This is a genomic window from Actinophytocola oryzae, assembly GCF_004364325.1.
Lineage (GTDB): Bacteria > Actinomycetota > Actinomycetes > Mycobacteriales > Pseudonocardiaceae > Actinophytocola > Actinophytocola oryzae.
On record NZ_SOCP01000015.1, the window covers coordinates 170,221 to 227,891 of the forward strand.

Here is a 57,671-nt window from a genome sequence, read left to right on the forward strand (position 1 = left end):
AATATCTTTCACGGCCCGGTGACCGTTCAGAGCGCACTGACTGAGGTGGAAACCGGTGTCCCGACGCGGACTGGGGATCTGGACGTTCTCCTGCCGATGTTGCGTGCGGAAATCACCGAGGTCAGCGCGGATCTCGTCAGTGCGAACCGGTTCGATGACGCCATTTTCGCGGCCTTTCGCCGGGTCGAACATGAGCTCCAGCAACGGACACAAAACGCGGCGATCGGCAACGAGTTGATCAAGGCCGCCTTCGTCGAGCGACGCGAGCCGATCCGTGTTACGGCCCGAGAGCAAGACAAGGATCGACTCGTCGAGCTGTTCAGCGGCGCCATCGGCTTGTTCAAGGGCGACCGGTCGCACAAAGATCGACCCCTTCTGCCGTGCCGGTCACGCTACGAGTGCATGCGGCTGTTGGCCCACGCAAGCACGTTGCTGGACCTGCTGGATCGCGACATCGATCGGGCCCCGATCGTCCGGGGCTACGAGCACCGACAGGGCCATACCCTGACCCTCTGGGTCGACCGTGCGAGCAGCCAGGTGGAGGTCTGGCTGGACGAGACGACTCGGCTGGACAAACTCAGCTATCGGCCAGGGACTCTGGTTGTCGACGTCGCCCGCGTGGCGCCTGGAGAGCACCGTATCCATTTGGTCGACGGCCACCGTCAGGGTGCTGCTCATACCGTCTGGCTCACCAGCGAGCCGGGGCTGTCCTCGTGGTACCGAGTCATCGAGGTGAACCTGCCCCTCTATGGCGACGCGGAGGGCGAGCAGCAACTCGACGTCAGTGGGGTGCGGCTGTACTGCCTGGAGGCGGGTACTGCGAGTGAACGCATCCTGCCAACGCGAGAGGCGTACACGGTCGGTCACTACGTGAGCTGGCACTGGTCAAGTACCGCGGCGATCGGCGGGGCGTGGGTAGGCGACCGCGATGGCGGGTCCCTGCGCAAGCTCTGGGAGGTCTCGACCCTGTTCGAAGGCCAGCCGGTCGCGCCTGCACACCCCATACGGTTGATGCACATCAGTATGGAACCCAGTCGTCTACGGTTGCGCATCGGAGCCAAAACGCCACTGCGGGTGCTCGCGCATCTCACCGATGGCACCGCGAGGTGGACCGAACCACTGGACGACCCGAAGATCGAGACCAGCGACGAGAAGACCGTCTTTTACAAAGGCGGCGCGGTAATCGCGAAGGCACCAGGCGCCACCACGCTACGATGCCTGCATGCCGGCTGCTCCGCCGAAGCCAGCGTCGAAATCGCCAGCCACCCGCGCGGCACCGTAACCGAACTGCTCACCGGCTTGCCCCCCGTTGCTGGAATCGCCTCCACCGCGAAGGGGTTAGTGGTCAGCACCCGCGGGACCCAACTGTGGAGAGTCGGGCGGGAAGGGGTTTATCGACTGATCGCCGCCGTGCCACGGATGCCTACGGTCCTATTGGGAACGGATACCCTCGCCGCCAGGGCCGATGGCGAGCTCGCCGTACGGATCACGGGGATCCGCGAAATCCAGGTGCTCCATCATCACGACGAATACGCCACCAGCCACATCATCAACCCGGATTGCCTCGGCACACCCATGGCGTTCGTCTGGGACAACGAAGACCTCATGGTCGCCATGGACAGTGGCACGATCCACCGCGTGGCCATGGACAGCACAGCGACCCAACTTGCCTCGTTCGAGGGTGTACCAATCGCTGTCGCGTGTTCGGCGGACGATCTCCTGGTGCTGTGTGGCCCCCGGCCCAACGCGGAGCCACCGCAGCGCGTCAACTTGTTGTGGCGGATTCCGCACGGCCAAGCGGAGGGCGTCAACCTACTGGCAAACCAATGCTTGACCGAACTCGGCGGAGTCGCCTACGTAGGGGACGACATCTACGTGAGCGACTCCCGTTCAGGCCGCGTCCTGCGACTGCCCCACGACCAAACGGCCGAGCCTGTGACGGTCGCTGACGGTCTGGTTAACCCCAACCAACTGACGAGCGACCTCGACGGAACACTCTATATCGCCGACTTTGGCGCAGGAGCAATACACCAGATCCTGCCCTAGACATTTGACGAGCGGCGACCGAACCTGTGAAGGCACAACATTCGGTCGTTCTGTAATTGTGTTCTCATAGACCCCGAAAATGGCCAGTACATGCCTGTCATCGGGGGCTCAGTTGCTACAACCGGAGTTGCTCGATGTGGGTCTCGACGAAGCCCGCGATCCTTGCCCAGGTGCTGCCGGATGACGTGGCGTTGCCGAGCTGCTTGGTTCTGACGTGACATGCACGTCTTCGCCAGCGGCGACCAGCAGCTGAGCCAGGTGATGGACGATTGTGGACTTCCCGGCGCCGCTTGGTCCATCCACGCTGACGAACACACCGCGCTGGTGATCAGAAAAGGGTCGGAGGTTCATCCTCGTCTCCTCCTGGTGGATCGCCGCGTAGTTCCTCGATCGACCGCGGTCTGTTGTCGGTTCGGGTGGCCAGTTGCACGAACAGGCGGGCGGTCACCAACACGTCGTAGGTGGCTCGGTGGGGCGAGAGGCCGTCCGGTAGACCTGCGGCCAGCCCGAACGCCTCGACTAGTGCGCCGAGCTTGTAGCTCGACTGGTTGGGGCGCAGGCGCTTGGCCAGCTTCAACGTGTCGAGCACATCCGGACACGTCCACTCGCCCAGGTGACGCTGCAGAACTCCGACGTCCACGTGCGCGTTGTGAGCAACCAGCACGTCGACGTCCAGCACCCGGCGGACCCCGTCCTCGACCTCCGCGAACGACGGCGCGTCAGCCACGTCCTGGTTGCTCAGGCCGTGGATGCGGCGGACGATAGGCGTTATCGGCCGCGCCGGCTTCACCAACCAGCTCGACGGCTCGCCCACAACGCCGCCGACGATCGGCACCGCGGCAACTTCCACCAGGTCGGGCGGCTGCTGGCCGTTGCCTTCCACGTCCACCACGGCGTAGCGCAGGCTTGTCCAGTCGGTCATGGTGTGGTGTCCTTCCAGCCGATGTCGGCCCGTCCATGCCGGTGCGCATGGTGCGGGTGACGAGCATCGTGGACCTGGAAGCGGAGCGCATGTTGGAGGTAGTAGCGAGGCTGTTCCGTGTCCAACCCGGAGACCACCGCGGCGCGCTCGGTGATGTCGACGACCTTCAGGCCCCGTGCCTCGGGCAGCGCGCGGGCGACCTCGTGGATCCGCTCGGCGGTCGGTGCCTGGTGGGCCCGTCGGCACAGGTTGAGCTGGTTGATCGGGCAGACGTCACACAGCTCCCGGATGCCGTAGTGGCCGTTGTAGTCCGGCAGACCATGCGCGTACGCCACGGCACAGGAGGTCTTGCGGAACAGCGAGGTCGATTCGATGAAGGCGGCCAGTACCCGCTGCTCCAGCGTCTCGGGCACGATCTTCCGACGTGCCGTGTCGCCGTAGGGTTCGGGCAGCCCGTTCGCCTTGTAGTAGGCCGCGATCTGGTCGCGGTAGAAGATGCCGGTGAACACCGTGGCGTCCGCGTGTCGGCTCAGCTCGTAGGCGGTCTTGAGGTGCTCGTCGGTGTCGTTCAAGCCGGGCACGAGGGGGCGCCAGTAGAGGATGGTCCGATACCGCCGTGGCCGGGCGCCGCCGGCGAGTTTCAGCGACTCGGCCGCGACAGAGGACGGGTAGGGCTCGATCCGCTTGTCGTCGATGCCCGAGTAGGTGAACAGCAGTGTCAGCCTGATGTTTCGGATCCGGTTGAGCCGCTGCAGCTCCTCGGCCTCCACCTGGTGGCGCGTAATGACGAGCACGTGGTTGGTGAACCCTCGGCTGTCGAGGTCCTCCAACACCGCGAAGGTGTGCCTTTTCACCGCAGGCAAGAACGGGTCAGTCGCCCGGTTGAACACCTGCACCGGGGTCACGTGCGGCTGGAAGTACCGGTGACTGACCAGCTCCTCGACAGCCTCGCCATCGCTCATCAGCGCCCGCGGCTGACGCTGGTCCCACAGACCGTAGGTGTGCCGTATGCAGTACGCACAGTCCAGCGGACAGCCCTGGATGTGGTTCAGGCTCAGCCCGGACTTGCGGTACTCGACGACCTCTCGGGCACGGTCTGGCAGCTGATCGACCTGCTCCTGAGTGAGCAGCGGGACAGCGGTACGCACCTAGCCTCCCGAAGCAGAGAGGGGACCTTGTGGTTGATCTGCTTCAGGACAGTAGGGAGACGGCCACGAGCACGCCAGAAATTTTCTCGGTTTTTCTAGAAGAAACTCGATCTCGCCATCTCGTAGAAATCAGACGACAGGATCCTCCGTCCCCGCTGCAAGATCCTCCATGACGCGGCTGATGATCGCCCTCGCCGCAGCGCCGTAGCTGGCGACGGCCGCGTGCTGCTCGAAGACACGGCTGTACAACTCGATCTCCTGCGGTTGGCGCAGGTTCAGCTCGGCCGAGTAGGTTTCAATACGCACGAGGTCGTTGTCCAGCAACCAGAAGCCATGGCGAGGGTCGGTGACATACTGCGTCTGGAAGCCGATGACGCCGAGCTTGACATTGCGCATCAGCGAGATCGCCATCAAGCGGTCCAGCTGGCCTAGCATGATGTCCGCCCCGACAAGCCGATAGCGGAGGACAGCCTCGGTAATGATCAAATGGAAGCGCTTGTCGGGCCGATACAACATCTCCTGGCGTTGCATTCGCTGTTTGACGGCTTCGTTGATGTCGTTGGGTATCTTGTGAACCATCACGACCTGAGCAAAGCGCGCGCGAGCGTACTCAGGAGTCTGCACCAATCCCGGAATCACCGTGTTCTCAAAACCGCGAAATAGCTGAGTCTTCTCATCCCGTTGAGAAAGCGACAGCTGATGCGACTTCATACCCGCCTTCAGCAGGCGCTGCCACTCAGCATGTTGTTGTTCGAGGTTGCTGAGTGTGGCGAGCAAGCCGGCAGCTTGATCCTCGGCGTTCGTCGCGGCAACCCAAGCCCGAATATCCTGCTCGGTGGGTGTCTGCTTGCCGTTCTCCAACTTGGATACCTTGGAGCCGACCCACGACAAGGACTCCGCGAGCTGTACGCCAGTGAGCCCGGCTCCCTGGCGCAGCTCACGGAGTCGCTTGCCGAGCGCCCTACGCGCTTCATCGAGACTGGACGTTCCGCTGTTCATACTTGGCGACAAACTCATCCGGGGTCATGGCGTGATGACGCACCGCATCACGCCAGTAGTTGTGTTCCACGATGACCGACGGTTCATCGACCACCTCTGCTTCGACGAAGCGGTCATCCTCATCGAAGTTCATCATGACCAGCTTGTGCGAATCGAACAACCAGAAGTCATGCCGAGGGCATTCGACCGCATCGACTTGGTCACGAGCGAGGTAGCGGATGTCGTCGCCTGCCTCACGGGTATAGCCCGCTACCCACATGGCGAAGCGGGTGTAATCGGTCAACGGAAAGCTGACAACCCGAACCCGAGAAAACAACCGACCTGCGGACGTTGCCTCCCGGACCATACTCAACCAGCCTTCGTGATACGACACGTCAGGCTTGCCGCTCAGGAATTTGCGGAACGACTCAGTTTCGCGCGGCGAGTTGTACCGATCACGCGTCTCCAGCCGGAACGCCGTGTGTTCGAAGGACCGGAAGAGTTCAACGAACTCGGGTCCGGGCTTGATGAGGGTCAGCGGCCGTCCTCCGTCTGCTGATAGCGGCGCACGTACATCTTGAGCACGTCTTCCGGGATCTCGATCAGTGTCTCGTGATCGGGTACCGGGCCGACGTCGGCCAGGACCTGGGGATCGGTCACCTTCCACCCCTGGGCAATGTAGGTCACGCGATCAGTGCGGTCGGTCGCGAACAGGGTAGGCGAGTCCCCCTCCGTCGACTCCGGGTCCTTGCCGAGAAAATCAGCACGCATGAGCCCTCCTTGCTGAAGTTTGCAGAAAACTGCTTGTTCATCGTGACGGAGGTGGCCGCAGAGGTCAACTGCACTGTCCGCTGGGCGTCTGACCTGCGAAGGGCTACCGTCCATCTTGGAGGAGGTGTGTTCGTGAGGCTCGAGGAAGAGATGCAGTACGCGCCGCTGCCTGGCCCGTGGCTCGACGTCGAGGCGGGCCGGCGGGTCGTGCTAAAGGCCGCCGACGTGATCCAACTTGACCTCGACGGCGCGAACCGGCTGCTGGCCGCCGAGGGCGGCGAGTTGCTGGAGCTGGAGCCCGACGACACGCTGGCGCTCGACAGCAACGGCGAGCACAGGTACCGCCTCGTCGAGCAGGACCGTTACCGACCGACGCTGGGCGTGTACCAGCGGGTCTAGGAACGACGGGAGGGCCCACGTCCAGCAGAACGCGGCGGCCCTCCCGTGTCTCAATGTTCCGGCATAACAGGGTCGACAAGATGCCGGCCAACCAGCCGGTACATCGCCAGAATGGGTAGATCCGAGGAGCCCGACAGAACGGCGCTTTCCAGCTCGGTCACCGCGATGTCGGGGCCCGCGATGCTTCTCTCCTCGGACCATTTTGCTCTGGGTGTGCTTGGCAGGAGTTGAGCCGGGATTCACAGTCCGATGTCGAGGTCCTGTCCCGCAGCCGGCGTGGTCTCCGGTGCTGGTTCCTCGCTCGGACTCGGTTCGTGGTCGGTCGCCGGGTTCGTTGGTCGGGCTATGCGGATCTTCAGCGCGTCGAGCCGGCTGCGCACCTGACTTGTTCGCGCGGCGAGCTGGTCGTCGACGAGCGGTTCGGGCACGGGGTGTTGGGCAAGGTAGTGGGCAACCCAGGCGCGGGCGCGGCCTTGTTCGCCGCGGTCGCACGGCGGGAGAAGGGCGGGGTTGCTGTCGGGGACCTGCCAGCGTTCGCGGTAGGCAGCGACGTGGCCAGCACGCCGGATCCACACCTCACGAGCAACGGGGTCGTGGGGCAGGTCACCGAGACCAGCGACCCACACCGGCGGGTTGTGGGCGGCGTGTTCACCGAGGTCGCGGACGCGGTCCGCGATGCGGTGCGCGCGGGCACGGAGCCAGCCGGCGAGTTCGCTCCGATCGGGGTCGAGGTCGGGCCGGTCAAGATCGGGGATGGGTGGGCTGGAGACCCACCCGGGCAGCAGGTCGGGCCGACCGACACCGTCCGGCGGGTAGGGCAGGTCGTCGGCGAGGCGGTAATGCAGGACCTTGGCGGCCGAGCGGGCGGGGTTGCGCGGGTCGGAGGCGAACTCGCGTTTCGCGGCGCGTTCGCGGAGCAGGTCAACGGGGTCGCGGCCGGCGTCGTTGATCTTGTGGAGAAGGGCGCGGAGCGCGGGCCAGGCGTCGTCCGTGATGACGTCGTCGGCGTCAACCTCACCCCGGGGGTGAGGGAATGCGTCGCCGATCCATTGCTCTGCCTGTTCGGCGGCGTGTGGGCCGCGATGGACGTCGAGGCCGTAGTCGTACTCGGGGACGAGTCTGGAGAGCAGTTCGAGGTCGGCGAGGGCTTGGCGGAGGGTTTCTGTCGCGGAGAGTTCGGCGCCTTCGCGGGCGAGGATGGCGGCCAGGGCTCGTATGGCTGGGGTGGCTTCGCGGTAGCGGTAGAACAGGTCGCCGGGCAGGATCGTGGGCTCGTCGGGGTGGAGCACGGTCTCGGTGTCGAGGTAGGCGTAGTTGCCGTGGACGCCGCGGGAGAGGGCGACGAGGGCGGCTTCGCGGGTGGCGGCGATGGTGAGGAAGGCGCGGGCGGTGTCGACGGTCATGCCCTGGCTGCGGTGGACGGTGGCCGCATAGCCGAGCTCGACCCACTCGGCCACGTACCAGGCGGGCAGGGTGCGGCGGCCACGGTGTTGGACGTGGCGGACGGTGAGACGTCCGTCGGTGTGGCGTTTCTCGACTTCCCACAGGTCACCGTTCTTGACGTAGTCCCGGCCGCCGAGCACGGTGAGCTGGCGGCGGTTCTTGCGAGTGACGACCCGGTCACCGACCCCGGCGTGCGTGCCGTCGTGCAGGTCGACGCCGCCGAGTTCGGCTACGCCGGTCGCGCGGCGTTCGGCCTGGGCGCGGGCGGACAGCTCGCGGGCGACGTCAGTCGAGTCGGACATCATGATCGACGTGCGCCCGGCAGCGACATCGGCTTTCCAGTCCGCGTAAAGCCGGTCCAGAGCGACCGCGCGAACACCGCCCACCAGGCGCCCGTTGTCGGCGTAGAACCGCAACGCCTGCTTGTCGCCGACCCGGAATTGCAGGACGGCGGCGGCTTCGGCGGGGTCGGCGAAGCGGCGGACGTCGGTCAACTCGACCCCACCGGTGTCGTGGTAGATCAACCGCAAGGCACCGCCAGCCTCGACGGCGGAGAGTTGGCGGTGGTCGCCGAGCAGCCGGACGACCGCTCCGTGCTCGGCGGCGATGGCACGGACGCCGTCCAGGGAGCGGGTGTCAGCCATGCCGGCTTCGTCGACCAGGAGCATGTCGCCGCGCTGGATGTCAAGGTCAACCCCGAGAGCGTGCGCCAGCAGCAGACTGTGGATGGTGTTGGCGCGCACGCCGAGCTCGTCACCGAGGACGCTCGCGGCGACGGCGGACGGCGCGAAACCCAGCACACGTCCGCCGGTGGACTGCCACGCCTCGCGGACCGCGCGCATCGCAGTGCTCTTGCCGGTGCCGGGTGGCCCGATACCGACGGCGAGGAACAGACCACTGGAGACGAAGTGCTCAACGAGCGCATGTTGGCCGGGGTTGAGGCGAACCTTCTTGCGGTTGGAAGTCTCGAACCGGCGGATCGCGAGGTCACGCGCGAACCGAGACACCACCGGCCCGGCTGCGGTCTGCGCGGCGTCGACCAGGCGTTGTTCGGCGGCGAGGATCTGCTCGCTGGTGTAGCGCTGGGAACCGTGCCGGATGAACACCGACTCCCCATCCGGCCGCTGCAGCAAGCTCGGAACAGGCTCGACCTCAACGTCGAGCAGCACGGAATCGCGGTCGAGCGCGAGGCGGGCGACTGTCTCGACCGCTGCCATCCGCTCCTCGGCGCCGGCGAAGTCGACCGGCCGCAGCTGGCGGTGGGCCTCGGCCCGGATGTGGAAGATGTTCCAGGTCGCCCGGTTGGCCGACACCACATCCACCACCGCGGCGGCGACGCGCTCGGGGTCGTACTCAAGAGACGCGGTCTGCCGGTGCAGGCACCCTGCGATGACGTCGGGGATGGAGGCCCCGGGGAGCAGCTCGTGGGCATGGTGGGTCCAGTCGGCGATCTGGTCAGCCAGCGTGCGCAGTGCGGACTTGGTCGGACGGGTGGCGAGCGTGGCCTGCTGCGCAAGCTGGATCTGCACCGTGCGCGGCGGGGTGTGGCCGTGGCGGCGGACGTAGTCACGGACCAACTCGTCGTAACCTGCCTCCACCTGCGTACGGCGGCGGCTGAACCCACGGATCCACTCCAGGGGCATGCCCGCGATTTCACGAACGGCCCGTTTGCCGGGCCCTTTTGGAACATCGACGAATTCCGCACCGAAGCGGTCGACGATTCCTTGCTCAACCGTCGAATTGTAGACCTCGCTCATGCTGACGGCAGCCGCGTGCAATTGTTTGCTGTCCAGGGTCCGCCATCGCCCGTCCTCCCCCATCACCCGGTTCGCCACAGTCACGTGAGTGTGCAAATCCGGGTCACCCGCTCGCGAGTCACGATGGACAAACGCGACGGCGACAAAGCCTTTGGACGGCACCTGAGCGATGCCACCGGCGCCCATTCTGGTGAACGCGGCGACCTGCTCGCCGTAGACGAGCGCGCGGCGCCAGGCGGCCTCGTGGATCTCCTCCACCGCGGCGCGGATCTCGTGACCACCCAGCGCCCACAGCAGCGACACGGACTTGACCGGCGAGAAGACCAGGTCGAACCCAGCCACGGCGTGCCGAGCGCGGCCCAACTCGTCGGCGATGTACTTCTTGATCGCCTCGGCGGTGATGGCCAGGCACGACCCGTGGCCGGAAAGGTGCGCCTGGGCGATGTCCTCTTTGAGCCGGCGACGCTCCACAACAGAGGGCCGACGGTGATGCTCGCGTTCGAACGCCGCGTACGCAGCGGCCGCATCCCTGACAAGCGGGATCTCGTTGTCGTACTGCGCGAACCGGCGCCCCAATCGCGCCTGCCCGCGAGCCTTCTCGAACGACATCCCCGCGGCGACCCGCTCGGCGATGAACGCGTTCGCGTCCGGCCGCAGACCCTCGCCGAACAAGGCGAGCATCTGTTCTTCCGAGACGATCCCGGACACGTCGAGATCGGCGATCCCGGACCCAACCCACTGGCCGGGCGGGTTGCCTTCAACGGTGTAGTACGCGACGAGCGGATCGTGCGCGGAGCGCTGCACGTCCCCACTGGCGACCTGACGCGTCAGGTACTGATAGCCATCCCCAGCGTGCAGCACGTGACACGTCATGGTCACCGTGCGGGCCCGTGGCCCCTTCCCCCCAGGACACCAAGTCTACGCGACGTCCGGAGTGGATTTGCTTCCGCACACTGCAAGTGCCAGAGGTGTGTGATCTTTTGATCTTGAGAGGGATAGGGGTAATGAATGATCTTGAAGTGAACCGGGGTTTGATCATTTAGGAGTACGTGGGGATAGAGGCTGGCGTGAAGTGCTGGGAGGGCGGGTGGCGGTGCGTGACCCCAAGGGGTCGGGGCCACGCACCGCCGGGGTCAGGCTGCGGCGGTCGCCATGGCAGCACGCATCCGGAGTTCTCCGCGACCCCGCTCGGAGTTCATGCGCGGGCCTGCGATCGTCCCTTTCGCGAGTTCCCGACAGTCGGCACACAGTCCGTCGCGCACTCGGGTTGTGCTGGTGCACGCACACACGGCCGTGGCGGTGTCGTCCTTGGGTGGTTCGGCGTTGACCAGGTCCGCGTTGGCCGCGCACCATGCCTTGATGAGTGCCTTGGCCTCGGGGCCGACGGCGTGCCACTCGCTGTTGAGCAGGGTTCGCGCGGTGGCGGGACGGTGGCGGGTTGCGATGTAGGTGCAGCGGGCGGCCACGGCGTCGGCGACGGTGAAGTTGGCGGGCAGGCTGGGGATGCCTTCGCGGCCCTTGTCGCGGCACTCGGAGCACAGTCCGTCGTCGGACAGGTCGCCTTCCCGGACTCGTGGGGCGTGGTCGGCGCGGGTGCGCTCGGTCCAGCACGTCACGCAGTCCAGTCCGCGCAGGGCGTAGAGGGCGGCGTTGTCGTAGTCGATCGCGTAGGCGTCGGGTCGTGGGCCGTATGCGGGCTGGTCGTCGACGCCTGCGCGGTGCTCGGCGTAGGCATCGGCGTTCTGGGCAGCTCGGCCACGGATGCGGCGGGCGCGGAGATCGCTACGGCTTGCCGGTGCGCTGCGGCGGGTCCGAACGGGGCTGCTGGGTCGCGTGCTGTCCGGGCGGACGGGAGCGGCCTCCGGGAGGTCCACCACGCGGGACTCCCATTCGTCGCGCGCGGGCGCGCACGCTGCGATGATCTTCAGGGCGACGGGGTGTGCCTGGTGCTCACCCCAGAGAGCGAGCAGCTTGGGACGGGCAACGGCGTTCGGATGCGACAGGATGTCGGCACACTCGGTGAGCAGGGCCAGGACGTGCGGCTCGACGTTGTCGAGCAACCGGGCCATGAGGCGCTTGGCGTCCCGGAGCTTGCCATTCCTGATCATCACGGCAACGTCGGTGATTGCGTCAGAAACACAAGGCGACTGAGTCATTTCGAGTAATATCCTTTAATCAACTTCGGTGACCCGCCGAGCTTGGTCGTTCTCGGCGTTTCCTTCAATCTCGATTCTATCGTCTCATATAGCGATTTGACAAGGTTTTCGAGCATCAATTGCTGTCTTTTTGGCGGAATAGATGGACACGGCACAAATTGGAAGAAATGGATATTTGCGCTTTGTTTGTTTACCCTCTTTTTCCTGCCGCCCCTTCGCGCTTTTCGGCACTGGTGGCGGGGTGGTCGGGTCAAGGGTCGAGCTTGCTCGATCGGCGAAGCCGACGCCGTCAGGCGCCCTTGAGGCGACCACCCCGCCATGAGACGCTCAAAAGCGAAGGGTGTTTGGTGACGCGCGGCTGCGACCCACTCAGGACGTCACGACACGAGCCCTGGCGCGTCCGCTGAAACTGACTGTCTGGATAGACTGATCGAGCCTGTCGTCCAGGGTGTCAATCAGCCCGGGTGACGCGGCAGGCATCGTGCCAGCGCAGCTTGGTCGGCCGGCCCTTCGGGATCGGTAAGCCTTCGGGCTTCTGCGCTGGCACACCCGTCATCCTCCCCTGGGGCTTACCGATCGTCGCGTAACCCGGCGTAAGACGATCCCACGACCTGCCGTCGAGCGGTTCTGAACACCCCGGCACGAGGACGTCGAAAGTCTTCGCGCGCGGTGTCCGCAGCGCCGGTCACGGTACGTTCGTACAGGGGAAATGCGTCAGCCGTGTCGCGTCATGCGGCCGCCATACTGCCTGTTGGCTGCGCCGTTCCGGTGAGGGTCGAGGTGACGGTGGTTGACCCGCTTGCCGCGCCCGTGCACTGAGCTGGCGACGGGCAGCTGACCGAGTCACCGGGCGCGATGTCGTGGCCGGGGTAGAAGGTGTGGCAGCCACAGGCCAGGAGGGCGAACGTGGCTGGACCTCCGTTCGGGATGGTGTGCTCATCGTGCAACATGAGGCCCTCTCGTGGGATCGGGATTGGTGAGGAGGTCGCCAGCTCGGGTGAGGGCGGTGGTCAGGTCCCAGCTCGAGTTGCTGCTGAGCGGAGGCCTGCGGTGACGTAGCCTTCACAACCGATGACGACCCAGCCGCCGCCGACCCGGTTGCTGACGACGCCGTGGCTGGCGAGGTCGTCCGCGGTCATGGCCGTGACGGCGGTGTCGCACTCCGGGCAGTAGTCGATGAGCAGTGCGCAGGTCCAGCAGCGACGTGGTCGGTAGCCGTCGATGCGGAGGTGGGCGTCGAGCTGGCCGAGGGCGTGGTCGACGTCGACGGGTGTGGGTAGGCCGACACGCGGGCCGTCACCCTCATCGCAGCAGCGACGGACGCAGCCGGGACACCAGCCGTGGTAGGTCAGACGTGCGGGCGCACCGCAATGCTGGCAGCGTCGGCGGAGAGGCCGGAGCCGGGGCGACACGTCAGCTCCTCCCCCGTGACGGTTGGGTGACGGCGGCCTTGTCCGGCGAATCGCTCAAGGCGAGATAGAACCAGGTCACGTCCTGGTTCCACTCGGTCGCGCAGAGCACGCAGTCCAGCAGGGTGCGGCGGAGCATGCCGGGAAGTCGGCGGGCGTGAGTGCGGGTGCCGTGGCAGACCTCGCAGTCCCTGCGCCAGAACCGGCAGGCTGGGGACACGTCGTAGTAGCGGCCGCTCAGACAGGCGGGGCAGCCACACAGGTCAGCCTTCGGGTCGCCCGCAGGTGGTGGGGTGCTCGGGAGTGGCTGGTGGTAGGGCGGTCTGGGGATGAGTGAGTCGTGCCGGGCATAGCCGAAATCGAACAGACCGGCGGGCTCGGCAGTCGATGGGAGGAGAGGGCGCAAGGTAGGACTCCTGGAACGGCCTGGGGCCGGGCACCTGACGAGGTGCCCGGCCCCAGGAGGAGCAGGCGGCGTCCGTGGGGCTGGACGGCACCTGCTCGGTCGAGTGGTCAGAGACTGGTCCGGCCGCGATCAGAACGGGGGCTTGTCACCGCCGCCGGCGGCCGCGCCGACCAGCTCACGCTCCGCCTCGGCGTTGCTCCAGGGGTCCTCGGTCGTGGACGGCGCCTCGGCGCGGGTCGGAGCGGAGCCACGGCCGGCCTTCGCGACCGTGGCGACGTGCCACCGCAGGTTCGGACCGATCGCGTCGACCTCCAGCTCGATCACGGAACGCTTCTGACCCTCGCGGGTCTCGAAGTTCCGCTGCTTGAGGCGTCCCTGGACGATGACGCCCATCCCCCGGCGAAGGCTCTCGGCGACGTTTTCGGCCATGTCTCGCCAGATGGTGCACCGCATGAACAGGGGGTCGCCGTCCTTCCAGCCGGCGCCCTGGACGAACTGGCGGGGTGTCTCGGCGACGGTGAGGTTGGCGACGGCGTGCCCGTTGCCGGTGAAGCGCAGTTCGGGGTCGGCGGTGAGGTTTCCGACGATGGTGACGACCGGCTCGTTAGCCATTGTTCTGTCTCCTTCTCAGTTCCACCCGCACCGGGTGCGGGATCGTGGTGCTGTCGATCTGCCGCATGCGTGATCAGGTCATGCCGGGGCCCGAAGGGGTGGCGGGGGTTCTGGGTCGGCCGGTCGGGGAAGATCGCCGGAGGCGACCGAGCGAAGCTCGGCTTGTCTTCTCCGGGCGGGTGGCCCAGGTTCATCGCCACGAACCCCGGCACGACCTGATTGCATCTGGGCAGATCGACAGGACCACGATCACGTGCCTGAACCTCTCCCCCGCCGCATGTTTGGACACGCTCCGCAGCCGTCCAATGGGTACGGGCGTCAGTGAATGAATTTCGGTGCACCATGTCGGCTGCGTGGGAATCAAGCCGATGAGCGGCGATGCACCGTGTCCTCGAGTCCGACGTCGTCGGGAAGGCGAAGGCGATTCACCGAACTGGCATGGCGGCACACGCGCGCAGGAAAGCGGACGCGGCAGCCAGCACGTTGCTGTCGAAGGCTGTGGCGAGGTCTTCCAAGGTGAGGTCCGTGTCCTCCAAGTCCTCGGGATAGATGAACCAGGCCACGTGCAGGTCGGTCTCAGTCCCATACCGTGTACCGGTCTCGACGCTTTCGATGACCCCGTGCGCGAGGCCGTGGATGCTGCCGATACCGATCTGCCACTCGTCGGCGTTCAGAGTCCAGCGGAAGCCAGACGCCTCGTGCTCCTCCTCGATGGCGTGACCGACAGCAGCCGGAACTCGCCTCCAGTCGTCCGCATCCGCGACGACGGCGACAGCACCACTGATGAGTCCTTCGGCGTAGAGCTGGGCGGTCTGCAACGGCGCGGCCCACCAGGTGTTCAGTTGGCGGGCAATGACAAGCTCAACGGGTGTGAGCGATGAGGACACAGTTCCTCGCAGACGTAGATGGATGCCTGGGGTACAACACAGTGGGCGGATGCCAGCGAATGCCGGTCGGCCGTGACGCGTCACATCGCTAGGGGTAGCGGTGTGGCGCCTCCGCCGCGCACTACTTCACGGCTCCTGGCCGCGCGCCATTCGCGGTCGAACCCTGCGTGCTCTTTCGCGTCGATGACACCCGGCATCAAGGCGTACTCGTGGGTGGTGATCGGCCACTCCCGGGGTCGGTTCGGTAGAACCCGGACATCCACTCGAGGGACCTGGTCCGCCTCGGTCCACACCAGCGTGTCGTGCACGTGAGCTAGCTGAGTGAGCGCCGCAAGGCCGTCTTCACGGGTATCGGTAACGACGTGGGGGCGGATGGACCGCCAGGTGTCACCTTTCCTGGTCGGGTCTTTGACGGTCCGTCCGTCGCGGCCCCGCTGGCTTTTCCCCGTGGTCGGGTCTTTGATCGACGCGGGCCGATACACCCGTCGGGTCTCTACCACCGTCCATGTTGTCGCCTCAGCGAGTTGTGCGTCCGCCAGTTCGATGACGGCGTCGATTCCGCGGGAACGTACGAACTCGGCTGCCGACAACGATCCGAACAGCCGCATGCGACGGTTGATCGACAACGCCCGCCGCTCGACGTGGAGCGCGTACACACCGGCCTCGGGCTCGGCGTGCCATCGAGCCGCAAGAGCACTCCGGCCGGCTCGTGGAGCCTGGAAACAGCAGATTACGCAGCAGGATCGTGGGTAGACGAATCCCTTCAAAACCCTCTTCAGGTAACCCGCGCACCACGTCCGGTCACGACGCTTCTCGATCAAGGGGTACCACGGGTGGCGCGCGTTGGTGGTGTACGAGCTGTCCCGCTTGGCACGCCACTTCTCCTCGGCCGCGAAGGCGATCACATGCCGGAAGTCCGACGCCACACGTCCGGCGGTGATCTCATCCGCGATCGCGGAGTCCAGCACCTCGCCTTTTGCTCGGTAGCTACAGAGACGACGGCCCGAGACGATCTGCGGGACGGTCAGCGCTTGTTCCATCTCCTCGCCGAGATGCCACGCGCCACGCGGGACCAGCTCGCTAGGGCTGACGCTATCGGCAAGGACGTCATAGCCGTTGTGGGTGGCCTGTCCGCCGCGCGCGACCTGCAGGAAGCGAATGCCGTTCACACGAAGCATCGGCACCAGGTAGGTGTTGGCCGCCTCGATGGTGGATCGGTACTCGTCGCCGGTGACCGCCATTATCTCCAGTTCCACGCAGGTCTGGCCTCCCGGCCAGGGCATCTACGTCGTGTACATGTCCTCGACATCGTCAAGCCAGTCAAGGCTTGCCGTCCAAACGGGCTTCGGCTGTAGTCAGATGTTGGACGTGTAGCCCGACTCGGTTCTGATCGCCTTGCTGAATCGGTTCGGATCCGCGTCGCGTGATCTGGCTTCACCGACAAGCGTCAGGCTGCGCCGCATCGACTTCTGAGGAGGGAGTGTCCTTGGTCACTGCCGTGGTAGTCGAGCGAGCGCTTGTTGGACGGCGCTGGCCAGATTGGGGACATCGAAGCCAAGTTGTCGTAGCCGTCGGGCAGCGGCGGTGACCGAAGTTCTTGTCCTGCGTGCGGCCATGATCAACTTGTGCAGCGGTACGGGTTCGCGGACGTCGAGCCAGTCGTCTCGGGAGTGATCGTGTACGAGTTGCCTGTCCTCGGGAGTGAGCTGCGTTGGGAGATCGGGGGGCTCTGTGACGTCGAAATTCCACCTGCGCAACTGTTGGGCAATATCGGTCGGACGACGGTCGGCTTCCAGAGACGGGCGGATTAGGTGGGCGGTAGGCACGGTTTTCGTGACGTCCAACCATGGTCGCTGCTCGTCGTGATCGCGGCTGAGAAGCTTAAGGTCCGCTGCGGTGAGTTGCTCGGCGATCCTGATCACGTCGTCGGCCACCTCGAAGCCGTAGCAGGTCAGGCGTTCCGCGACGTCGCGTACACGGTAGCCCGGCATGCGCATGGCGATCAGGAATAGGGATGTGGCCTGCACCGGCTTGGTGACCTCGAAGATGTCGTCCATGCCGGTTCGGTCTTCGCGCTCGATCTCCTGGTCAATGTCGCTCAGGTGTTCCGGGATTCGATCAAGACCGCGGACAGTGAAGCCGAGGGCTGTTAGTCGTTCAGCCACTTTACGTGGACCGCCGAAGGCTGGCGGGGCGGCGATTAGGTGGTCCGGCGGAACGGGCTTGTCGTAGTCGAGCCAGGGGCCGTTCCCGTCGAACTGGGCGCTGATGAGTCGTAGGTCGTTCGCGTCGAGCTGCGGGGGGAGGTCTGCGGGAACGGCGACGTGAAAGCCGAGCCGGTCAAGTTGGTCGACAGCCTCGGCAATGTTGTAGTCGAGTTCTAGGGATGCTTTGACTAGATGGGCGAAGGCCACGGGGTGGCGGTGCTGGATCCAGGGGGCTTCGCCGTCCAGATTGTGGCTGAGCAGCTTGATCTGGTCGCTGTTCAAATGGGCGAGGTAGGACAGGCGGTCGGCGGAGGGGACGGTGAAGCCGTAGCGGCTTAGCCGGTCGGCCGATTCGGCGACGCTGAGTCGTAGGCGGCGCCGGGCCTCCAGGAAATGCGTGACCGGTACTGGTTCATCCGTGGTCAACCAAGGCCGCTGGCCCTCCAGGCCGTGGCTCAGCAGAGCGAGCTCGGTGCTGTCGAGGTGGGGATCGGTGGAGAACTGGTCGGGGAGCACATCGCGCATGCCGAGCACGACAGCACGTTCAGCGGTTTTGCGGGGGCTCGTACCGGTTGCGGCGGCCGTCCATAGGAGGTGACCGGGTGGTGGCGGAGGATCAAACGCCCGCTCGTCGCCACGTGACCAGTTCCCGTCGTCGGCAAGAAGGACGGCGTCAGACGGCAGCGCCGGAAGAACGTCAATACCGGGTGCGATTTCCGGCGCTATGTCGGTCAGTTGGTCGAGGGCCTCAGCGGGGTGGTGAGCGAGCCACCGCCACAACGCGATGTGGTCGGGACAACGGTCGGTATTCAGGTTTGGGAGAGGTGCGTCGTAGGTGAGCCGGTGCGTTCGGCGTCCGCGGTGCTTCCAGTCATGGAAGTCATCGCGGTCGGGTGTGAAGAGATCGATGTCTGGTGGGAAACAGCCTGTCACGGCAGTGTTGGATGGTTTGTCGTTGCCGAGTGATAGCAAGGTTCCGCTGGTGGCGGCGGTTTTGGTGACGAGGTCGGCTACCCATGGGCTGGACTGCGCGACGTCATGGATCCACTCGGTTCGAAGAAACGCGGGTGCGTCTTCGACCAGTTTGTGTATCGCGCCCGTCAGTAACCTCTTGATGCGGTGCGATACGTCGTCGAGCACGAGTGATCGATCGATTGACAATTCTGGCTGTGGATTTCCGGTGAGGTTCACGACCGCGCCGCGTAGGTCGTCCTCTTGGCCGGGGCGGCTGAGCCCGCCGTGATGGTTCGCGGCGCGGACGTAGATGCCGTCGATCAGCAACGCGCCACCGTGTTCACACCAGATCACCTGGCCGTCGTCTTGCTTGGAGCATGTGATGCTGTGGCCGAACGCATCGATGCCGTCTTGGTCGAAGGCGGGACGTGCACGGGCGTGCAGGACGTCCGGTTCCCATACGTCGTGTTGGTCGTCTTGTTGGTCGTCGTGTGTCGCGGTGGTCCGGTACTGGGCGATGCCGAGGACCTTGCGTAACAGGTCCACGCAGGACGGAGCACGGTCGCCGTCTTGGAGGTACAGCCGGACTCGGGTGCCTGGTTCGCTCTGTGTCGAGGGGTTCTCCTGGATCCGGAACAGATGGCCGGGCCCCACGATGGTGACTGTTTGGACGACCCCTTGGAGCCGGTCGTTGTACGCCATGCGGCAGGTCTCGACTTCGATCTCGTCGGCCAGCATGAAGTAGCTGATCACGCCAATTCCGAAGCGACTGTTGGGCACGAACTCCACGCCATACTTGTGGAACTGTATCTCGTCATGGAGGAACTCGGGGCTGTCGATGTAGCGGACACCCACGTGGGAGAACGCGCCTCGCAGGTCAGCCGCGTCCATGCCAACACCGGTGTCCCGGCATTCGAGGTAGTGTCGGCCTGTCGCGTCATCGATGCCCTGTATGAAGTCGATTTGGCCTTTCCAGCCGAGGTTGGTGCCGCGGCACCGCTGGCGGGCCTCCCGCAGGCGGCAGGCGTCCAGCGCATTCTGGTACAGCTCCCTGATCGCCAGCGCCGGGTCACGGTAGAGGTTTCTGTCCATCAGAAGCTCGCGCACCCGTTGCTCGTCGAGCCGAAACCTGTCGACCGGTGTCATGAAGCGAGGGTGATTGAGGCTGTCCCGGGCGGCGACGACCTTGTCCGCCGATGCGCCGACAGCAGGGAGCTTCCGCAACGGTTCCAATGACACGTCATTGGTGGCCACGGCACTGATTGATCGCACCACCGCGTCCACATGGGCGGCGTGTTCCTGCAGCGCGACCAGCACAGCCTCATGGTGGCATTCGGCTTTTAACGTCATACCTGGCCACGACGACATCCGTACCGTGTTTCTCAGATCGTCGAGATCGACTGGGTGGGGGATGCCCAGGTGCTCCGCTACAACGGCAGGCAGTGCGGTAAGCGGGATCGCCAGCACGTAGGCCAGCTTGACCAGCAGAGCGACCAACCGCTCGCGCACGCGTCGCGATGGAGCGGACACGTCGCAATCGCCTGGTCCCGCGTCCAGTCCGAGCTGGTCCAGGCTGCGTAGCTGCTCAGGGCTCACTCGCACGACACGCAGGAGCGGATCCAGCAGTTCGACCAGCAGTCGACGAGTCGAGTCGGTTCCGATGGCCGGATCGTCGAGAAGCGCTCGGAAGACCGGCTCCGTCGACCTACGAGAGCCGAGCCAGTAGTGGTAGAGCCACCAGCCGATCTCTCCGGACGCCTGAGCCCCATTGAACGTCGCTTGCCCATTGGCTCGACGTACCAACCGCCGACACGGTTCCCGGCGAAGAAATGCCATGTAGTCGACGCGATTTGGGTCCTCGCCCGGACGTGGCTCCGTAACGAGATCGGCAGGTCGGGCACCAATCATCCGCGCCGCTCGAAGCGTGGCATCGGCCTGACAGGCAAACGGTGCGAGAACCAGTAACGCCGCCTCCGCTGCTGACAGGTCCAGGTCTTTGAGGCTCGTGACCAGGTCAGCCATTCGTTCTGACATCCTGCTGGCGAAGTCGAGATCATGCCACCGATCGTCGGCCAGAATGGGCTCAGCCTCCCCCTGGAGCTCGACCAGGCGACGTGCCACCGCCACCGCGTGATCGCCCATCGAAGGGACACCGTCGGTGCGCACGGCACGCCAGACCTCGTGCTCGATCAGCCGTGTCCATACATCCTCACCGGAACTCGCGGCGGTGCGGCCCAGAGCTGCGTCGTAGCGGTTGATCCAATAGTCGACGTTGTTCTGCTCGTCCTTCAGCCGCGACATCTTGGGATGAGCGCGCGCGTAATCCAGGCACAGCACAACGAGCGTGGTGAGCGTGGCAGGCCGGGCCCTCGTCTTGCCCGTGAGCAGGCTAGTGATCGTGCCGCGCCCTATCGGAGACACGTTCGAATTCGCGCATCGCGCCAGCAAGTCGTCGTATTTCGGGGAGCCAGCCAGCTTCCTCAGTTCTGCCAGTACCGCGGCCGCACGCTGCTGAGCTGTCGTCCCCACTCGTTCAGTTTCGCCCACTTTCCCACCCTCGCACCCAACTGAACGGCACCGGCCCGACCGTGGACACGAACGCCACGACGGACAGGAGCCCAGGTCATGATTCACAATCTCGTGGACGCACTGCCAGCCATCACCATCGGTCTGCGCGCGGCCACCGCAGTCCTCACGTTCACCGTCGCTCTGCATCGTGCTCTTCGTTACTGGAGGCGGTTGCGGGATCGGTGATCGAGAGGGTACCGGTCAGATCAGAACGGCGGTCCGTGATGACTGCGCATCGACATGACCATGGTGTTCTTGCCAGCACATCACACTCAGGGCAGCAACGGCGGCTTCACTGTAGCTGGCAGTAGCTACGCCGGTCCTCACAGGGGCCGCTGTACCTTCGCTTCGGTAGGTGGGAGTGCAACTCGGAGGCGGCGTAGTTCAGCGTAGGTGTGTTCGAGTTGTTGACGTTGTTGGTTGTTCTGCTCGGTGAGGGCCTCGATTCGCCGTTGGAGCCGTTCGTTTCGCGCCTGAGCTGCAGCGAGACGGACGCGCAGGGAGCGTTCACTGGCTGGGGTTGCTCGTGGTGTCGGTGCTTGTCCGGCGAGTTGACGTAGGCCCGCGATGAGGTCGGGTTGGGTGTAGAGCCACGACCGGGAGACGCCGGCGTCCATGGCCAGCGTGACGACGCTTGCTGGCTGGCCGGAGCTGCGCAGTGCCAGTAGAGCGCCTTCTGCTCGACGGCGAGCCTCTGCACTCCGCCGTGCAGCAGCGGCGACGAGGTGGTGGGAGTTGTCAGCTGGCGTCATCGAGTTGAGCCACCTTTCCGCCGAACACGACCTCGCCATCGTCGCACCGTTCACACGTCTCGATGATCTTGTCGAGGTTGTCCAGGATCCTGGTGTTCTTCTCGGCGATGCGGTCGTGCCCGGCTGCTCGCGCGGATTCGATGATCGTGAGTGTCCGGCCGCGCTGCTCGCGGTGTTGAGGCAGGAAGTCCGGGGTGGTGAGGAACATGGGGCAGGTCAAGCAAGGGTTGGCGTGTTCGCAGTCGCGGACCAGCGGGAGCCCGCAGTAGCCGTTGGGCAGGGTCTGTTTGGCGCGGCCGAGGCTGACGCGGGTCCAGGCCGCGTTGCTGAGAGGGTCGCCCTCAGCAAGCTGGATGATCTCACCTTGCGCGTTGACGGTGACTGCGCGCTCCCAGTGCTCCCGGACGGTCTTGGCATGCAGTCGGGCATAGACGGCGGTCATGGCCGGGGACATGTGGTCGAGCAGCTCTTGGACGACGTGTTGTGGGACGTTGGCGTTGATCAGCCGTGTGCCGAGGGTGTGCCGGAACTGGTGTGGCGTCACGTGGACCCGGTGGCCATGCTCGTCGACCAGTTCGATGTCGGCCAGCCAGGCGGTGAGGTGGTGAACCCAGGTCTTCCGGGGAAGCGGCTTGTCACCGCGGGGGTTGTCGGTTTCGGCAAGAAACAGCAGCGAGCACCCACCGGGGAACCGGGTGCGGACGCGGTCCTGCTGTTCCCTGATCAGGCTGACGAGCTTGTCGGTGATCGGGAAGAACGCCGCGCGTTGCCCGACCTTGTGGTTGATCCAGGCGAGATACGGCGCGCTCGAGTTGTCCCGGACCACGCAGTCAAACGGCAGCCAGGCCGCGTCCTTGGACCGCAGCCCGCAGGCCATCACGATGCGCAACAGCAACTCGCCATGCCGGTTGGGAAACTTCGCGAGGTTTATCTCGTCCTCGCACTGGCGCATGACCACCTCGCTGAGGAACCGCGGCTTGGATGGCAGGGCTTTCGGCCCATCCCCCGGGATCACGACCGCCGTACGGGGCAGCCGCTGCTCCCAGCCGAGGGTGTGGACGGTGTCGAGGAAGACACTGATGCCGCTGATCTTGTGCTTGCGGGTGGCGACGTGGACGCCCTCAGCCTGCATCCACGCGAGCCATGCCTCCACGGTGTGGCGGGTGAGCTGCTCAGGCTTCCGGCATCCGTTGGGTTGGCGGGCGGCGAACTGGGCGAACTCGCCGAGGTAGCGCACGTTGCCGGCGATCGTGCCGGAACCCGAGTTCTTGCTGATCATGCGTCGGGCCCAGCGTTTGGCCAGGTCGCGGATCCACTGCTGGGGGATCTCGGTGAACCGCAGGTAGCGGGCGGTGTTCTCCGGGACGCGGGCGAACCGGCGCAGGTCCCAGACGTCGCGGTCGTACTCGCGTTCCCATACACCGCCGGCGAGCAGCACCTCCAGGTGGTAGCGGGTGTCGATCACGAAGGTCAGCGCGGTATTGGTCGGCCGTGCGCCTGACGGGCCGCGGGCCTGGGTGCGCCAGGCGTCGTTGTCCAGGTCCAGCAGGCTGGTCACTCCGGTTTCGCGGATCCAGGTCAGCGCGAAGGCCAGTGATTTCAGGCAGGTCTTGCGATCGCCGGCCTCCGCGCGGCGTTGCAGACCAAGCCCGAGCTCCAACCGGATCTGCGGACACAGGTCCCGCATGTCCAGCATCGGCATGCCCCGACTACTGGAGTATCGGCTGAACACCTCGAGGTCTGCGGGCTGGCCCGCCTTCTTCCAGCGCGCGTAGTGGCCCGCGCAGAAGCCCGCCGTCACGTCGGCCCAGCGTTCGCAGCCAGTGAACCGGCAGTCGCGCTCACCGTGACAGGGAGGGACATAAGCGGTGTCAGCGGCCCACTCGGCTGGGTCCGGGCAGCCGTCACCTCGCCAGTGGTGGCGGTGACGAGGGCACAGTCCGATGCGGCCACCGGCTCGGTTGCAACCGGCGACCAGGCAGGCCGGAAAGCTGACATTGCCGTAGTTCACCCTCGTCTGGGTGGCCGCCCACTCGTCCAGAGGAGGTTCGCCGGCATCGCGCCAGGCTTTGCGGTGGCCGTTGCACAGCCCTGGTTTGGCGTGGTTGAGGGGTCGGTTGCAGGGCGGCACCCGGCAGCGTCCGAAGGTGAACACCGGGTCATCGGCCTCAGGGATGAACACCTCGGCCCGGAACGCGGGCTCCACGGCCTCCATCAGCCGCGCCAACAGGCCAGGATGCGTCGCCGGAGCGGTTGTGCCGGTCATGCGGTTGGGTCTCCGTCCAGGACACCGTGCTCGGCCAGGACCCGGCGGTAGTCGGCGAGGTCGAGGTGGGCGTAGGTGGACTTGGTGGTCTGGGGTGAGGCGTGTCCGAGCAGCTCCGCGACGACCTCGATCGGGACGCCGGAGCGCAGCAGCCGGGTGGCGTAGGAGTGCCGCAGCGCGTGCCAGGTCGAATCGGCAATGCCAGTGGCTCGGCGCAGCCGATCCCCGAGATCCTCGACCGCGCTGTAGGTCATCGCCGCGCCGCGCTGGCCGCGCCAGAGGTTGACGAACACGTAGTCGCTGTCCAGGTCGCCGTACTCGGCGTCGAGGTAGTCGGCGTAGCGGTTGAACAGGTAGTCCCGCACCGGCACTGCGCGGTCCTTCATCCCTTTCACCCGCGCTTGGTTCGGGTTGTCCTCACGCGCGACCACGTGCACCGCGCATACCGCGGGATCCAGGTCGGCATGCCGCAACCCCAACGCCTCACTGATCCGCAAACCCGACTCATAGAGCAGGGTGACCAGGAACCGGTCCCGCAACCGCCGGCACGCATCCTGCAACAGCGACACCTCATCGTCAGTCAGCGCGCGGGGCCGCTTGCTACTCGTGGTGATCCGCAGCGGGCTCCGCTCCACCGGACCGCTCATCGCGTGCGCCAACATCGGTACATAGTCACCCGTCGCCCGCCGGGTCCCCGGCGTCATCCCACCCAGTACCGGCCGAGCGGAGCCCCGCACCGCATGGAACCGGTAGAACTCAGCCACCGCCGCCCGCTTGCGCACCAACGTGGAACCCGCCAACGCCGACGGACTGCCAGGCAACACAAACACACCCGGCCGCCGCAGCCCGGACGGCCGACGCAACCAGTCCACGAACGCCGCCAGATCCTCCAACTCGACATCGGCGAAGTCCAGGCCACGCTGGCCCAACCACTCGAACAAGTCCCTCAGGTCATGGGCATACGCCTTGACCGTCGCAGGCGACTTACCCTTCGCCACCAGGTGCACCAAGAACGCCTCGATCGGAGGCACCGGCAACGAATCCCCGCCGATCACCGTGTACGACACCGACGTCTCCCCGGCCAACCTCTGCACTCGCACGTGACACCGTCCTCGTCATAGACACCTCATCCTGATATGTCCACGACGGACTGTCCACTCAGGATCATGACACAAGGACTACACCACAGACACAGTGGTTCGAGCTGAAGATAATCGCGGTGATCACCAGCAACTCGTCCAGGTCGAAGTCACGTGAGTGGGGGTTGTGGCACCACAGGTGCAGGAGAGCCATCGAGTCGACCCCGGCTCCTCTCTCGCCGGTTGCTGACTGTTGCACGACGAGTCGGATCGGTCGGGTGTCCTGCATGGGCTGACGTGGTCCCGCGCTGGACAGCGGACGTTCGTCGAAGAACCGCATCCCTGTCGTGCCAGGTCGATAGACTGCAGGCCAGTTGACAGTCCGGAGGGATTCATGCGTCAGAGAGAACGTCGCGGGATCATTTACGTCCTGATCAATGAGCACATGCCCGGGATTGTGAAGATTGGCCAGACAACCCGCGACGTTACCAGGAGAGTTCATGAGCTGTCGCGCCCCACGGGGGTTCCTGCCGAGTTTGAAGTTGTCTATTCCGAGGTCGTATCGGATGTCGATTCCGCAGAATCTGAGATCCACGCTGCAATGGCGGAATTTCGAGTAAATCGATCCAGAGAGTTCTTCAGGGTTAAGATCTTCGATGCAATTCGGGGAGTCCAGTCTGTATGTCAACGATACGGCTCTGTCCCTGGTTGCGTGATCAACTACCCATGCCTGAGCGGTTGCGAGCGGTTAGGTGAGCAGGATTCTCTTGCGTAGCAGGGCGAAGCTGGCTTTGCCGTAAGTCTGACGCTTGAGCAGCTTGATCTTCGTGTTGACTCCTTCGGTAGGGCCATTGCTGTAGGGCAGGGTCAAGCCGGCGACCGTGGCGTCCCAGTCCTTCTCCAAGCCGTTGAGATAGGAGTCGAAGCCAGGCAGCGCGTCGAGACGCGTGGCGGTGATCCAGTCTGCGAGGTCCTGGCCGCGGTGTTGGGTGAGGAGATCCGCGAACTCGCGGACCCGGGTGGCGAGGGTGGTCATCTCGGGGCAGCTGGTGGTCAGGTCGTCGAGGTGGCGGCGGGTGTGGTCGGGCAGGTTGGCGGGTTTGCTCATGATCCAGGAGACCAGCCGGCGCGGTGAGGGTGTGGCGCGTTGCGGGTCGGCTCGGCCTTGGTTGATGTAGCGGACCAACAGGTTCGCGCTGCCGGTGTAGCCCTGTTGGCGGATCTCGGCCAGGATCCGGGTGACCGGGACGTTCTCGCCCAGGCGTTGTCGGACCAGGTCCCGGTGGGCGTCGACCAGGCAAGCCCCGTAGCGGGGCGGACGTAGCAATTGTTCGGCCTTGTGGGCGCGGGCGTAGCGCTTGATCGTGTTCAGTGCCCACCCCAACCGCCGGGCGCATTCCAGCAGCCCGACACCCTGAGCGAGTAGGGCATGCACGGCGGCGTGCCGGTCGCGGGTGCGTGCGTCCAACGCCGAATCAGGCGCGCGCGGGATGGTGTTCCAGCTGGCGGAATGGGCGATGACAGTCTTCTCGACCGCTGCGGTCAAGCCGTGCCATAGATGCCATCGGTCACTGGATTGGACCGCTTTCGGGACGGCTTGGCGGATCGCTTCGGCATAAGCGGCCGAGCCGTCCCGGCAGACCACCTCGATCCCGGGATGCTCGCGCAGCCAGGCGGACAGCGTGGCGGCTTTGCGGTCGGGCAGCACGTCGAGGCGGCGGTGGGTGACCGCGTCGATCACCACGGTGGCGTACTTGCGGCCTCGTCTGATCGCGAAGTCGTCGACACCGAGCACCGCCACCGTCCCGATTTCGGGGTCAGGCAACGCATGCACCAGCCTCAGCAGAGTGTTCCGGCCCGCCACAAACCCCAGCAGGGACGCCAGACGCGAGGCGGCCCGGCCAGCCAACGCCAACCCGATGTGTTCCAACGCGGTGCGGCACGAGGATGTTCGGCGGGCGTGCTTGGCGGTCAAGTCGTCGACCTGCTCAGCGAACGTCCGCACAGCACAGTCGTTGGTGTCGCAGAAGAACCGACGCACCTGTAGGCGCAACACCACCGACTGCCCGGCCACCGAACTATCGGCCAGCCCACGGTGATAACGACTGTGAACCCGGCGAGACCGACCATTGCAGGATGGACAGATCGCGTGTTCTGCCCTGACCCGTGCCCACACCTGCACACCCGACCCGGTCCGCTCGACCTGCTCCACCACCACACCCGCCAGGTGCGGTAGTAGCACGTCCAACCACTGATGATCACCCACGGACCATGATCACAAACGGTCGATCGGCGCCGCCGCCCAGCCCCGGCAAAGTTGATCACGCAACCAGTGACAGAGCCATTATTCTTACACCCCCGCTTGTCACGCCTGCTCCTGCCTGCTGACCAGCAGGCGATTCAGCGATAGGTGCGGCCGCGAGCTGCGCGTGCTGGCGGAAATGGGGTCTCGAGGTCGGTGACAAGACCGCGGAGGTGGGCGTTGCGGTGGGCATGGTCAGCGAGGTGGCCGCGAAGTTGGTGAAGCAGTTGGAGGATGCGGGGGGACGCGACGGTGTCCAGGCGGTTGAGCGCGGCGCGTGTGGTGGCGGCGGCTTGGTCGAGGTTGCCAGTGCGGGTGTGGGCAAGGGCGAGTAGTACACCGTGTCGCAGTGCTGAGCGTTGGGAAACGCTGGTTGCGTCGGTGTCGGCGCGGTTCCGGAGGAGGGGTTCGGCTTCGGTGAGGAGCGTGTGTTGCTGGTGGGGCAGGTGGGTGGCGAGTGTGACGAGGCCGCGTCCGGTGATCGCGTCCAGCTCGGTGGGTGACACGTAAGCGGCCCAGCGCGGTGCGGGCTCGCCAGCCGTGAGGTGGTCGAGGTGGGTGAGGGTGGCGTCGCGGGCGTGGCGAAAGCTGGTGAGGTCGCCGGCGGCGGCGTGGGCGAGGCTGGCGCGGGCGGCGATGAGTGCTCGAACCGGGGCGGGGGCGTGGGCGGCGGCTTCTTGGCTGGCGGGGGCGAGTTGTAGCGCGTCAGTGATCTGCCCGAGAGTGATGGCTTGGTTGCTCATGAGGGCGAGGATGCTGGCGGTGAGTGGCCGATCGTGGGCGGCGTGGGCGGCGTGGAGGCCGGTGAGGTACCAGCGTTGCGCTCGGCCGTCCCGGAGGGCGTCGTAGTCCATGAATCCGGTGGTTTGCGCGAGTTGAGCGAGCGCGGCGGCGAGCCGTTGTCCGGTGGCGGGTGTGTAGCTGCCCACGCGAAGGAGGCGTGCGACGGAGTGAAACTGGTCGGCGACGAACTCCGCGCCGGCAGCGCCGTGCTGCTCGTCGAGCTGTTGGGCGTTGGCCACGACGCCGTCGATGACGTTGAGCAGGGGTTCGTCGACTGTGACGCGGTCGTCGGTGTGCGCGGCGGCGGCCAGGACGGGCGCTGAGGTGGTGAACGAGGCCCATCCCGGTGCGGTGAGCGCGGCTCCAGAGACGGTGAGGAAGGTGCGTCTGCTGAGCATGTGTACGTGCCACTCCTCCGCGAGTCGGTGGAGACCCTTGGCGTCCCAGGGTAGATCGAGACCATGGTCGGCGGGCAACGGTGCGGATGCCCGAGGCGGTGCCAGGTCGAGATCGAGCAGGGTGATCTCGGTGTCGAAGTGTCCGCTGAGCAGGGCGGCGAGGATGTCGCCGGCAGGCGGTCGGGGACGTTCGCCGCTGATCCAGCGGGTGACGCGGGAGGCGTCGACTGCGATGCCGGTGTGGCCGAGTTCCTGGGCGCGTGTCCGAATTCGTCGAGCGGTGTCTGCCCGACTCCATCCGGCTGCGTCGAGCAGGCCCGCGAGTTTGGTGTTTCGTCCGAGTCGTGTCGTGCCCACGCTGCTCACCTTGGCGTAGTCGATGCGATGTTGGCACGCGGGTAGGTCGATTCGCACCGCATTCGCACCAGCCGAAGCCCTATCGCCAGCGGCGGCGTTCGAGTTTGCTCGAACGCGTGCGCAAAGTTCGTGACTTGGTGACGAGGGCGGGCAGAAATGTCAGTGGCGGCTCCGGCTCACATATCAGTCTGACGGACGGTGCGCCATTGAGTGCTCAGTAGCGGCTCGACGCCCAACTGTGCGGTATCGACAGTTGCACAAATCTATCCTTCTCCATGGGGAACAAACAATGCCGGAATCATCAATGGCCGCCATGCTGGGCGTGCGTCCTGCTGCGGGATATATCGGCGCGTACGTCGATAATGTTGACTTGAGTAGTGAGCTCGATGACGCCACGATCGCCGAACTGCGCCGATTGTTGCTGACGCACAAGGTGTTGTTTTTTCGTGAGCAACGTCTGGATCACGCGGCGCAGGTCGAGTTCGGGCAGCGGTTCGGTCCGCTCGCGGTGCGCGCTCGACAGCAGGACACCGATGACCTCGCCCAGTTTCCGCAGATCTTGACGATCTCTCCACAACTGGACAGGAAGCTGGTGGGCGCTGACTACGAGGCGGTGTTTCGCAGTCGGTGGGCGTCGAGCATCAGTGGTTGGCACGTGGACACCTCGCAGGTGGTGAATCCTCCGGCGATCGCGTTCCTGCGCGCGGAGGCGGTACCGCCCTTTGGTGGCGACACTCAGTGGACGAATCTGGTCGCGGCCTACAACGGTTTGTCTGCCCCGCTCCAGAAATTGTGCGATGGACTCCACGCGGAGCACAGTTTCTGGCCCGCCCAACAGCTCGACCCTTCCGTCCCGAAGGAAAAGCGGGCTATCGACATGATCGGAAACCGGCGGGTGGCGGTGCACCCGGTGGTGCGCGTGCATCCGGAGAACGGGGAGAAGGCGTTGTTCGTCAACCCGTCGCGCACCGCCCGCATCATGGGCATGAATCCCGTCGAGAGCCGGCACCTGCTGGGACTGCTGTTCGAGGAACTCACCCGACCGCAGTACACGGTCCGCTTCTCATGGGAGGCGGGTTCGGTGGCGGTGTGGGACAACCGGTCCACCGCGCACCTGGCCGCTACTGATATCGATCACCTCGACGGCGCTGTCCGGATCATGCACCGGATCTCAACGGTGGGTGACATCCCGGTCGGCCCGGATGGCTTCACCTCCTACGCCGTGGCGGGTGACCCGCTCGACGAACCCGCGGCCACCGCGCACACCTCCGACCCGGTAGTTCCGCAGTGATACCGGCGATGTCCGCGCCCGAAACGTCGGCGGCGGTGGCCTCCGTCATCCCCCGGTCGCTGATCCGAGCCGACGCCGCCACCATGCACTTCGACCGCTACCCGCAGTACGAAGCCGGAATGCGCTGGGTCGACGAGTGGGTCACCCAGCCGCACCCCGACCTGGGCAGGCCCGGCGCGGTCTGCCCCCAGCTGGCTCCCGCGATCCGCGCCCAGACGGTGTGGCTGGTCGCCCTCACCGTGGCCGGATACACGCCTGCTCACGCCGTCGGCGCGGGCACGGTGCTGATGGAGGTCTTCGACGACCTGGCCGCCGGGCCGGACCGGTCGAGCACCGCGCTGCTCGGCTTCTTCCCCGAACTGCCCGACGAGCACGCCGCCACGTTGATCGACGGCGGTCACCGCGAGCTGCGGACCGCGTTCGTCGAGCGAGGGCTGATGCTCGGCGAGTTCCACGCGCGCAGCACTGTCGGCGGGGTGCACAACCGAGCGCTGCGCGTGATGCGCTGCCCGGCGCCGATGTTCGCGGTGCGCGTCATGACCCCGCACGACGTGGTGTTCGCCGACCAACCCGCACTCACTCCCGCCGAGCGGGTGGCGTTTCTGCGCGCCTGCGAACGACACATCGGAGCCCGGCTCAACCCCACGACACGGGCAGACCTGGGAGCCCGGCTGCAGACCGCCCACGAAGCCCTTCCCGGGCGGAGGTGACCCGGCATGCGTCTGCCGCTCTCGGACATACTCGCCTGCCCGTCCCTCGCCGCGGCGCTGGAGGCGGCCTACCAACGGCACGGCGACTCCGACGCGCTGATCACCGCATCGGAATCATGGACCTACCAACAACTCGCTAAGAAAGCACGCGCTGTCGCCTCCGGCCTGCGCGCGGCCGTGATGGCCCCCGGGCAAGAGTCGATCGTCGCGGTGGTCCTGGACCGCTCGCTCGAGTTCGTGGCCACCGTCGCGGGCGTCGCCGCCACCGGTATGCCCTACCTGCCGCTGGACCCCGCTGCGCCGGACGCGTACCTGGAACAGGTGTTCGCCGAGGCCCAGCCGGCGCTCGTCGTGACCTCCGCCGAGCGTGCTGGCCGGCTCAGAGCGCGCACGACCGCGAGGGTCGTGACCTACTCGGATCTGGCCAGCCGCGACACGACGACCACCGCGACGGCCACAGCCACAGCCACGGCCGCCAGCATCGTCGCGAGCGCCGGCAGCCCCGCGTACGTCATCTACACGTCCGGGTCGACCGGCGTGCCGAAGGGCGTGGTGGTGCCGCAGGCGGCGCTGCTGAACTCCACCGCGGCGCGCGTGGACCAGTACGGCGCGGCCGGTCGGGTGCTCCTGCTGCATTCACCCGCGTTCGACCTGACCACCGGCGTCCTGCTCTGGACCCTGCTCACCGGCGGGAGTCTGATCATCGATCCGGCGGGTCTCAGCGACGTCGCCGCGACGGTCGATCTAGATGATTGATTCCGTGAAGATCGTGTGAGGTGACCCTGATGGGTGGGCATGGGAGGAGGGTGTCCAAGATCAATGTGTGAGCAAAGAGCTAGACACCCTCCTTACCGCACTGTACGTGCTGGTCGATGACCATGTCGTCCCGCCCCGCGTGGGGCGGGGTCGCCGTCCTGTCTTTACCGACAGTGAGTTACTGACGGTGGCTGTCGCCCAGGTGTTGTTGCGGTTCCCTGGTGAGCGTCGGTGGATCCGGCATGTCCACAGCGATCCGCACTGGCGGGCCATGTTCCCGCATCTGCCCAAACAGTCGGGCTACAACAAGCGGCTGCGGAAAGCGGAACCGTTGTTAGGCAGGGCGATCTGGACGTTGGCCGCGTGCTGCCCGTCCTGGTTCGACGATCTGTGGATGACCGACGCCACCCCCGTTCCCTGCGGCATGTCCCGGGAAACGGTGAAGCGTTCCGACCTGGCCGGACACGCCAACTATGGTTACTGCGCGTCACATTCACGGTACTACTGGGGGTTCAAGCTCTACCTCGTGTGCACTGGTGACGGGATGCCCGTCATGTGGTGCCTGGCCGACCCCAAGATCGGCGAACGTGAGGTGGTGGCCGCCCTGTTGGACAACAACCACCACCTCATCCGAGAAGGCCAGATCTTGCTGGCTGACGAGGGTTTCTCCGGCGCGGAGTTCAAGAAACTCACCGCGTCAAAGCACCTGCGTCTGCTGCGCCCGGACCCCAAGGACGAGACCTACCGCAACGGCAACCTCGGCGGTGTCCGCCAGTGGATCGAATCCGTCAACCAAACCTTGAAAGGCCAACTCGACCTGGAACGCCACGGCGGACGCACCCCCACAGGCGTGTTCACCCGCGTCACCCAACGCCTCTTGGCCATGGCCACCGCCATCTGGCACAACTGGACAACCGGCGTCACCAGCAAACGATCACTCATCGCCTACGACCACTAACACCAACTTCACGGAATCAACCATCTAGAGCGGCCGGGCTGGTCGACCGCCCCCAGCGCCGAGGACTGGCACTGGATCGGCGACCACGCCGAGGCCGCCGACCTGGTGACGTCCCTGGGTGAGCGACCCTTCCCAACCGTCGGACGCCAAGACCTCGGGACCTTCACCGGCCCACTGTCTCGGCACACCCCGCTGGTGCGCGTGGTGGACGTGCCCGACATCGCACTCCCCGCCCGGTGGACGCTCGTGACAAGCCGCGGCCCCTACCACCCCGACGACGAGAGGTCGCTCATGACCGGCCACGGCGTGGACGCGCTCGTGACCAAGGACTCCGGCGGCAGCTACACATGGCCGAAGATCCAGGTCGCTGGCGAGCTGGGCCTGCCCGTGGTGGTGGTTCGCCGCCGAGCATCACCCGTTGACGTCCCGACGGTCAGTGACCCCGCCGACGCCGCGGCCTGGGTGCACGACTGGATGTACGAACGGCTGGCGCGGGAGTACGTGCTGGACGAGAAGAACCAGGACTTCATGCGCCAGGCCAACCCGTGGGCGTTGCGTGGCATCGTGGAACGGCTGCACGAGGCGGCGGAGCGCGGGTTGTGGGCGTCGCCGGATCCCGACGTGCTGGCCGCGATGCAGTCGGTGTACCTGTCGCTGGAGGGCGACCTCGAGGACGGTGGGACACCGTGACCCGCGAGGCCTGATCGGTTCTTGTCGCGGACGCGGGAGGTGGTGTGATGCGTCGACTGGTCGTCGCGGCGCCTTCGTCGGGGAGTGGCAAGACAACGGTGGCGACCGGGTTGATGGCCGCGCTTCGGCGACGCGGGCATCGGGTATCGCCATTCAAGATCGGTCCCGACTACATCGACCCCGGCTATCACACTCTGGCCAGCGGCCGGCCGGGACGAAACCTGGATCCAGTGCTCGTCGGCGAGGATCGGATCAACCCACTGTTCAGTCAAGGGACCGCCGGCACCGACATCGCGATCGTCGAGGGTGTGATGGGGATGTTTGACGGCCGAGGCTCCGACTCGGACTTCGGCTCCACCGCGCACCTCGCGAAGCTGCTGTCCGCGCCGGTGGTGCTCGTGGTGGACGCGTCGGGCCAAGCGCGCAGCCTGGGCGCGACGGTGCGGGGATTTCGTGACTTCGACGTCGATGTGCGCCTGGGCGGAGTGATCGCCAACCGGGTCGGATCACCCGCGCACGCGAAACTGCTCGCCGAGGTCTGCGCGGACGTCGAGGTGCCGATGCTGGGCGCACTCCCCTGGACCGACACCCTGGCGCTGCCGTCGCGGCACCTAGGGTTGGTCACCGCTGCCGAACACGGAGTAGCCGCCACAGATGCCGTCGATGCGATGGGCACGCTGGTCGACGCGTACGTCGACCTCGACGCCGTCGTACGGATGGCCGCAACCGGGTCAGCACTGACCTCGTCGCCGTGGGAGCCCGCGGCGCATGTCACGCCGGTCGTGGACGAGCCGGTCATCGCCGTTGCAGGTGGTCCGGCCTTCACGTTCGGCTACGCCGAGCACCACGAACTGCTTGCCGCCGCCGGCGCCACTTTCGTCGTGTTCGACCCGCTCCGCGACGAAAGCCTTCCCGCGGGCACGGCCGGGATCGTCCTGCCGGGCGGCTTCCCGGAGCAACAGACCAACGCCCTGTCCGACAACGAGCCCCTGCGCACCGCGATCAGGCGGTTCGCCGCCGACGGTGGGCCCGTGCACGCGGAGTGCGGCGGACTGCTCTACCTCACCCGATCACTCGACGGGCATCCGATGTGCGGGGTGTTGGCCACCGAAGCCGAACGCACCGACCAACTACGCATCGGCTACCGAGACGCCCTCGCTCTTACCGACTCGATATTAGGCCCCGCCGGCACTCGTGTGACCGGCCACGAGTTCCACACCACCGTTACACAGCCGTCCGATCCAGCGAGCTCGGCGTGGCAGTGGCAGGAGGCCGGAAACGCCCTCGCGGTAGACGGTTTCGTGCAGCAGCGCGTGCACGCGTCCTACCTGCACGTCCATCCAGCCGGATACCCGGCGCTCATCGACGCCTTTCTCCAGAACAGTACTATTCCATCCACTTAGGACTTCAGGTTCTCGCCCGGTGTCCAGGTGACGTCGCCGGTGTCGCGGTTGGCGAGCCTGGCGAGCACGAACAGGAGATCCGAACATCGGTTCAGGTACCGTGCCGTCAACTTGTTGACATTGTCCGGAGCGGCCTCGATCAGCGCCCACGTGCGCCGCTCGGCACTGCGCACCGTCGTGCGAGCGAAATGCAGCAGAGCGGCTGCCGGTGAACCACCCGGCAGGATGAACGACCGCAGTGCCGGCAGGCCCTCGTTGCGCCGATCGATCGCCTCCTCCAGACGCCGCACGTAACCCTCGTCCACCCGCGAGGCGCCGTCGCCCTCGACCATCGGCCGGCACAGGTCCGACCCGACGTCGAACAGGTCGTTCTGCATCCACCGTACGACGGCGGCGATCTCGTCGTCCGGGTTGCCCAGAGCCAGGACCAGTCCCAGTGCCGCGTTCGCCTCGTCCACAGCCGAGTAGGCATCCAGCCGGGGATCGGTCTTCGAGGTCCGCGACATGTCACCGAGCGCGGTGGTGCCATCGTCACCGGCCCGGGTGTAGATCTTGCTGAGTACGAACGACATCCGGCGATCGTACCGCCGCATCCACCACTGACCGTGTGAGCGGTGTCGTACGCCACTGTGCCGACAAAAGCACCGTTTGAGATGCTGTTTTCATGGTGTGGCAACCCGGTCCCGAGGACACGGAGACAATGGCGCGGCGCCTGTCCCTGGGCGGGTCAGTTCGCCCCGTACCCGGCACAATGGCGACCAGTGACCGGATCGGCCGTGCGTTGGCGGATATCCGCCCGATCAGCAAGCATGGTGTCGTCCGTACCGAGTCCCATCCGGGCGACCAGCCGCTTCGGGAGGCCTGCGCCAATCCCGCGGCGGTGCATGCGCGGATCGCCGCCGCAGCAACGGAACTGGGCACGACCGAGCACCGTGTCGCCGCGTCGTCAGTCCAGTACGAACTCGCGGAGCGACTGTGGACGGTGGCCATCGCCCTGTGGAGCCAGCACGAACTCGTCCTGGACGTAACCCGGCTTCATGTCGGTACGGACGCCGCGGTGTGGCGTCTCGCCGCACCGCGGCCACAAGCCTGGCACACAGACGACCAACCCGACCGGGTCGCCGCGTCACTTGCCGAGCCAGTCCTCGACCTCCTTGCCGTGTTGCACCGGGCCATTCGGGTGACGACACCGATCGCGGACGGGCTGTTGTGGGGCAATGCCGCCACCGCCGCGACCCTGGCGCTCGGTCGCGTCAGTGGCACCACAGCACACGCACGAGCCGACGCGGTCGTCGCCACGCTGCTGGCACTGGCGCCACTGCGTAACCGACTCGACACCGTGAACGGCACCGTGGTGCGCAGAAGTTGCTGTCTGTACTACCGCTCCCGCGCGGCCCGCATATGCGGCGACTGCTCGCTGTCCGAGCAGGCCGCCGCGAAGGCTATCGTGAAGCTGAGGAGACCGCAGTAGCATCGCCGAATGCTGAAGAGTGCCGCGAGTGACGCTCTTGTCCTGTGTGACGACGCCGAACTGGGCTCGATCACCGGAGACACCGTGGTGACGAGGCAGACGGTCGCCGAGTGGCCGATGTCCTGGACCCAGAAGGTGATGTTCTCGAGCGGCAGGACGTTCGCCTACAAGGCGATGCTTCCACCGCTGGTCGAATCAGAGTTCTACGCGGCCGGGCCGTCTCCTCTGTTGCCGGGCTACCACCACGTCGGAGAATTCAACTACTGCGCCAACATTCTGGTCGAGTGGATCGATTCCCCGTCACTCGCCGACCTGGAACTCGACGAAGCCGAACTGCTGACACACGCGACCAACGTCGTGGCGCGGATCGGCGAGATGACGCAGGACTCCCCCACCTACCTTGATGTTGGTACGCCCGAGAAATGGTCCAGCGAAGCTGCTGCCACGCTGGACAAGCTTCGGCGGCTGGCGTCCGACGGCCGGTTTGCCAGCACCATGTCCATGGCGGTGGATGTTCTCCAGCCCTGGGTCTTGTCGACCGAGGTCCTCGATGTGGTTGCCGCGCACTCGCGCCTGGTGCACCGTGACCTCAAGCCCGCCCACATATTTCCGACAGGCAACGGATATCGCGTGATCGACTGGCAGGTGCCGGCGATCGCGCCCGCCGACGTCGACCTCGTCTGGCTCCTCGAAGAGGCCGGCATCGACTCGTTCCCCCACGTCGATCCGGTGACCTACGGGATCGCGTTCTTCCTGCACCTGCGCTGGGCCACGGTCGCGCAGCACGATTTCTTCCCAGGGTTCGTCACCCCGCTGTTCGAAGGGTGGGCGAACGACGCCCTCACGGCACTCGCCAGAGCCAGAGAAGCAGTGGGGAGTCCATGATCGTGTGTCATGGGAATCGGAACGCGCCGCCGACCATGGTGTGCAGCACCTCGATGTCCTTGATCCCCTCTGGGGCGACGGTGGCCGGGTTGTCGGACAGGACAACGAGGTCGGCCAGTCTCCCCGTCGCGATGGTGCCCTTCTCGGGTTCCTGACCGGACGCGTACGCCGAGCCGTAGGTGAACGCGCGCAGCGCCTCCCGCCCACTAATCGCCTCGGCCGGGTTGAACGGCGCACCGGACGCCGTGCGTTGGTTGACCATGTCGTGCATACCCAGCAGAGGCGCACCGGTCACCACCGGCCGGTCCGAGCTGCCGGGCAGGACCAGGCCGGCATCCAGAAGTGATCGCTGCCGGTAGGCCCAGCCCACCCGCTCCGCGCCGAGCGCCCGTGCCATCCCGTCGCCGATCTCGTTCACGAACCGACCCTGGGGCACGGCGACGACGCCCAGTTCGCGGGTACGGGACACCTGGTCGGGACGTGCTACGCCGAAGTGCTCGATGCGGTGCCGGGGCTCGTGGCGGGGGTGCACCCGCTGGGCGTGCTCGTAGGCATCGAGCACCACATCGATGGCCACGTCGCCGATCGCATGTGTGGCCACTCGCCACCCGGCCCGGTGCGCTGCGACGATGGTGTCCCTCAGAGCCTCCGGCGCTCCCTGCAGGTAGCCGCGGTTGCCTGGAGTGTCGACGAAGTCCTGGCTCAAGGCGGCCGTGTGACCGATCAGCGAGCCGTCAGCGAACACCTTCACCGGGCCGATGACGAGCCAGTCGTCGCCGAACCCGGTGCGGATCCCGAGATCGAGACCAAGGCCCAGTTCGGTGATCGGGTGCAGAGCGTCGGCAGCTACCATCAGCTCGACCCGCACGTGCAACTTTCCCTGATTCCGTGCACGCTGGTAGGCCGCCAGCTCGACCGGGCTCTTGCCGATCCACCCACCGCCGATGCCGGCCTCTACACAGCTCGTGATGCCCTCGCTGAGGTAGCGGCGCCCGGCGCGGTCGATCGCGTCGACCAGGGTGTCCACGGGATAGGGCAGTATCAGCGGGTTCACCAGCTCCTGTGCCCGTTCCTGAAGCAGTCCAGTCGGCCGGCCGGCGGCGTCGGTGATCACCCTCCCGCCGTCGACCTCGACCGACTGGTCGGCGATGCCCAGCTCGGTGAGCACGGGTGTGTTGACCACGCACATGTGCCCGGATGTGTGCTTCACCAGCACCTTGCGCCCACGGGCGACGCGGTCGAGCCCGTCGCGGGTGGGATGGCCGCCGCACTTGTTCTGGTCGTACCCGGAGCCGATGACCCACTCGCCGTCGGGCGCGTTCCCGATGGCCTCGTACAGCGCGTCGAGGCCGTCAACCCGGCAGTCCACTTCGGACAGGGTGAGCCCGTACCACGCCATGTGGTTGTGGGCGTCGTGGAAGCCCGGCGTCATGGTCGCGCCACCCAGGTCGACCACGTCGTGGGCGGGGACCTCCGCCAGCGCGACGATCCGGTCGCCGATGATCGCGACGGCCGACGCGGGCTCGGCCAGCGTCTCGAACGTCGCGTTGACGAGCAGCAGGTCAGCCTTGAGCACGGTGCAGCTCCACGAACGCCTTCCGGTACCAGTCGCTCCAGGGTGCGGGTTCACCGGTCTCGCGGTCGATCTTCACGATCACCCGGTAGCCCGTCGCGTAGTGACCGCAACGGAACCCGTACCGAGCGCTGGTCGTGCCGATGTGCTCGGCGGTGATCTCCACAGGCAGCAGGCCCGGCGCGGCGAAGGCCGCGAGGAACTCGACGTGCAGCTCCCGGACGACGTAGTGCAGATCCGGATCGCGGTCAGCATAGGCGGTCCAGCGCTTGCCCAACTGCTCGAACAACGCCGACTGCGCCCGCTCGACATGCACGGCGAACCGCGAGTTGTGCAGCGTTCCGTTGAGGTCCAACTCGTCGAAGTAAACCGGACTGTCCCAGAGGAAACCCACTCCGACCTCCCCTCGCCTGATGATCGACTCCATGCGCAGGTACACCAGATGCTGCGTGAGGCGGTGGACGCGGAGGTGCAGTTCCGGAACGTGCAGGCGCTGTCCAACTTTCTTCGAACGGCCGCGTCTCCCGTAACCGGCACGGTCAATCTCGACGAAACTTCTGATCGGCCGGTGGCGCCGGGGTTTTCACGCCCCGGCGCCATTCCTTTACGGACAGGCCAGTTCCGGCGCCTGCGGCACCGATCCCGAGGAGGACAGCCGCGCGAGCGGCGGTGCGCCGAGCGCGAGCACGGCCTGTGCGGTGGCACGCACCGCCGTGTTCGGGTCGAATCCCGTGGTGTCGTAGGCGATCGCGCCCCGGTCCTCGACCGCGGCGGCGCACCCGAGCTGCAGGCTCAGGACGAAGTTCTTCGCCTTCTGCGCCGCGCCCAGTCGCCCGCCGGCACGGAACGCCTGACCGGCCAGGCCGGTGGTGTTCGTGTTCGGCGCGACCGACGTGTTGCCGTCGATGGCTGAGATCCCACCGTTCGCCTGTTGCTTGCTCGCCAACCACGACAAGCCCTGCTCGGCCTTGACGATTCGGCCCGTAGCGAGCAGCGCTTGCATGGCCATCGCGGTGGCGTCGGTGTCACTGGCACACGGTGTGACCCCGAAGGCGATCGGGAAGCCACCGTCCGGGCACTGCGTGCCGGCGAGGAAACTCACCGCGGATGCCGGCGCCCCGCCTGAGGTCCGCCGTAGTGTGATGATCGCCAGCGACTGGGTGAACGCGTTGCTGAAGTCACCGAACGCCGACCGGTCCGAGAACCGCCCCGACGGCGTCAGCAGGCCACGCAACCGAGTTGGTAGATCCACCCCACCGAAGTTCGCCGGGTTCAGTCCACGGACCTGCGCGGCCAGGGACGACTTGGCGGTGGCGCCAGCGTAGGCCTCGGTCGTGCCGTCACCGATGTAGCCGGACAGGTTCGCCGGCTCGGCGAGCCACGCGATCGCGGCCGCGCCGTTCGTGTCGGCCGACTTGGTGCCGGCGAACGCGAAGATGCCGTCGATGGTCAAACCCGCGTCAGGAAAGAAGACACCGCCGAAGTCGACCTCGAAGTGGTCACCATCGGTCATCTGCCGTGCCAGCCACCCGGCCGCGGCATCGGCCTTCTCGGCCGCCCGGGGCGCGGCGACCGCACCAGCCGGGACGACGAGTGCGACAGCCGACAGGAAGGCGACGGCCGTCGCGACGAGACGTAATCTCATGTGAAGCCTTTCCGGGACGCAGCACCGGAAAGGCGGGCAGCACCCGGCCCGGCCTCTGCTCCGGCCCGCGAACCGCGACGGGAAGTGGAGAATCTCGCGCCCGGCACCGGGTATCAGGGCTCACCGCGTGATGCGGTATACCTTTGCGGGTCAGCGCCGGCTTCACACCGGACTTCCCCCGCTGCCAAGCGTATTCAGTTGGGGAAACCGCACAATTCTGTGCGTATGCGGCTGGTCACGTCAATCGCCCGAACAGCCGAGTGCGTCATCGCAGTCCACTGCGCGTCAATGTCGTGACTACCAGTGGGTCATTTTCCGTTATTCCATAACGGTATTCGTAGACCGAGCGGACGGCGTGCGCGAGGCCGCCGGGGCGTAGCGGGCCGGGCACTTCGGCGCGCAGATCCGCGGCGAGGAGCAGCATCGGGTGACGCTGCGCGCCGTGGGGTGGCGTGTAGTTGCGGACGGGAAGCACGATGGCGCCGAGTCGGGCATAGAACGTGACGCGCCACTGCCGTACGGTTCGTTCCACCTCGTCGATGCCTGACTCTTCGGGGTCCTCGATGTCCAGGTAGAGCAGGGCGAAGCCGGCCAGTTCCGCGCACAGTGCGTGCCACAGCCGGGTGCCGACACCCTGACCCCGACGGGATCTGTCGACAGCGAAGTACCGCAGGAACACCGTCCCGGTTGTTCCCAGCTCGCGGATGAACGCGATGCCGACCGGCACGCCACCGTCGAGGAGTGTCAGGAGACGTTCGTCCGGCCGATGATCGGTGAGCTGTTCGAACGGCGTCCGCAACTGTCGTGGGAACGCCTCCTCGTACACCGTCCGTGTGCGGGCGGCCTGGTCCCGGTCGAGGGCGGACGCCGGGACCAGGCCGGTCATGCCGACCACCTTCCGTTGACCCGGTCGTAGGTGGCCGCGGTCTGTTCGTTGAGCTGGTGTTTGGCCACCCGCTCGGACGGCGTGCGGGGCAGGTCGTCGCGGAACTCCCAGTAGCGGGGCACCTTGAACGGCGCGAGACGTTCAAGGCAGTAGGCGGCGAGCGCGTCCGGGTCCCTGATGCCGACGACGTGTGCCTTGACCTCCTCACCACGCAGGTCGTCCGGCACGGAGGTGACGGCGACGAGTCGCACGTCCGGGTGGGTGAGCAGCACGTCCTCGACCTCGCGGGCGGCGACGTTCTCTCCGCTGCGCCGGATCATGTCCTTGAGCCGGCCCACCAGGTAGACCCGGCCGGCCTGGTCGAGACGGGCGAGATCACCGGTGCGGAACCAGCCGTCGTCGAACGGGTTGTCGACGGCGTGGTAGCCGGACATCATGCCCGGCCCGCGTAACCGCAACTCTCCGTCGACCACACGAACCTCACGGTCGGGCAGGGGGCCGCCGACACAGCCGGTGCCGACCAGCTCGTCGTGGTCGGCGTCGGTGACACGCAGGTCCGCGCCGGTCTCGGTCATTCCGAATGCCTCGTGCCACGGCACGCCCCACCGGTGCTCCAGCTCGGCGTGCAGTGCGGGTGGGATACCGGAGCACTGCACGAGCCTCACTACATGGTCACGGTCGCGGGCGTCGCGTGGTTGTTTGAGCAGCAGGCCTGGCATGGCGCCAAGGCAGTAGAAGTAGGTGACATTGTGCTCGCGAACCGCGTTCCAGAACGTCGTTGGGTGGAAGCCGTCGAGCACGACGACCTCAGCGCCAGACAGCAGTCCGGCCACGATGTTCCACTGTGGATCGACGTAGTGGCACGGTTGCGCTGTCAGCAGGATGTCCTTATGGGTAAGCCGGGGGAACTCGGTGATGAGGCTGCCGGCGAGACGCGTCCAGTAGGTGTGAGGCAGCACGCATCCTTTGGGCAGGCCGGTGGTACCGGAGGTGTACTGGACGTTCACAGGCGTGTCCGGTTCGACCGGCCGCAGAGTCAGCCCCAGTATCGGGCGGAGCGATTCCACGTCGAGGACGGCACGGTCGCCACTTCGGTTAGGGCGGAACGGAGGTCCGGCTCCGTGATTGCCAGCACGGCATCCGAGTGGACGAGCACGTGGCTGGCGTCCGCCGTGCGGTACTTGACGTTCATCGGCACCGTAGTCGCGCCGAGCCGTGCCAGCCCCAGCCAGAGCAGGAAGAACTCCGGGCGGTTGCGCAGCATCAACGCGACCCGATCCCCCGTCTGGACGCCGCGGCGCCGCAGGGCGTGCGCGTAGCCGGCGGTGCGCTGCTCGATCTCGGTGAAGGTGAGCCGCTCAACGCCGGGAAAGGTCCAGGCGATGCGGTAGGGCCATCGCTGGGCGGCGTGGGTGACCACACTGCCGAGGTCATCCACGCCCGTCCCACCGGTCATGGCAGCGTGGCCCGGACCCGGCGCGCCGCCGCGACGAGGTTGCGCAGCGCGGGCTCGACCTCGGCATAGCCACGCGTCTTGAGGCCGCAGTCGGGGTTGACCCACAATCGGGCAGCCGGCACCGCGTCGACAGCTGCCGTGAGCAGCGAGGTGACCTCGTCCTCGCCGGGCACTCGCGGCGAGTGGATGTCGTACACGCCTGGACCGACACCGCGACCGAAGCCGGACGTCCTCAGGTCGGTCAGAATTTCCATCTTGGACCGGGCGGCCTCGATGGTGGTGACGTCGGCGTCCAGGTCGTCGATCGCGTTGATCACCTCGCCGAACTCCGAGTAGCACAGGTGTGTGTGAATCTGGGTGGACGGCACCGCACCAGCGGTGGCCAGCCGAAACGCGCCCACCGACCATTCGAGATAGGACGCCTGGTCGACCGTCCGCAGCGGCAGCAGTTCCCGGAGTGCGGGTTCGTCGACCTGGACGATGCTGATCCCGGCAGCCTCGAGGTCGGCGATCTCGTCCCGCAACGCCAGCGCGACCTGTGCGGCGGTGTCGGCGAGGGGCTGGTCGTCGCGGACGAACGACCACGCCAGGATCGTGACCGGGCCGGTCAGCATGCCTTTGACCGGTTTGACCGACAGGCTCTGCGCATAGGAGGCCCAGTCGACGGTCATCGGCTTCGGGCGGGACACGTCGCCGTGGATGATCGGCGGCCGCACGCACCGCGAGCCGTAGGACTGCACCCACGCGAACTCGGTCGACGCGAACCCGTCGAGGAAATCCGCGAAGTACTGCACCATGTCGTTGCGCTCCGGCTCGCCGTGCACCAGCACGTCCAGCCCGATCTCCTCCTGCAACGCGATCACCCGGGCGATCTCGTCCCGCATCCGCTTGAGATAGCCACCCTCATCGAGAGTCTCATTGCGCAACTCAGCACGAGCCGTACGGATCTCGGTCGTCTGGGGGAACGAGCCGATGGTTGTGGTCGCGAGCGGGGGCAGGTTCAGCCTGCGCTGTTGCGCCGCCGCGCGGTCGGCGTACAACGGCCGGACCCGGTCGGCTTCGGTCAGCGCCGCCACTCTGGCCCGGACCTCGTCGTTGTGCAGGGGCGCGGGCAACTCCTCTGCCGCGCCATCGGCCCAGGCGCCGTCCACACCCTTGTTCAGCGCGGCGCCGAGTCGGACGACCTCGGCGACCTTCTGCCGCGCGAACGCCAGGCGCGCACGCACCTCCGGCTCGAGGCGTGTCTCCACGTCCAGGTCGTAGGGCACGTGCAGCAGGGTCGAGGATGTCGACACCGCCACTTCGCCGGCCGAGCCGATCAGTGCCGCGGCCTTGGCCAGTGCCGCACGCAGGTCCGTGCGCCACACGTTCCGGCCGTCTACCACACCGGCGACGACTGTCTTCTCACGGAGCGCCGGTACGGTGTCGTACGAGGCGGACACCAGGTCGAGCGCGATCGCCTCGACCGGGGTGGTGGCCAGTATCTCCAGTGCGGAGCCGAGGTCGCCGTAGTAGCCCGTGACCAGGAGCTTCGGCCGCTCCGGTACCGCGCCCAGCAGGTCATAGGCACGGCCCAGTGCCGCCAGTTCGGCATCCGTACGGTCAGCGGCGAATGCCGGCTCGTCGAGCTGCACCCACTCCGCGCCCTCCGCGTGCAGGCGGCCCAGCAGCTCCGCGTACGCGGCCAGCAGGTCGTCGAGCAGGTCCAGCGGGTCGAACCCGTTCTGATCCGGCTTGGACAGCAGCAGGAACGTCACCGGCCCCAGCAGCACCGGCCGCGTCTCAATGCCCAGCTCCCGGGCCTCGTGGTACTCGACGACCGGCTTGTCACCCGCGAGCCGCAAGCTCGTGTCGGGGCCGAGTTCCGGCACGAGGTAGTGGTAGTTGGTGTCGAACCACTTCGTCATCTCCAGCGCCGGAGCGCTGTCCCGGCCACGCGCCGCGGCGAGGTAGGTGTTCAACGGGGACAGGTCGAGGTCGTGGAACCGCCGCGGGATGGCGCCGAACAGCTCCGCGGTGTCCAACACGTGGTCGTAGAAGGAGAACGTGTTCGACGGAATGGAGTCCAGGCCGGCGTCACGCAGCTCGGTCCAGGTCCTGGCACGCAGGTCGCGCGCCACCTCCTGCAGGTCAGGAGCATCAATCTTGGCTGCCCAGTAGCGTTCGACGGCGCGCTTCAACTCACGGCGCGGGCCGATCCTGGGGTAGCCGAGCACAGTGGTACCGATGGTCACAAGCTCTCTCCTCGCGAGCATGCCGAAGGCACGAAGACACGCGGGAGAAGCCGACGCGAACCAGTCGCGGCCGTGGCCCTCCCACGGGGCTCCGGACCACGCGCACCTGCGGTACGCGCACCAACGGCAGGTCTTCGGACTCGTGGGCACAACGCTCGCGCCTACCGGCCGCCGCTTCCCAGACCCGTCGAGGCCCAGTGCTTCGTTGACGGCTTTCGTTCCCACTCACCGCTGCGGGGCAGTCCCGGACTCACACCGGGTTCCCTCTTGCCTCATCCGCTCCCTCGAAAGAGCACGGACGAACCGTCGGCACCCTGAGCCTACCGCCCGACGCTAGAGCCCCCGTGTAGCGTCCCGATCCGATCATGACCTGATCAGGGGAGGACAGCGTGACCGTCGACTACGACCTGCGGGATGGCATTGCCCGCCTGCACCTCAACCGCCCCGAGCGGCTCAACGCCGTGACCACTGAGCTGACCGAGAACCTGCTCGGCTGCCTGCGGCGCGCGCACGACGACAAGGCAGCGGCCTTGGTACTCGCCGGCAGGGGGCGCGCGTTCTGCGCCGGGCACGACCTGAAGGAATCAGTGCCCGTCGAATCAATGCTCGACACGCGCCGCCGGGTCGAACGACTCCAGGACGTCACCCGCGCGCTCCGCGACTTCCCCGGCATTGCCATCGCCGCAGTGCACGGCTATGCCTTGGGCGCCGGGTGCGAGTTCGCCCTGGCATGTGACCTGGTCGTCGCTGCCGAGGACAGCCACTTCGGATTTCCCGAAGTCGGGGTGGGATTGTCGGTAACCGGCGGGATCTCCGCTCTGCTGCCAAAGCTGGTGGGCCCTTACCGCGCGAAGGAACTGCTGGTGCTTGGTGAGAAGATCAGCGCCACCCGAGCTGCCGAGTTGGGTCTGGTGAACCGAGTCGCGGCGGCAGGCCGGCACGAGGACGTCGCGCTCGAGGTCGCCGATCAGATCGCGGCGCGGCCACACGTCGCCACGAGCCTCGCCAAGAGGGTGCTGGACCTCGGCCTGCCGGCCACGCTGGACGAGGCGATGGCCACCGAGGTCGACCACGCCGTGCTCACGAGCCGTTCCGGCGAGAACGACCGCCCACGCGAGGAGTTCCTGCGGAGCTGATGGGGTCAGGTTCGGTGGCCTGGCTGACCGAGGAACTCGTGCCGGCCGGCCAGCAGTGCCTGCAGGGTGTGCCGCGCACACGGGTCGTCGGCGCATTCTTCCGCGCATTCCGGCAGTCTGGTCACGGCCGCCTCGACTGCGTCGAACAGTGTGGCCGCGTCCGTCAGCTGTTGGCGCAGGTTGTGCAGTTGCGCGGTGCGTGCGCCGATCTGCCGGCGGTGGGCGTCGAGTTGCTCGTAGTCGCGTTCCCGCAGGATGACGACCGGAACGCCGCCGAGCACTGTCCTGCGTGGTTCGGGGCGTCTGCCCATGGTTAGTCCCGGTGGGTGCGTGCCACGTCGGTGAACGTGGGAACGGTGCCGTAGGAGGCCTTGCGTGCCGCACGCCGGAGTGTCGCGAGAACCGCGGGTCCGATGACGATGATCGCGACCGTGTTCGTGATCGCCCGCCCAGTGTCCCAGCCCGCTGTCGACGTGAGGAGGGTGAAGATGGCGAACCGGTGCAGGTTCTCCAGCACTGGATCGCCTGGCACGTAGGAGATGTGGCCGTCGTAGTAGGGCACCTCGGCGCCGGTGATGAACGGCCAGAACCACAGGTTCATCAGGAACCCGAACACATACGAGACGAGGATGCCGTAGCCGACGAGCATCGCGATCTCGGCTTTCCCCTTGACACGACGGGGAAGAAGGCCGGCGCCCATGCCGATCCAGGCAGAGGACAGCATCTGGAACGGCAGCCACGGCCCGACCCCAGCGGTCAACAAGGCCGAGGCGAACAGGGATGTGCAGCCGAGGACGAATCCGAACCCGGCGCCGAATACGCGTCCCGCGAGCACGAGCATGAAGAACACCGTCTCGATCCCGGCCGTGCCCGCGCCGAGCGGTCGCAGTGCGGCGTTGATCGCGGACAGGACACCCAACATGGCCAGGGCCTTGGAGTCCATCCCGCCTTCGGACAGCTCCGCCAGCACCACCACGATCAGGACCGGCAGGATGCCGATGAAAACGAACGGCGCGTCCGGTCCGTGTTGCATGGACTGCGGCTCGACCCGGACCAGCAGCGGCCACACGAACATCATCAGCCCGGCGAGCGATGCGAGGGTGAGCACGATCGCCGAACGGGGGCCGACGCGGACGGCCTGGTCGGCTCTCCCCCACTGCCGCCGTCGCGCCGGGTCGGCGGCGAGGAAGTCGTTGCTGAGCGCGGTCATCGCACGGCCTCCGGGAGCGCGGCGCGGACGTCGTCGACGGTGAGCCAGCCCTCGCCGAGGATCTTGGCGACCTGGGTGGCGAACGCCGGAGAGCCGCCGAGCACCTCGGCGGCGGGTCCGTCGGCGACGAACTCCCCTTCGGCCATGACGATCACCCGGTCGGCGACGGTGGCGACGAACTCGACGTCGTGGGTGGCCACGACCACCGCACGGCCTTCTTTGGCGAGTCCCTCGATCATGCGTGCCAGTGAGGCTTTCGCGGTGTAGTCGAGGCCTCGGGTGGGTTCGTCGAGCAGCATCACCGTCGGTGCCGCCGAGAGTTGGACCGCCAGCACCAGTGCGAGCCGCTGTCCCTCGGACAGGTCACGTGGGTGTTTGTCCGGGTCGATGCCAGGGGCGAGCCGGTCCAGCAGCGCCCGGCAGGTACCGGGGTCCGAGCCCGATTCACGGTCCGCCGCGACACACTCCTCGGCGACGGTCTCCAGGTAGAGCAGGTCACTCGCGGTCTGCGGCACGAGCCCGACGAGCGCGCGGGCCTTGGCGCTGGCGAGGTCCTTCGGGTCGGTGCCGTCGACGGTCACCGTGCCGCCCTGCCGTGGTCCGGAACCCTGCATCGCCCACAGGAGCGAGGACTTGCCGGACCCGTTGCGGCCCATGATGGCGAGGACAGTGCCGCCGTGCAGGTCGAGGTCGACCGCGCGCACCGCGACCGTGGGTCCGTAGCGGACGATGATCCCGGCTCCGGTGAGCGCCGGAGCTGTGCCGCGGGTCGCCGTCGAGCGTTGGGGTGGTGGGGCGAGTGTGGCGCGGAGTGTGCCGGCGTGGCGGCGGGCGTCGCGGACCGACATCGGCAGCGGGTCCCAGCCCGCGAGCCGGCCCAGCGCGACGATGGGTGGCGCGATCGGCATGTCTCGCAGCACGTCCGGTGGCGTGCCGTCCACGACAGAGCCGTCGCCGGGCACGAACAGCATCCGGTCGGCGAAGGGGACGACCCGTTCCATGCGGTGCTCAGCCATGATCACCGTCGTGCCCAGGTCTCCCACCAGCCGGGCGAGCGTGGCCAGCACGTCCTCCGCGGCGGTCGGGTCGAGCGCGGAGGTCGGCTCGTCGAGCACGAGGACCTTCGGGTGCGTGGTGAGCACCGACCCGATCGCCACGCGTTGCTGCTGCCCGCCGGACAACGTGCGCAGGGCACGCCGCCGCAGTTCGGCGATGCCCAGCAGGTCCAGGGTTTCCTCCACGCGGCGGCGCATCACCTGCGGCGAGAGGCCAAGCTGTTCCATGCCGTAGGCGAGTTCTTCCTCGACGGTGTCGGTCACGAACCCGGCCAGCGGGTCCTGGCCGACGACGCCGACGAGGTGGGCGAACTCGCGGGGCGGGCGGGATCGGGTGGTGATGCCGTTGACGGCGACCGTGCCTTCGAGGTGGCCGCCGGTGAAGTGCGGCACCAGCCCGTTGATCGTGCCCAGCAGCGTCGACTTCCCCGCACCGGTCCGGCCGGCGAGCAGCACCAGTTCCCCTTCGCCGATGGTGAGCGAGAGGTCGGCGAGCACCGGCAGCTCGTGGCCCTGGTACCAGAAGGAGACGTGGTCGAGTTCGATCATGCGGGCACCGGTTCGGGTGTCGGGGTCAGGAACGCCGGCGCCGCGCCCAGCAGCACGCCGGCCAGGGGCGGCCACGCCAACAGCGGCCAGGACAGGTGGATGAGCGAAGGGTTGAGGTTCGTCGGGTTCACGCTGGAGGTCACGAACAGCATCACGGCGACGGCGATCCCGCTCGCGGCGACGACGATCTCCGGTGCGTGCCAGCGGTCCGGTCGGTAGCGGGTGCGGTGGACCCGTCTGCCGGCGAACCGGAAACCCATCAATGCCAACAGCATTCCGGCGACGAGAACGGGCGCGGCGAGGAACCGTGGTGTGGAACCGTCCAGTGTGGCGTAGATGCCGACGCACACACCCAGCAGCCCGACGACCATCAGTGTGCCGGTGACGAGCCGTGCCCGGACGGCCACCTTCCCGGCCCGGCCATAGCCGCGGGAGTCCATCGAGGCCGCCAGTTGCAGCGACCGGTCCAGGGCGTCTTCCAGGACGGGGATGATGATCGCGTGCAGGGCGTGGAACCGTTTTCCCGTGCCGCCACGCAGCTTCCGTGCGCGGCGCACCCGCAGGACGCTCTCCGCGAGCTGCGGGAACACCGACATGGCGACGATCACGGCGGTGCCGATCTCGTACAGCGCGGGCGGCATCGCCTTCAGCAGGCGTTTCGGGTTGGCGAGGGCATTGGCCGCGCCGAGGCAGACGACCATGGTCGCGAGCCGCAGCCCGTCGTAGAACCCGCCCAGCAACGACTCGGCCGACACGTCACCCAACACCCGGATGCCCGCCGCCCACTTTGGCAGCGGGATCTCCGGCAGCCGCAGCAGAATCGTCTCCCCTTCCCCGCCACCGAACACGAACCGGAAGAACACCCGGAACACCACGATCACCCCACCCAGCCACAGGTAGAGCCGGAACGCCATGGCCCATGGCGCATCCGCCCGTCGCGCGACCACCACGTAGCAGGCGACGGCGAGGATTGTCAGCAGCAGCCACGGGTTCGTGGTGCGGCTCGCCGCCACCGCCAGCCCCAGTGCCCACACCCACCACGCCGCCGGGTGCATGTCACGGGGCAGGAAGTAGCCGCGCATCACGTGGACCGTCGACGCCGCCGGGCCGTCAGCCATCCCGCGAGTCCGAATAGGACGATAGCCCCACCCGCGGCCCACGGTGCCCAGTCACTCGCGCCGGACTGCTCCTTGAGCACCTCGTTGACGTCCTTGGCGCGCTCGCCGCCGGTGAACGCGACATTGTTGGCCGGGTTGTCCGCGGTCGGCTTGGTCGGGCGGGGTTTCGGTGGCGGCAACGTCTTCCCGCCACTGCCCTCCGTCCCGTCGGCGCCGGGTGTCGTCGTGCTGGTGCCGTTGTCGCCACCCGGAGTCGGGTCGGGCCGCTGGCCCTGCCCCGCGGGCTGCTGACGCTCGTTGGGGTCGTTGGTCGACGGCTTCGGTTCGTCGGGTGCCTCACACGGCTCGTCCGTGGTACCTGGTCGGACGGCGGCGACGCGTGGCTTGGGGTTGCTGTCCGCAGTGGCGTTGAGCGAGAACGCCCAGCCCTCGAACCCGCCGGGGATGAAGTCGCGGTTCTTCACTCCCCACTGGCTGTAGTCCCACTGACAGTTGTTGCCCGCGTGCCAGTAGGACCAGTAGGCAGCGGCTGGTGGGGTGTCGCGGCAGGCCTCCTGGTAGCCCTCGTCCCCCGTCACCGGGAGTTCCTCGACGGCGGACGGTCGGTTCTCGATGCGGCAGATGAAGCCCTCACCCCACCGCACGACGCCGTCGATCTGGAAACCCGCGCCCTTGAGCGCGTCCAATCCGGTGCCTCGCGTGGACTGTGGGTTGCACCGCACGATCGTGCTGCCGCCCAGCTGTTGGAAGTCGACCACGACCGTGACGCCCGTGTTGTCCTTGCAGTACCCGGGATAGCCCTTGGACTGATCGATCGCGCCGGCCACCCCGACCGGGCTGGCGGCGATCACCAGCCCGATCACGGCTATCCCAGGAACGAACCGCCTCACTGGACGGTCAGGGTCGCCGTCGAGAACACGGTGCCGCCGGTGCCGGTCGCGCTGATCGTGTACGTGTACGTGCCGGTCGCGGCCGGCGTGATGTTCTGCGTGCCGCCCGGTACCGCCAGCGACCCGGACCAGCTACCACCACCCGAGGCGGGGGACACCGAGGATGCGGTGACGCTGGTCGCGTTCGTCGACGTCCACGACAGTGACGTAGTCTGCCCGAGGGTGATCTTGCGATCCAGGTCGTTGACCGACACGCTCACGGTCGGCGTGTTCGGCCCGACGGCCGGGTTGCTCGGGGTCACCTCCGGCGGCGGGTTGCCGGTCGCGGTCCTGTTCAGCGAGAACGACCAGCCCTCGAACCCTCCCGGGATCACGTTCCGGTTGAGCGCGCCGAAGCTGCTGTAGGTCCAGGTGTTGCCCGACCCGTCGGCGTTCCAGTACGACCAGTACGCCTCGGCAGGCGGCGTGACCACGCACGCCTCCTTGTAGGTCGGGTTGCTCGTACGCGGGATCGATTCGGTCGACGAGGGACGGTACTCCAGTCGGCACACGAAACCCAGGCCCCACTGGACGACTCCGGTCACCGCGATCCCCGCGTCCTGCAACGCCTTGATCCCTGTGCGTGCGGTGCCGGGGCTGGCGTTCGGCGAGCACCGCGTGATCGTCGGCGCCGCCGTGCCGCCGTTGCCGTCCAGCTCCTGGAAGTCGATCACCACCGTGACCCCGGTCAGTGCGTCGGCGCCCGTGCAGATCCCGGAGTAGCCCTTGGTCGGATCGATCGCACCCGCTGTCGTCGGTGCGGTCACGGCCATCCCCGCGAGTAACGCGAGACCGGCCAGGACAGTCGATGTCCGTCTCATGTGGAGGATTCCCCCTTGTTAGTCCTGTGACGGTTGAAGAAATACCGAGCACCGAACCCGATCGCGATGGCCGCCAGGAGGCTGAGGAACGCGGCGGCCTTCCATGGCGTGACCTCGTGCGAGCCGAGCCGCGCCACCCCGCCGGTGTCCGCGTTCTTGTCCGTGTTCTTGTGCTCGCTGGCGAGCGGGAGACGCACGGCGGCGGTAACCGGGGCCAGTTCAGCGCTCAGCCACGAGCGGCCGGCGATTCCCGGCGCCGCGGCGATGCTTGTCGCCAGGTCGCTGTCCTCATCGTCCTTCGCCGCGAAACCGCCGTCGTCGAGCAGCAGTGCGGCCATCGACCGGGCGGTCCCGCTCGAGTCGAGCCCGGCAGCCTGGCGCCCAGCCGCGACAGCGGCGCTGGCTGGGAGGTCGGGGGTGCCACGCTTGTCCAGCACGAGGCCGTCGGTGTCCGTCGCGTCGTTGAGGGCAGCGGCCGTGCGGACGAGCGCGGCGGCTCGACTGTCCGACCAGCTCTTCGGCACGACATTGTTCGGCGCGGCGGAGCGCGGGTCGTCGATGCCGCGTGCGTCGTGGACACCCGTGGTCGGCTGGGTCACCTGGCGCCGGCCGTTCAACGCCTCCACCACAGCGGCCGTGGCGGTGACATCGCCGGTCTCGCAGTCCACCTTGTCCAGGCTGACCGGGAACGTGCCGTCGTCGCACTGGTGGGCGACCAGCGTGTCGATCGACCGGTCCGCCTCCCCGGATCCCGCGATCGTGCCGAGGGTCGCCCACGCCAGCCGGGCCGTCGAGTCGTCGGCGTCGCCGAACTCGCCGGTGTCGACGAACCGGCCGTCCTTGCCGAGCTTCGCCAGATCGCGGCGCAACATATCGACGGTCTCGTCGATGTCCTCGGGTGCGTCTCCGTCGGCGCGGAGGAACTCGGCGATCACCAGGAGCTTCGCCAGCGGCTGTGCGTAGGCGGCTGGCTTCGTCTCGTACGGGACGCCGTGCGCGTAGGCCTTGACCGAGTCCGGGTTCAGGAGGAACCGGGACGCGCGGTCCACCGCGTCGGGTTGCTCATCGAGCGTCCGCAACGCCAGGACGAGGTCGGCGGTGGCGTCGTAGTCGACGTAGGTCGTGTCGTCCTCGGTGACCTCGACGTGGTCACCATCGACGAGCGTGCCGGCCAGGTATGCCCCGAGCCTGCCGGGCGGTGTGTCATCGGCCGGCGCCGATGTGGTGGTCGCCGGTCGCACCGTCTGGGTGTTGCTCTTCTTCTTGGGTGGCGCCGGCTGACCCGCTTTCTTGCTGACCTGCGGCGTCGGCCCGGCCTGCGGCGGTGGGGTGGTGCCGCCCGGTCCTGGCGGCGGGTTGTCGCCGGGTGGCGGGTCGTCCTCGGGGAGGTTGCCCTGGGTGAGGTCGTAGAAGCCGACCTGCGAGAGGCCGAGTGAGGCCTGGGCGCTGGCGCGGATCCAGGTGTCGATGCCGGTGATACCGCCGGTCTGGGCTGCCCGGTAGGACTCGGGGTTGTAGGCGATGGCGCCGATGTGGTCAGCGAGGCTGGTGGTCGCGTCGGCCGCGGTCGTGGCCTGCGCGGATTGGAGGAAGGCGACACCGCAGTCGACCGCGGCCTGCGCGCCACCCGCGTCGGCGAGTGCCTGCACGATCAGGCCGGTGCTGTTGGTGTTGGCCACCTCGGTCCCCACACCGCCGCCCCAGCCGCCATCGGCGGTCTGGTTGGCCGTGAGCCAGGCGACCGCGCGGCCGATCGGCTCGTCGAGCCCCTGGGCTCCGGCCCTGCGGGCGGCGAGCAGCGCGGACAGCGCGAACCCGGTGCTGTCGCCGTCCGGTGACGACTGGTCGAACGCCTTGCCCTCGTCGCAGGTCGAGACCTTGTAGCCGTTGGGGGTGACGTGGTCGCCGGTCTCGGTGGTGGGGACGTAGCCGAAGAAGATCCGGAAGTAGCCCTCGGAACACTGCTGGGTCAGCATGGTGTCGATCGCGAACTGGTCGTTCACCCCCGCCCCTGCCAGGCCGATCACCCCGAGGGCCTGCCCGAACATGTTGGCATTGTTGCTGACGAAGTCCGCCATGTCCGGGTTCTTCGCGTAGTCGCTGACCCGGCCCTTGTCCGGTCCCGCTCGCTTGATGGTGCCCTGGGTCTCGGCGACCATGTCGTGCCCGCCGAAGTTCCTCGGGTCCCTCCCGGCAACCTCGGCGGCCACGAGGATCTTCGCTGTGGCGCCACCCACGATGATCTGGTCGAACCCCTGGCCTGGGACCAGTCCGTCCCAGGTGTAGTAGTCCGTCGCGTGCAGCTCGAGGTAGGAGGCGATAGGCGCGGCGAGGTCACCAGCGCCGGAGGCGTACATGGCGTACAGGACGTCGATCATGAGCCCGTGGTCGGGCAGCGCACCGCCAAGCGGGTTCTCAAGCGTGCCATCGGACTTCAGCTGTGTGACCAGCCACTGCGAGTTGGCCCTCGCCGCGGGCCTGCTCGGCGCGCCTTCCGCCACTGCGGGCGGTCCCGCGCATATCCCGAAGAGCAGTAGGGCCGATAAGCCGATCACCGCGAGCCGGCTGTGAACAGTGTGCTGCACGCTCTCTCATCCCCTGCAGTGCCAGGGAGAGACCGGTGCCCGCACCGAACGTCCGCCCCTGCACCTCGCGACAGTGGTAACGACAAGAACCGCCCGATCCGGTAACCCGACTCGTCACCTGTGAAGGTGACCCACGGTTGCGCGACAGTGCCGGACTTCGACCGGCTTCCCCATCACAGGCAGCAAATATGGAGTTAGAGACCAGACAAAACGATTGACTCTAACACCCGGCCGGCGCGCCTGTCGTCACTGCCCGCATCCGGCTCAGCCCCGGTTGTGCCGTCCAGCCCAACGACCCGGAACCGCCGATTCGACACTATCGAACCCAACTGGCTGTTGCACATAACTTGCAGCTGGGGGAGTATGTTCGGCCCATGACCGTTCAGTACGTGCTCCCGGACATGCCCTACGACTACGGCGCGCTCGAGCCCGCGATCACCGGGGAGATCCTGGAGCTCCACCACAGCAAGCACCACGCCGCGTACGTGAAGGGCGCGAACGACACGCTGGAACGGCTGTCCGAGACTCGTGAGGCCGGTGACTACTCGGGACTGGTGGGCCTGGAGAAGACGTTCGCGTTCAACCTGTCCGGACACGTGCTGCACACGATCTTCTGGGACAACCTCTCCCCCGACGGCGGCGACCGCCCCGACGGCGAGCTCGCGGCGGCCATCGACGAGCACTTCGGCTCGTTCGACGCGTTCAGCAAGCAGCTCTCCACCGCCACCGCGAGCGTGCAAGGCTCCGGCTGGGGCGTGCTCGCGTGGGAACCGCTGTCCCAGCGCCTCGTGGTCGAGCAGCTCTACGACCACCACGGCAACGTCGGCATGAACACCACCCCGATCCTGGTGTTCGACGCCTGGGAACACGCCTACTACCTCCAGTACCGCAACGTCCGCCCCGACTACGTGCAGAAACTGTGGAACCTGGTCAACTGGACAGACGTCACCCACCGGTTCGACGCCGCCCGCGCCGGGCACCTGGGCGTCAACGCACCGGCCAAGTGACCACTCGAGAGAAGCGACTCGATGACCACAACCGTGCAGGTAGAACGTCTCGGCCCCGCCGAGCTACGTGACCTCGAAGCAGCGTTGTGCGACGTGTATCGGCAGTGCTTCACCGAACCGCCGTGGCATGAGACACCCGCCCAGGTCGGTGCGTACGCCACAGCACTCGCCGACCACCTGGCTCAGCCCGGGATGTCCGCACTGGTCGTCCGAACCACCGACGGGATAGCCGGGGTCATCTACGGCTGGCCCGCGCCGCCACGACTCCCGCGCGACTCGTTCCACGACACGCTGGTCTCCCACGTGCCTGCCCATGTCCGGCGCGACCTGGTCGCGCCGGCGATCGTGGTGGTCGAGCTGATGGTGCACCCCGCCCACCGTGGCCGCGGCATCGGTAGGTCGCTGATCGAGCAGTATGTAGAAGGGCACCCTGCCGCGTGGTTGTGCACCCACCCCGATGCCCCGGCCACGGCACTGTACGAGTCCGCAGGTTGGCAACGCAGAGGGTCGTTCAGCAACCAGAACGGCGACCCTCGGGTCGTCTACACCTGGACGTCCGACGAGGACAAATCACCCTGAAGAGCTCGGCAGGTTGGCGCTCCGACAAAGTACCGGACCTGCCGAAACGGAGATGCCCTCGCGACACGGTCGCGAGGGCATCTCACCTTTCCATGTTCAGTCCGCCGCGGGGGCGTCCGAGAGCCGGGCCGACCACTTCTCCTCGATACGCCCGAACCGCCACACCGCCAGCGCCACCAACCACGCGACCACGAACAACGCGACCACGAACAACGCGACGATGCCGTACCCGGCGTAGTCCAGCGGGATGTCCGCAATCGCGACCAACGGCCCCGAGTCAATCCTCGCCTGGTCCACGAGCACACCGACCAGCTCGATCGTCCCGATCACCAACGCGACCGCGACCGACAACGCGGTGATCGTGATGTTGTAGAACACCTTCCGCACCGGCTTCGCGAACGCCCACCCGTACGCCAGGTTCATGAACACCCCATCCAGGGTGTCCAGCAGGCACATCCCGGCGGCGAACAGGACCGGCAACACCAGGATCGCGTAGAACGGCAGGTTGAACGCCGCCGCGCCCCCGGCTAGCACCAGCAGTCCGATCTCGGTGGCGGTGTCGAACCCCAGTCCGAACAGGACACCGATCGGGTAGATGTGCCACGGCCTCGTGACCGACTTCGTGAGTCCACCGAGGATCCGGTTCATGAACCCACGCTTGTTCAGCTGTTCCTCCAGCTCTCGCTCGTCGAACTCACCCGACCGCATCCGCCGGAACACCCGCACGATCCCCAGCAACACCACCAGATTCAGCACACCCAGAATCCACAGGAACACCCCGGACACCGACGCGCCGATGATCCCGGTGACCGAATGCAGCCCGGAGCCCTCGTCCTCGACCTGACCGGCGAGGGCCCGCACACCCACCGACAGCAAGAACGCCAGCCCGAACACGATCGTCGAATGCCCTAGGGAGAACCAGAAACCCACCGATAACGGCCGCCGCGCCGGAGAGTCGGCCATCAACTTCCGCGTGGTGTTGTCCACCGCCGCGATGTGATCCGCGTCGAACGCGTGCCGCATCCCCAACGTGTAGGCCAACATGCCGACACCGATCCCGAAGATCCCACTACTCCCCAGGTCGTAGTGCTTCGGGATCACCAACAGGCCGAGCACCCCGAACCCCACCACATGCAACAACAGGACGAACCCGAACATCCCGCCCAAAGACCGACGATCCGACCGCGACAACGCTCCCCACCGGACCGAACGGGACCTCACGTCAACAGACTCCGTCACGACACACTCCACCCGCCATCAGGATGCCGCGACTGTCGCGCCCACTCTGACGAAGCTACCCGCTATCACAAGTAGCTGGCAATTGCCTGTCTTTTGCATGACCATTCGGCCGGTTTGACCATATCGACTTGGTCGACACCGTCGGCAGCGGCACCTACCTGACTCCGGGTGTCCTGTACTTCACGCAGGACCGCGTACCCTGCCGGCGGGCGAGGTGGGAGTGGGCATTCAACGCCCCAAGGCCCGCTGAACCGAGCATCGAAGGGTGTCCCCATGGGTACGCGCGGTACTGTTGAATCGATTGATTGAAAGTTGCCAGGTCGTGTCGCCGTCTCTTGAATTGGGCAGAGAATGAGAAGATGGCAACTATGAGCATGAAGTACAGCGGCCCGGCTGGTGCGCCTCCCGCTTTCCGGACAGTGGATCTAATAAGATCCAGTCTGGAATGGAGGATAATCAATGTCGGAACGACGTCGAAAGTTCTCTCCCGAGTTTCGGGATGAAGCGGTCAAGATGGTGATCGAGGGGAATCGTCCGGCCGCGCAGGTCGCTCGGGAGTTGGGGATCAACTCGGGTACGTTGGGGAACTGGGTCGCCCAGTATCGTAGAGCGCACCCGGTCGACGAGGAGCCGCTGTCGGTTTCCGATCGAGCCAGGTTACGTGAACTCGAGCGCGAGAACCAGGAACTCAAGATGCGTAACGAGTTTCTGGGAAAAGCTGCGGCCTTCTTCGCCCAGGAGTATCGGTGACCGCGAAGTTCGCGTTTATCGACGGCAAGAAGGACACCTACCCGATCGTGAGGATGTGTGCCTGGTTGGGCGTGTCCACCTCGGGCTACTACGAGTGGAAAGACCGCCCGCCGTCGCCGGCGACCCAGCAACGCG

The 57,671-nt window shown here is 66.8% G+C and carries 48 protein-coding genes, 2 pseudogenes and 2 riboswitches (2 of these 52 only partly in view); of the genes and pseudogenes, 17 read left to right on the top strand and 33 right to left on the bottom strand.

Going from position 1 to position 57,671, the window contains the following annotated elements; genetic code table 11:
- Nucleotides 1-2,046, top strand: partial view of a TIGR02391 family protein gene (locus CLV71_RS33595; RefSeq protein WP_133906912.1) — the 3' portion only. The gene continues 831 nt to the left of window position 1, outside the view; 2,046 of the gene's 2,877 nt are visible here — the last part of the coding sequence; its start codon lies off the left edge, out of view; its stop codon occupies nt 2,044-2,046.
- Nucleotides 2,047-2,374: 328 nt separating this feature from the next.
- On the opposite strand, the gene CLV71_RS33605 is transcribed toward CLV71_RS33595, so the two are convergent.
- From CLV71_RS33605 to CLV71_RS33625, 5 genes are all read right to left on the bottom strand, one after another.
- On the bottom strand, nt 2,375-2,968 hold the full coding sequence (locus CLV71_RS33605; protein WP_133906913.1) for a 3'-5' exonuclease: 594 nt from the start codon (nt 2,966-2,968) through the stop codon (nt 2,375-2,377).
- Complete coding sequence (locus CLV71_RS33610; protein ID WP_133906914.1) at nt 2,965-4,116, bottom strand: radical SAM family protein; 1,152 nt, start codon at nt 4,114-4,116, stop codon at nt 2,965-2,967. Before CLV71_RS33610 ends, CLV71_RS33605 begins: the two co-directional genes overlap by 4 nt.
- Before the next feature lie 129 nt (nt 4,117-4,245).
- On the bottom strand, nt 4,246-5,133 hold the full coding sequence (locus CLV71_RS33615) for a helix-turn-helix domain-containing protein (protein ID WP_341771691.1): 888 nt from the start codon (nt 5,131-5,133) through the stop codon (nt 4,246-4,248).
- On the bottom strand, nt 5,087-5,632 hold the full coding sequence (locus tag CLV71_RS50490) for a DUF6879 family protein (protein WP_133906976.1): 546 nt from the start codon (nt 5,630-5,632) through the stop codon (nt 5,087-5,089). Before CLV71_RS50490 ends, CLV71_RS33615 begins: the two co-directional genes overlap by 47 nt.
- Entirely contained in the window at nt 5,629-5,865 is a 237-nt protein-coding gene (locus tag CLV71_RS33625; RefSeq protein WP_133906977.1) for a hypothetical protein, read from the bottom strand. Before CLV71_RS33625 ends, CLV71_RS50490 begins: the two co-directional genes overlap by 4 nt.
- A gap of 132 nt (nt 5,866-5,997) precedes the next feature.
- Here CLV71_RS33625 and CLV71_RS33630 point away from each other — a divergent pair, with 132 nt between their 5' ends.
- Nucleotides 5,998-6,264 (top strand): hypothetical protein, encoded by a 267-nt coding sequence (locus CLV71_RS33630; RefSeq protein WP_133906916.1) that lies wholly within the window; start codon nt 5,998-6,000, stop codon nt 6,262-6,264.
- A 239-nt stretch (nt 6,265-6,503) separates the two neighbouring features.
- On the opposite strand, the gene mobF is transcribed toward CLV71_RS33630, so the two are convergent.
- The 10 genes from mobF to CLV71_RS33680 all read right to left on the bottom strand — a co-directional run bounded on the left by mobF (nt 6,504) and on the right by CLV71_RS33680 (nt 24,748).
- On the bottom strand, nt 6,504-10,325 hold the full coding sequence (mobF, locus tag CLV71_RS33635) for a MobF family relaxase (protein WP_166664367.1): 3,822 nt from the start codon (nt 10,323-10,325) through the stop codon (nt 6,504-6,506).
- Between the two features lie 272 nt (nt 10,326-10,597).
- Nucleotides 10,598-11,572: a hypothetical protein gene (locus tag CLV71_RS33640; protein WP_133906918.1), complete on the bottom strand. Its 975-nt coding sequence runs from the start codon at nt 11,570-11,572 to the stop codon at nt 10,598-10,600.
- Nucleotides 11,573-13,033: 1,461 nt separating this feature from the next.
- On the bottom strand, nt 13,034-13,435 hold the full coding sequence (locus CLV71_RS33645; RefSeq protein ID WP_133906919.1) for a hypothetical protein: 402 nt from the start codon (nt 13,433-13,435) through the stop codon (nt 13,034-13,036).
- 129 nt (nt 13,436-13,564) lie between these two features.
- Nucleotides 13,565-14,047, bottom strand: a complete 483-nt coding sequence (locus tag CLV71_RS33650; protein WP_133906920.1) for a single-stranded DNA-binding protein — start codon at nt 14,045-14,047, stop codon at nt 13,565-13,567.
- Nucleotides 14,048-14,472: 425 nt separating this feature from the next.
- Nucleotides 14,473-14,934 carry a hypothetical protein gene (locus CLV71_RS33655; protein WP_133906921.1) on the bottom strand — a complete coding sequence of 154 codons (462 nt, stop codon included), beginning with the start codon at nt 14,932-14,934 and terminating at the stop codon, nt 14,473-14,475.
- Between the two features lie 80 nt (nt 14,935-15,014).
- Nucleotides 15,015-16,190: a hypothetical protein gene (locus CLV71_RS33660; protein ID WP_133906922.1), complete on the bottom strand. Its 1,176-nt coding sequence runs from the start codon at nt 16,188-16,190 to the stop codon at nt 15,015-15,017.
- A gap of 234 nt (nt 16,191-16,424) precedes the next feature.
- Entirely contained in the window at nt 16,425-20,642 is a 4,218-nt protein-coding gene (locus tag CLV71_RS33665) for a wHTH domain-containing protein (protein WP_133906923.1), read from the bottom strand.
- A gap of 344 nt (nt 20,643-20,986) precedes the next feature.
- On the bottom strand, nt 20,987-21,454 hold the full coding sequence (locus tag CLV71_RS50755; protein WP_424923930.1) for a DUF6262 family protein: 468 nt from the start codon (nt 21,452-21,454) through the stop codon (nt 20,987-20,989).
- Nucleotides 21,402-23,681, bottom strand: coding sequence for a tyrosine-type recombinase/integrase (locus tag CLV71_RS33675; protein WP_133906925.1), 2,280 nt, complete (start codon nt 23,679-23,681; stop codon nt 21,402-21,404). Before CLV71_RS33675 ends, CLV71_RS50755 begins: the two co-directional genes overlap by 53 nt.
- The gene (locus CLV71_RS33680; protein ID WP_208297874.1) at nt 23,678-24,748 is read right to left on the bottom strand and encodes a tyrosine-type recombinase/integrase; all 1,071 of its coding nucleotides are present in this window, start codon (nt 24,746-24,748) and stop codon (nt 23,678-23,680) included. The genes CLV71_RS33675 and CLV71_RS33680 overlap by 4 nt, the downstream gene beginning before the upstream one ends.
- Nucleotides 24,749-25,154: 406 nt before the next feature.
- Between CLV71_RS33680 and CLV71_RS50760 the strand changes: the two genes are divergently transcribed.
- Nucleotides 25,155-25,535: a GIY-YIG nuclease family protein gene (locus CLV71_RS50760; RefSeq protein WP_133906926.1), complete on the top strand. Its 381-nt coding sequence runs from the start codon at nt 25,155-25,157 to the stop codon at nt 25,533-25,535.
- Here CLV71_RS50760 and CLV71_RS33690 read toward each other — a convergent pair.
- Nucleotides 25,509-26,972 carry an ISL3 family transposase gene (locus CLV71_RS33690; protein ID WP_208297875.1) on the bottom strand — a complete coding sequence of 488 codons (1,464 nt, stop codon included), beginning with the start codon at nt 26,970-26,972 and terminating at the stop codon, nt 25,509-25,511. The two genes, CLV71_RS50760 and CLV71_RS33690, sit on opposite strands and share 27 nt — an antisense overlap.
- Nucleotides 26,973-27,160: 188 nt before the next feature.
- Nucleotides 27,161-28,600, bottom strand: a complete 1,440-nt coding sequence (locus CLV71_RS33695; RefSeq protein ID WP_133906928.1) for an NsdA family TPR-like regulatory protein — start codon at nt 28,598-28,600, stop codon at nt 27,161-27,163.
- 304 nt (nt 28,601-28,904) lie between these two features.
- On the opposite strand from CLV71_RS33695, the gene CLV71_RS33700 reads away from it, so the two are divergent.
- The 7 genes and pseudogenes from CLV71_RS33700 (at nt 28,905) to CLV71_RS33725 (ending at nt 34,408) form a co-directional block, all read left to right on the top strand.
- The gene (locus CLV71_RS33700; protein WP_208297876.1) at nt 28,905-29,891 is read left to right on the top strand and encodes a TauD/TfdA dioxygenase family protein; all 987 of its coding nucleotides are present in this window, start codon (nt 28,905-28,907) and stop codon (nt 29,889-29,891) included.
- Nucleotides 29,892-29,899: 8 nt separating this feature from the next.
- Nucleotides 29,900-30,601, top strand: coding sequence for a DUF6875 domain-containing protein (locus tag CLV71_RS33705; protein WP_133906930.1), 702 nt, complete (start codon nt 29,900-29,902; stop codon nt 30,599-30,601).
- Between the two features lie 6 nt (nt 30,602-30,607).
- On the top strand, nt 30,608-31,357 hold the full coding sequence (locus tag CLV71_RS33710) for an AMP-binding protein (RefSeq protein ID WP_133906931.1): 750 nt from the start codon (nt 30,608-30,610) through the stop codon (nt 31,355-31,357).
- Nucleotides 31,358-31,424: 67 nt separating this feature from the next.
- The gene (locus CLV71_RS33715) at nt 31,425-32,315 is read left to right on the top strand and encodes an IS982 family transposase (protein WP_133906932.1); all 891 of its coding nucleotides are present in this window, start codon (nt 31,425-31,427) and stop codon (nt 32,313-32,315) included.
- Between the two features lie 15 nt (nt 32,316-32,330).
- Nucleotides 32,331-32,768 (top strand): annotated as a pseudogene (locus CLV71_RS49635) (precorrin-6A/cobalt-precorrin-6A reductase); the annotation flags it as partial.
- A pseudogene (locus CLV71_RS49640) lies at nt 32,769-33,005 on the top strand (cobaltochelatase subunit CobN); the annotation flags it as partial.
- A 47-nt stretch (nt 33,006-33,052) separates the two neighbouring features.
- Complete coding sequence (locus CLV71_RS33725) at nt 33,053-34,408, top strand: cobyrinic acid a,c-diamide synthase CobB (RefSeq protein WP_133906934.1); 1,356 nt, start codon at nt 33,053-33,055, stop codon at nt 34,406-34,408.
- Here CLV71_RS33725 and CLV71_RS33730 read toward each other — a convergent pair.
- A complete protein-coding gene (locus tag CLV71_RS33730; protein WP_133906935.1) occupies nt 34,405-34,980 on the bottom strand; it encodes a cob(I)yrinic acid a,c-diamide adenosyltransferase in 576 nt (191 codons plus the stop codon). The genes CLV71_RS33725 and CLV71_RS33730 overlap by 4 nt on opposite strands.
- A gap of 179 nt (nt 34,981-35,159) precedes the next feature.
- Here CLV71_RS33730 and CLV71_RS33735 point away from each other — a divergent pair, with 179 nt between their 5' ends.
- Complete coding sequence (locus CLV71_RS33735; RefSeq protein ID WP_133906936.1) at nt 35,160-35,879, top strand: (2Fe-2S)-binding protein; 720 nt, start codon at nt 35,160-35,162, stop codon at nt 35,877-35,879.
- Nucleotides 35,880-35,888: 9 nt separating this feature from the next.
- Nucleotides 35,889-36,764, top strand: coding sequence for a phosphotransferase (locus tag CLV71_RS33740; protein ID WP_133906937.1), 876 nt, complete (start codon nt 35,889-35,891; stop codon nt 36,762-36,764).
- 7 nt (nt 36,765-36,771) lie between these two features.
- Here CLV71_RS33740 and CLV71_RS33745 read toward each other — a convergent pair whose 3' ends face one another.
- From CLV71_RS33745 to metE, 7 genes are all read right to left on the bottom strand, one after another.
- Nucleotides 36,772-38,340 carry an amidohydrolase gene (locus tag CLV71_RS33745; RefSeq protein ID WP_243866924.1) on the bottom strand — a complete coding sequence of 523 codons (1,569 nt, stop codon included), beginning with the start codon at nt 38,338-38,340 and terminating at the stop codon, nt 36,772-36,774.
- The gene (locus CLV71_RS33750; RefSeq protein ID WP_166664368.1) at nt 38,327-38,776 is read right to left on the bottom strand and encodes an acyl-CoA thioesterase; all 450 of its coding nucleotides are present in this window, start codon (nt 38,774-38,776) and stop codon (nt 38,327-38,329) included. The genes CLV71_RS33745 and CLV71_RS33750 overlap by 14 nt, the downstream gene beginning before the upstream one ends.
- 165 nt (nt 38,777-38,941) lie before the next feature.
- On the bottom strand, nt 38,942-39,982 hold the full coding sequence (locus tag CLV71_RS33755) for a prenyltransferase/squalene oxidase repeat-containing protein (protein WP_133906939.1): 1,041 nt from the start codon (nt 39,980-39,982) through the stop codon (nt 38,942-38,944).
- An 89-nt stretch (nt 39,983-40,071) separates the two neighbouring features.
- A riboswitch (cobalamin riboswitch) is annotated at nt 40,072-40,205 on the bottom strand.
- Between the two features lie 42 nt (nt 40,206-40,247).
- Entirely contained in the window at nt 40,248-40,868 is a 621-nt protein-coding gene (locus CLV71_RS33760; protein WP_133906940.1) for a GNAT family N-acetyltransferase, read from the bottom strand.
- On the bottom strand, nt 40,865-41,935 hold the full coding sequence (locus CLV71_RS33765) for an AMP-binding protein (RefSeq protein ID WP_341771692.1): 1,071 nt from the start codon (nt 41,933-41,935) through the stop codon (nt 40,865-40,867). Before CLV71_RS33765 ends, CLV71_RS33760 begins: the two co-directional genes overlap by 4 nt.
- Nucleotides 41,905-42,324, bottom strand: coding sequence for an AMP-binding protein (locus tag CLV71_RS50495; RefSeq protein WP_341771693.1), 420 nt, complete (start codon nt 42,322-42,324; stop codon nt 41,905-41,907). Before CLV71_RS50495 ends, CLV71_RS33765 begins: the two co-directional genes overlap by 31 nt.
- Nucleotides 42,321-44,579 carry a 5-methyltetrahydropteroyltriglutamate--homocysteine S-methyltransferase gene (gene metE, locus CLV71_RS33770; protein WP_133906941.1) on the bottom strand — a complete coding sequence of 753 codons (2,259 nt, stop codon included), beginning with the start codon at nt 44,577-44,579 and terminating at the stop codon, nt 42,321-42,323. Before metE ends, CLV71_RS50495 begins: the two co-directional genes overlap by 4 nt.
- Nucleotides 44,580-44,666: 87 nt before the next feature.
- Nucleotides 44,667-44,881, bottom strand: a riboswitch (cobalamin riboswitch).
- 66 nt (nt 44,882-44,947) lie between these two features.
- Here metE and CLV71_RS33775 point away from each other — a divergent pair.
- On the top strand, nt 44,948-45,694 hold the full coding sequence (locus CLV71_RS33775) for an enoyl-CoA hydratase/isomerase family protein (protein WP_133906942.1): 747 nt from the start codon (nt 44,948-44,950) through the stop codon (nt 45,692-45,694).
- 5 nt (nt 45,695-45,699) lie between these two features.
- On the opposite strand, the gene CLV71_RS33780 is transcribed toward CLV71_RS33775, so the two are convergent.
- From CLV71_RS33780 to CLV71_RS33810, 7 genes are read right to left on the bottom strand one after another with little or no spacing between them, the layout of a single operon-like run.
- Complete coding sequence (locus CLV71_RS33780; protein WP_133906943.1) at nt 45,700-46,005, bottom strand: hypothetical protein; 306 nt, start codon at nt 46,003-46,005, stop codon at nt 45,700-45,702.
- Nucleotides 46,006-46,007: 2 nt separating this feature from the next.
- A complete protein-coding gene (locus tag CLV71_RS33785; RefSeq protein WP_243866926.1) occupies nt 46,008-46,904 on the bottom strand; it encodes an ECF transporter S component family protein in 897 nt (298 codons plus the stop codon).
- Nucleotides 46,901-48,508 carry an ABC transporter ATP-binding protein gene (locus CLV71_RS33790; RefSeq protein ID WP_133906944.1) on the bottom strand — a complete coding sequence of 536 codons (1,608 nt, stop codon included), beginning with the start codon at nt 48,506-48,508 and terminating at the stop codon, nt 46,901-46,903. The genes CLV71_RS33785 and CLV71_RS33790 overlap by 4 nt, the downstream gene beginning before the upstream one ends.
- Nucleotides 48,505-49,590 carry an energy-coupling factor transporter transmembrane component T gene (locus tag CLV71_RS33795; protein WP_133906981.1) on the bottom strand — a complete coding sequence of 362 codons (1,086 nt, stop codon included), beginning with the start codon at nt 49,588-49,590 and terminating at the stop codon, nt 48,505-48,507. The genes CLV71_RS33790 and CLV71_RS33795 overlap by 4 nt, the downstream gene beginning before the upstream one ends.
- Complete coding sequence (locus CLV71_RS33800; RefSeq protein WP_243866928.1) at nt 49,590-50,489, bottom strand: ABC transporter substrate-binding protein; 900 nt, start codon at nt 50,487-50,489, stop codon at nt 49,590-49,592. The genes CLV71_RS33795 and CLV71_RS33800 overlap by 1 nt, the downstream gene beginning before the upstream one ends.
- 23 nt (nt 50,490-50,512) lie before the next feature.
- Nucleotides 50,513-51,376, bottom strand: coding sequence for an ABC transporter substrate-binding protein (locus CLV71_RS33805; RefSeq protein WP_243866930.1), 864 nt, complete (start codon nt 51,374-51,376; stop codon nt 50,513-50,515).
- Nucleotides 51,373-53,877 (bottom strand): hypothetical protein, encoded by a 2,505-nt coding sequence (locus tag CLV71_RS33810; RefSeq protein ID WP_133906946.1) that lies wholly within the window; start codon nt 53,875-53,877, stop codon nt 51,373-51,375. Before CLV71_RS33810 ends, CLV71_RS33805 begins: the two co-directional genes overlap by 4 nt.
- A 458-nt stretch (nt 53,878-54,335) precedes the next feature.
- Between CLV71_RS33810 and CLV71_RS33815 the strand changes: the two genes are divergently transcribed.
- Nucleotides 54,336-54,968, top strand: coding sequence for a superoxide dismutase (locus CLV71_RS33815; protein WP_133906947.1), 633 nt, complete (start codon nt 54,336-54,338; stop codon nt 54,966-54,968).
- A 21-nt stretch (nt 54,969-54,989) separates the two neighbouring features.
- Nucleotides 54,990-55,547: a GNAT family N-acetyltransferase gene (locus CLV71_RS33820; protein WP_133906948.1), complete on the top strand. Its 558-nt coding sequence runs from the start codon at nt 54,990-54,992 to the stop codon at nt 55,545-55,547.
- Between the two features lie 96 nt (nt 55,548-55,643).
- On the opposite strand, the gene nicT is transcribed toward CLV71_RS33820, so the two are convergent.
- Nucleotides 55,644-56,738 carry a Nickel transporter NicT gene (gene nicT, locus CLV71_RS33825; protein ID WP_481734690.1) on the bottom strand — a complete coding sequence of 365 codons (1,095 nt, stop codon included), beginning with the start codon at nt 56,736-56,738 and terminating at the stop codon, nt 55,644-55,646.
- A gap of 507 nt (nt 56,739-57,245) precedes the next feature.
- On the opposite strand from nicT, the gene CLV71_RS33830 reads away from it, so the two are divergent.
- Together CLV71_RS33830 and CLV71_RS33835 are read left to right on the top strand one after the other, a co-directional pair.
- On the top strand, nt 57,246-57,536 hold the full coding sequence (locus tag CLV71_RS33830; protein WP_133906950.1) for a transposase: 291 nt from the start codon (nt 57,246-57,248) through the stop codon (nt 57,534-57,536).
- On the top strand, nt 57,533-57,671 hold the beginning of the coding sequence (locus CLV71_RS33835) for an IS3 family transposase (protein ID WP_133906951.1). Its footprint extends 512 nt past the window's final position; only the first 139 of its 651 coding nucleotides appear in the window; the start codon lies at nt 57,533-57,535; its stop codon lies beyond the right edge, outside the window. Before CLV71_RS33830 ends, CLV71_RS33835 begins: the two co-directional genes overlap by 4 nt.

Bases quoted from the DNA above. Each gene is read 5' to 3' on its own strand.
- CLV71_RS33605 (WP_133906913.1), bottom strand. From the start codon at position 2,968: ATGACCGACTGGACAAGCCTGCGCTACGCCGTGGTGGACGTGGAAGGC.
- CLV71_RS33615 (WP_341771691.1), bottom strand. From the start codon at position 5,133: ATGAGTTTGTCGCCAAGTATGAACAGCGGAACGTCCAGTCTCGATGAA.
- CLV71_RS33625 (WP_133906977.1), bottom strand. From the start codon at position 5,865: ATGCGTGCTGATTTTCTCGGCAAGGACCCGGAGTCGACGGAGGGGGAC.
- CLV71_RS33640 (WP_133906918.1), bottom strand. From the start codon at position 11,572: ATGATCAGGAATGGCAAGCTCCGGGACGCCAAGCGCCTCATGGCCCGG.
- CLV71_RS33650 (WP_133906920.1), bottom strand. From the start codon at position 14,047: ATGGCTAACGAGCCGGTCGTCACCATCGTCGGAAACCTCACCGCCGAC.
- CLV71_RS50755 (WP_424923930.1), bottom strand. From the start codon at position 21,454: ATGGCGAGGTCGTGTTCGGCGGAAAGGTGGCTCAACTCGATGACGCCA.
- CLV71_RS33675 (WP_133906925.1), bottom strand. From the start codon at position 23,681: ATGACCGGCACAACCGCTCCGGCGACGCATCCTGGCCTGTTGGCGCGG.
- CLV71_RS50760 (WP_133906926.1), top strand. From the start codon at position 25,155: ATGCGTCAGAGAGAACGTCGCGGGATCATTTACGTCCTGATCAATGAG.
- CLV71_RS33700 (WP_208297876.1), top strand. From the start codon at position 28,905: ATGGCCGCCATGCTGGGCGTGCGTCCTGCTGCGGGATATATCGGCGCG.
- CLV71_RS33705 (WP_133906930.1), top strand. From the start codon at position 29,900: ATGTCCGCGCCCGAAACGTCGGCGGCGGTGGCCTCCGTCATCCCCCGG.
- CLV71_RS33710 (WP_133906931.1), top strand. From the start codon at position 30,608: ATGCGTCTGCCGCTCTCGGACATACTCGCCTGCCCGTCCCTCGCCGCG.
- CLV71_RS33725 (WP_133906934.1), top strand. From the start codon at position 33,053: ATGCGTCGACTGGTCGTCGCGGCGCCTTCGTCGGGGAGTGGCAAGACA.
- CLV71_RS33730 (WP_133906935.1), bottom strand. From the start codon at position 34,980: ATGTCGTTCGTACTCAGCAAGATCTACACCCGGGCCGGTGACGATGGC.
- CLV71_RS33735 (WP_133906936.1), top strand. From the start codon at position 35,160: ATGGCGACCAGTGACCGGATCGGCCGTGCGTTGGCGGATATCCGCCCG.
- CLV71_RS33740 (WP_133906937.1), top strand. From the start codon at position 35,889: ATGCTGAAGAGTGCCGCGAGTGACGCTCTTGTCCTGTGTGACGACGCC.
- CLV71_RS33755 (WP_133906939.1), bottom strand. From the start codon at position 39,982: ATGAGATTACGTCTCGTCGCGACGGCCGTCGCCTTCCTGTCGGCTGTC.
- CLV71_RS33760 (WP_133906940.1), bottom strand. From the start codon at position 40,868: ATGACCGGCCTGGTCCCGGCGTCCGCCCTCGACCGGGACCAGGCCGCC.
- CLV71_RS50495 (WP_341771693.1), bottom strand. From the start codon at position 42,324: ATGACCGGTGGGACGGGCGTGGATGACCTCGGCAGTGTGGTCACCCAC.
- metE (WP_133906941.1), bottom strand. From the start codon at position 44,579: ATGCTCGCGAGGAGAGAGCTTGTGACCATCGGTACCACTGTGCTCGGC.
- CLV71_RS33780 (WP_133906943.1), bottom strand. From the start codon at position 46,005: ATGGGCAGACGCCCCGAACCACGCAGGACAGTGCTCGGCGGCGTTCCG.
- CLV71_RS33785 (WP_243866926.1), bottom strand. From the start codon at position 46,904: ATGACCGCGCTCAGCAACGACTTCCTCGCCGCCGACCCGGCGCGACGG.
- CLV71_RS33790 (WP_133906944.1), bottom strand. From the start codon at position 48,508: ATGATCGAACTCGACCACGTCTCCTTCTGGTACCAGGGCCACGAGCTG.
- CLV71_RS33795 (WP_133906981.1), bottom strand. From the start codon at position 49,590: ATGCGCGGCTACTTCCTGCCCCGTGACATGCACCCGGCGGCGTGGTGG.
- CLV71_RS33805 (WP_243866930.1), bottom strand. From the start codon at position 51,376: ATGAGACGGACATCGACTGTCCTGGCCGGTCTCGCGTTACTCGCGGGG.
- CLV71_RS33815 (WP_133906947.1), top strand. From the start codon at position 54,336: ATGACCGTTCAGTACGTGCTCCCGGACATGCCCTACGACTACGGCGCG.
- CLV71_RS33820 (WP_133906948.1), top strand. From the start codon at position 54,990: ATGACCACAACCGTGCAGGTAGAACGTCTCGGCCCCGCCGAGCTACGT.
- CLV71_RS33830 (WP_133906950.1), top strand. From the start codon at position 57,246: ATGTCGGAACGACGTCGAAAGTTCTCTCCCGAGTTTCGGGATGAAGCG.